Origin of the sequence: Vreelandella olivaria (assembly GCF_023507745.1) — a bacterium.
Lineage (GTDB): Bacteria > Pseudomonadota > Gammaproteobacteria > Pseudomonadales > Halomonadaceae > Vreelandella > Vreelandella olivaria_A.
Genome location: NZ_JALPZO010000123.1, coordinates 171,957 through 212,755, shown reverse-complemented (window position 1 = coordinate 212,755; position 40,799 = coordinate 171,957). Strand labels below are relative to the sequence as shown.

Annotated in this window: 37 protein-coding genes (1 of these 37 only partly in view); 26 read left to right on the top strand and 11 right to left on the bottom strand. The window is 52.6% G+C overall.

Going from position 1 to position 40,799, the window contains the following annotated elements; genetic code table 11:
- Positions 1-161: 161 nt before the first annotated feature.
- The 3 genes from benC to HP566_RS14075 all read left to right on the top strand — a co-directional run bounded on the left by benC (position 162) and on the right by HP566_RS14075 (position 3,332).
- Complete coding sequence (gene benC, locus HP566_RS14085) at positions 162-1,187, top strand: benzoate 1,2-dioxygenase electron transfer component BenC (RefSeq protein WP_284041470.1); 1,026 nt, start codon at positions 162-164, stop codon at positions 1,185-1,187.
- A complete protein-coding gene (gene benD, locus HP566_RS14080) occupies positions 1,184-1,984 on the top strand; it encodes a benzoate diol dehydrogenase BenD (protein WP_249977898.1) in 801 nt (266 codons plus the stop codon). Before benC ends, benD begins: the two co-directional genes overlap by 4 nt.
- A 103-nt stretch (positions 1,985-2,087) precedes the next feature.
- Positions 2,088-3,332 (top strand): benzoate/H(+) symporter BenE family transporter, encoded by a 1,245-nt coding sequence (locus tag HP566_RS14075; RefSeq protein WP_249977897.1) that lies wholly within the window; start codon positions 2,088-2,090, stop codon positions 3,330-3,332.
- A gap of 232 nt (positions 3,333-3,564) precedes the next feature.
- Here the strand turns inward: HP566_RS14075 and HP566_RS14070 are convergent, their stop codons facing one another.
- A complete protein-coding gene (locus tag HP566_RS14070; protein WP_249977896.1) occupies positions 3,565-4,467 on the bottom strand; it encodes a LysR family transcriptional regulator in 903 nt (300 codons plus the stop codon).
- A 100-nt stretch (positions 4,468-4,567) separates the two neighbouring features.
- On the opposite strand from HP566_RS14070, the gene mdlC reads away from it, so the two are divergent.
- From mdlC to HP566_RS14030, 8 genes are all read left to right on the top strand, one after another.
- Positions 4,568-6,178: a benzoylformate decarboxylase gene (mdlC, locus tag HP566_RS14065; protein ID WP_249977895.1), complete on the top strand. Its 1,611-nt coding sequence runs from the start codon at positions 4,568-4,570 to the stop codon at positions 6,176-6,178.
- A gap of 2 nt (positions 6,179-6,180) precedes the next feature.
- Positions 6,181-7,323: an alpha-hydroxy-acid oxidizing protein gene (locus HP566_RS14060; RefSeq protein WP_249977894.1), complete on the top strand. Its 1,143-nt coding sequence runs from the start codon at positions 6,181-6,183 to the stop codon at positions 7,321-7,323.
- A gap of 20 nt (positions 7,324-7,343) precedes the next feature.
- The gene (locus HP566_RS14055; RefSeq protein WP_249977893.1) at positions 7,344-8,495 is read left to right on the top strand and encodes a mandelate racemase/muconate lactonizing enzyme family protein; all 1,152 of its coding nucleotides are present in this window, start codon (positions 7,344-7,346) and stop codon (positions 8,493-8,495) included.
- Between the two features lie 55 nt (positions 8,496-8,550).
- On the top strand, positions 8,551-9,510 hold the full coding sequence (locus HP566_RS14050; protein ID WP_249977892.1) for a tripartite tricarboxylate transporter substrate binding protein: 960 nt from the start codon (positions 8,551-8,553) through the stop codon (positions 9,508-9,510).
- A gap of 73 nt (positions 9,511-9,583) precedes the next feature.
- Positions 9,584-10,057 (top strand): tripartite tricarboxylate transporter TctB family protein, encoded by a 474-nt coding sequence (locus HP566_RS14045; RefSeq protein ID WP_249977891.1) that lies wholly within the window; start codon positions 9,584-9,586, stop codon positions 10,055-10,057.
- 23 nt (positions 10,058-10,080) lie between these two features.
- Positions 10,081-11,559: a tripartite tricarboxylate transporter permease gene (locus HP566_RS14040; RefSeq protein ID WP_249977890.1), complete on the top strand. Its 1,479-nt coding sequence runs from the start codon at positions 10,081-10,083 to the stop codon at positions 11,557-11,559.
- Positions 11,560-11,594: 35 nt separating this feature from the next.
- Positions 11,595-13,058 (top strand): benzaldehyde dehydrogenase, encoded by a 1,464-nt coding sequence (locus tag HP566_RS14035; RefSeq protein ID WP_249977889.1) that lies wholly within the window; start codon positions 11,595-11,597, stop codon positions 13,056-13,058.
- Between the two features lie 322 nt (positions 13,059-13,380).
- Positions 13,381-13,683, top strand: coding sequence for an antibiotic biosynthesis monooxygenase family protein (locus HP566_RS14030; protein ID WP_249977888.1), 303 nt, complete (start codon positions 13,381-13,383; stop codon positions 13,681-13,683).
- 331 nt (positions 13,684-14,014) lie between these two features.
- Here HP566_RS14030 and HP566_RS14025 read toward each other — a convergent pair whose 3' ends face one another.
- From HP566_RS14025 to HP566_RS14015, 3 genes are read right to left on the bottom strand one after another with little or no spacing between them, the layout of a single operon-like run.
- Positions 14,015-15,307 carry an NAD(P)/FAD-dependent oxidoreductase gene (locus HP566_RS14025; protein WP_249977887.1) on the bottom strand — a complete coding sequence of 431 codons (1,293 nt, stop codon included), beginning with the start codon at positions 15,305-15,307 and terminating at the stop codon, positions 14,015-14,017.
- Between the two features lie 54 nt (positions 15,308-15,361).
- On the bottom strand, positions 15,362-15,781 hold the full coding sequence (locus HP566_RS14020; protein ID WP_249977886.1) for a RidA family protein: 420 nt from the start codon (positions 15,779-15,781) through the stop codon (positions 15,362-15,364).
- 59 nt (positions 15,782-15,840) lie between these two features.
- Complete coding sequence (locus HP566_RS14015) at positions 15,841-16,980, bottom strand: tyramine oxidase subunit B (protein WP_249977885.1); 1,140 nt, start codon at positions 16,978-16,980, stop codon at positions 15,841-15,843.
- A 255-nt stretch (positions 16,981-17,235) separates the two neighbouring features.
- On the opposite strand from HP566_RS14015, the gene HP566_RS14010 reads away from it, so the two are divergent.
- Positions 17,236-18,069: a helix-turn-helix transcriptional regulator gene (locus HP566_RS14010; RefSeq protein WP_249977884.1), complete on the top strand. Its 834-nt coding sequence runs from the start codon at positions 17,236-17,238 to the stop codon at positions 18,067-18,069.
- Between the two features lie 59 nt (positions 18,070-18,128).
- On the opposite strand, the gene menA is transcribed toward HP566_RS14010, so the two are convergent.
- On the bottom strand, positions 18,129-19,055 hold the full coding sequence (gene menA, locus HP566_RS14005; protein ID WP_249977883.1) for a 1,4-dihydroxy-2-naphthoate octaprenyltransferase: 927 nt from the start codon (positions 19,053-19,055) through the stop codon (positions 18,129-18,131).
- A 165-nt stretch (positions 19,056-19,220) separates the two neighbouring features.
- On the opposite strand from menA, the gene HP566_RS14000 reads away from it, so the two are divergent.
- Genes HP566_RS14000 through menH form a run of 4 tightly spaced genes read left to right on the top strand, consistent with a single transcriptional unit; the run spans position 19,221 to position 23,565 of the window.
- Positions 19,221-19,703 carry a DoxX family protein gene (locus tag HP566_RS14000; RefSeq protein WP_249977882.1) on the top strand — a complete coding sequence of 161 codons (483 nt, stop codon included), beginning with the start codon at positions 19,221-19,223 and terminating at the stop codon, positions 19,701-19,703.
- Positions 19,704-19,749: 46 nt separating this feature from the next.
- The gene (locus HP566_RS13995) at positions 19,750-21,075 is read left to right on the top strand and encodes an isochorismate synthase (protein ID WP_249977881.1); all 1,326 of its coding nucleotides are present in this window, start codon (positions 19,750-19,752) and stop codon (positions 21,073-21,075) included.
- Positions 21,076-21,080: 5 nt separating this feature from the next.
- The gene (menD, locus tag HP566_RS13990; protein ID WP_249977880.1) at positions 21,081-22,820 is read left to right on the top strand and encodes a 2-succinyl-5-enolpyruvyl-6-hydroxy-3-cyclohexene-1-carboxylic-acid synthase; all 1,740 of its coding nucleotides are present in this window, start codon (positions 21,081-21,083) and stop codon (positions 22,818-22,820) included.
- Positions 22,807-23,565 carry a 2-succinyl-6-hydroxy-2,4-cyclohexadiene-1-carboxylate synthase gene (menH, locus tag HP566_RS13985; RefSeq protein WP_249977879.1) on the top strand — a complete coding sequence of 253 codons (759 nt, stop codon included), beginning with the start codon at positions 22,807-22,809 and terminating at the stop codon, positions 23,563-23,565. Before menD ends, menH begins: the two co-directional genes overlap by 14 nt.
- Before the next feature lie 6 nt (positions 23,566-23,571).
- Here the strand turns inward: menH and HP566_RS13980 are convergent, their stop codons facing one another.
- Positions 23,572-25,041, bottom strand: a complete 1,470-nt coding sequence (locus tag HP566_RS13980; protein ID WP_249977878.1) for an anion permease — start codon at positions 25,039-25,041, stop codon at positions 23,572-23,574.
- Between the two features lie 275 nt (positions 25,042-25,316).
- Here HP566_RS13980 and frdA point away from each other — a divergent pair, with 275 nt between their 5' ends.
- The 7 genes from frdA to HP566_RS13945 are packed head-to-tail and all read left to right on the top strand — an operon-like array spanning position 25,317 to position 31,937.
- Complete coding sequence (frdA, locus tag HP566_RS13975; RefSeq protein ID WP_249977877.1) at positions 25,317-27,104, top strand: fumarate reductase (quinol) flavoprotein subunit; 1,788 nt, start codon at positions 25,317-25,319, stop codon at positions 27,102-27,104.
- Positions 27,101-27,868, top strand: coding sequence for a succinate dehydrogenase/fumarate reductase iron-sulfur subunit (locus tag HP566_RS13970; RefSeq protein ID WP_249977876.1), 768 nt, complete (start codon positions 27,101-27,103; stop codon positions 27,866-27,868). The genes frdA and HP566_RS13970 overlap by 4 nt, the downstream gene beginning before the upstream one ends.
- Before the next feature lie 11 nt (positions 27,869-27,879).
- Positions 27,880-28,275 (top strand): fumarate reductase subunit C, encoded by a 396-nt coding sequence (locus tag HP566_RS13965; protein ID WP_249977875.1) that lies wholly within the window; start codon positions 27,880-27,882, stop codon positions 28,273-28,275.
- Positions 28,276-28,277: 2 nt separating this feature from the next.
- The gene (gene frdD, locus HP566_RS13960) at positions 28,278-28,673 is read left to right on the top strand and encodes a fumarate reductase subunit FrdD (protein ID WP_425348198.1); all 396 of its coding nucleotides are present in this window, start codon (positions 28,278-28,280) and stop codon (positions 28,671-28,673) included.
- 46 nt (positions 28,674-28,719) lie between these two features.
- Positions 28,720-29,580 carry a 1,4-dihydroxy-2-naphthoyl-CoA synthase gene (menB, locus tag HP566_RS13955; protein ID WP_249977873.1) on the top strand — a complete coding sequence of 287 codons (861 nt, stop codon included), beginning with the start codon at positions 28,720-28,722 and terminating at the stop codon, positions 29,578-29,580.
- Positions 29,580-30,527: an o-succinylbenzoate synthase gene (menC, locus tag HP566_RS13950; RefSeq protein ID WP_249977872.1), complete on the top strand. Its 948-nt coding sequence runs from the start codon at positions 29,580-29,582 to the stop codon at positions 30,525-30,527. The genes menB and menC overlap by 1 nt, the downstream gene beginning before the upstream one ends.
- Before the next feature lie 18 nt (positions 30,528-30,545).
- The gene (locus tag HP566_RS13945) at positions 30,546-31,937 is read left to right on the top strand and encodes an AMP-binding protein (RefSeq protein WP_249977907.1); all 1,392 of its coding nucleotides are present in this window, start codon (positions 30,546-30,548) and stop codon (positions 31,935-31,937) included.
- Position 31,938: 1 nt separating this feature from the next.
- Here HP566_RS13945 and HP566_RS13940 read toward each other — a convergent pair whose 3' ends face one another.
- Genes HP566_RS13940 through HP566_RS13920 form a run of 5 tightly spaced genes read right to left on the bottom strand, consistent with a single transcriptional unit; the run spans position 31,939 to position 37,274 of the window.
- Entirely contained in the window at positions 31,939-33,348 is a 1,410-nt protein-coding gene (locus HP566_RS13940) for an amidase (protein WP_249977871.1), read from the bottom strand.
- A 2-nt stretch (positions 33,349-33,350) separates the two neighbouring features.
- Entirely contained in the window at positions 33,351-34,625 is a 1,275-nt protein-coding gene (locus HP566_RS13935) for a Zn-dependent hydrolase (RefSeq protein WP_249977870.1), read from the bottom strand.
- Between the two features lie 33 nt (positions 34,626-34,658).
- A complete protein-coding gene (locus HP566_RS13930) occupies positions 34,659-35,486 on the bottom strand; it encodes a FadR/GntR family transcriptional regulator (RefSeq protein ID WP_249977869.1) in 828 nt (275 codons plus the stop codon).
- 12 nt (positions 35,487-35,498) lie between these two features.
- Complete coding sequence (locus HP566_RS13925) at positions 35,499-37,022, bottom strand: sodium:solute symporter family protein (RefSeq protein ID WP_249977868.1); 1,524 nt, start codon at positions 37,020-37,022, stop codon at positions 35,499-35,501.
- A gap of 18 nt (positions 37,023-37,040) precedes the next feature.
- On the bottom strand, positions 37,041-37,274 hold the full coding sequence (locus HP566_RS13920) for a hypothetical protein (RefSeq protein ID WP_249977867.1): 234 nt from the start codon (positions 37,272-37,274) through the stop codon (positions 37,041-37,043).
- 283 nt (positions 37,275-37,557) lie between these two features.
- Between HP566_RS13920 and HP566_RS13915 the strand changes: the two genes are divergently transcribed.
- From HP566_RS13915 to HP566_RS13905, 3 genes are all read left to right on the top strand, one after another.
- Positions 37,558-38,931 (top strand): aspartate aminotransferase family protein, encoded by a 1,374-nt coding sequence (locus tag HP566_RS13915; protein ID WP_284041469.1) that lies wholly within the window; start codon positions 37,558-37,560, stop codon positions 38,929-38,931.
- 21 nt (positions 38,932-38,952) lie between these two features.
- The gene (locus HP566_RS13910; protein WP_249977866.1) at positions 38,953-40,449 is read left to right on the top strand and encodes a CoA-acylating methylmalonate-semialdehyde dehydrogenase; all 1,497 of its coding nucleotides are present in this window, start codon (positions 38,953-38,955) and stop codon (positions 40,447-40,449) included.
- A 131-nt stretch (positions 40,450-40,580) separates the two neighbouring features.
- Positions 40,581-40,799 carry the start of a TetR/AcrR family transcriptional regulator gene (locus HP566_RS13905; protein WP_249977865.1) on the top strand. It continues 402 nt past the right edge of the window, so the window shows 219 of its 621 coding nt (coding positions 1-219); it begins with the start codon at positions 40,581-40,583; its stop codon lies beyond the right edge, outside the window.

The following is a 40,799-nucleotide window of genomic DNA, read 5'->3' as shown; positions in this document are numbered from 1 at the left end:
ACCAAAAGACCGACAGCTTCTTCGGCACGAGCTTCTACACGCTGGATGTCTCGGGCCAGCATCCGCTGATCACAAGAAAAGTCGTGCAGTTGAATAACGACTATATCCATCAGGTCATTGATGTGTACCACGTCTGACTTGATGTGAGAGGAGATTTAATTATGAGCTATACCATTGTCCTCAACTTTGAGGACGGCGTGACCCGTTTTATAGGCTGTAAAGAAGGGGAAACCGTTCTCGACGCCGCCTACCGGCAAAGAGTTAACCTGCCGATGGACTGCTCTGATGGCGTATGTGGCACCTGTAAAGGGCACTGTGAACAGGGCGAGTTCGATATGGGAGACGAGTATCTGGAGGAGGCGCTCTCTGACGAAGAAGTCGCTGAAGGACAGGTGTTGACTTGTCAGATGGTGCCCTCATCGGACTGCGTTATCCAAGTACCAGTGGCGTCCACGCTGTGTAAGACACAGGTGGGTAAGGTTGAAGGCACGGTAGCGGCGGTCGAGCAACTCTCTGAAGATAGCATTGAGCTGGTCGTTGACCTGGATGATGAAGAGGGGCTTGCCTTTTTGCCCGGGCAGTACATCCATATTGATGTACCTGGCACCGAGTTACACCGCTCTTATTCATTCAGTTCGCAACCAGGTGATAAACGGGCCACCTTCTTGATCCGTAATATTTCCACTGGGGTAATGAGTGGCTATTTAACCGAGCGCGCTGCGGTGGGTGACAAGCTCACGTTAACCGGCCCGCTGGGCAGCTTCTATCTACGCGCGGTGACACGCCCGATACTGATGCTGGCGGGGGGCACGGGGCTGGCTCCGTTCCTCTCCATGTTAGAGCAAATGGCCGAGAAGGGCTGTGACGCACCGGTTCATATGATTTATGGCGTCAATAAAGATGATCACCTGGTCAAAACGGATGCGTTGGATGCCTTTGTTGAGAAGCTTCCTAACTTCACCTACGCCACTGTCGTGGTCGACGAAGCGAGTGAACACCCGCGCAAAGGGTATGTGACCCATCATATGAATGCCGAGGTGATGCATGATGGTGATGTCGATGTTTACCTGTGTGGCCCACCTCCGATGGTTGATGCCGTACTGAAGTACTTCGACGCTGAAGGAATCGAGCCCCAGAGTTTCCACTACGAGAAGTTCACCCCTAATCAGGTGGGAGAGCCCGCATGAGCGATCAACGTTTTGGCGGCTCTCGCTTTCAGGACCGGGTAATGGTGGTGACTGGGGCTGCTCAAGGTATTGGGCAGCGGGTTGCCGAGCGTGCCGCTGCTGAAGGTGCGCGTTTGGTATTGGTGGATCGTGCTGATGAACTCCACGAGGTGGCCGCTGGGCTACGCAAGCAGTGTAGCGAAGTGATCGCGGTACAGGCGGACCTGGAAACGTGGGAAGGCGCCGAGCAAGTGGTGCAGGCGGCGCTCGATCAATTTGGGCGTATCGATATTTTGGTCAACAACGTAGGTGGCGCAATTAACTTCAAGCCGTTTACCGAGTTTACCGAAAAGCAAATTTCAGCAGAGATCAATCGTTCGTTGATGCCCACACTATGGTGTTGTCGTGCGGTACTGCCGACCATGGTGGCACAGGGTAGCGGTGTTATCGTCAATGTCTCTTCAGCAGCAACGCGGGGCATTCATCGCATTCCTTACTCGGCAGCGAAGGGTGGGGTCAATGCGCTGACCGCGTCGCTGGCGTTTGAGGTTGCTGAGCATGGTATCCGGGTCGTCGCAACAGCGCCAGGAGGGACCGAAGCTCCGTCCAGGCGTATTTCGCGAGGAACACCAGAGCCTACTAACGAGACGGAAAAAGCATGGTTTCAAGCGCATATTGATCAGACCAAGCAGAGCTGTTTGATGAACCGTTATGGCACGCTAGACGAAATGGTCGCTCCTATTCTGTTCCTGGCTTCCGACGAGGCCAGTTACATCACCGGCAGTGTATTGCCTGTGGCGGGCGGAGATCTCGGCTAGTCACCATTGGCTGCTTAACAGTGGATGAGACATAGATAATTCTAATGAAAAGCTAACGCGTTAACTTAATAACTCTAAGCACAATAATCCCCTGGAGAAAACCGTGAAACATATCGAGAAGGGTGTCAGCCTAAGGCATGCGCCCCGGGATTTCCTGCGAGACCTCAATGTTGATAATGCCAGTACAGGTCTGGTCGCAGGCATCTTAGGGCTCAGCGTGGGGGTCGTACATATCAGTGCGGGCACATCCGCCGGACTCGACTCTTCCTTTATCATGATTTGGGTGATCAGCTACCTGATGATCAACGGCCTGTTTGGGCTTTTTATGCCGGCGTATTACCGATTGCCACTGCCCATGGCCAACTCAATCCCCGGTGCGTTGATGTTTGCAGCGGTCATTCCTGTGATCGGCCTGGAAGCTGCGTTAGGCGCGAGTCTGATTGCTGGGGCCATTACTTTGGTTGCTGGCTTGACGGGCGTAATGGGGATCGTGATGCGGCTAATACCGATGCCGATTGTCATGGGGATGGTTGGCGGTATGCTGCTTAGTTTCGGCCTCAACATGGTGAAACCGTTGGAGAGCGCTATTGTGCCAGCCTCCATCATGATTCTGGCGTTCTTTATTTCTGCACGACTGTTTCGCAAAATTCCGCCCTTGATTGTGTCGATGTTAGCCGGGATTCTGTACCTAATCGCAACCGGCGTTGATCTATCCGGCATTGAGGCGACAATCCGTTTCCCCGAGTTCATTGTCCCGCAATTCACGTTGGGAGCCTTCCTGACTTACGGCTTACCCCTTGCCATTATTCTGGTGGGGATGGAGACGCCGGCGGGCGTCGGCCTGGTGAAAGGGATGGGGTATAAAGAAGTACCGGCTAATGCAATCACCGCAGTGGGTGGTGTAGGCACCATGGTGTCGGCGTTCTTCAATCTACACAGCACCTGCATTGCGGCGCCGATGACGGGCGTGTGTGCATCGCCAGAGGCGGGAAGCCACGACAAGCGTTGGGTAGCAGCGGTGATTGCTGGTGCTATCTTTATCGTTGCCGCGCCTTTCTACGGCTATGTGGTCAGCCTGCTGGAGGCAACACCACGCTACTTTATTGCCATTGTCGCCGGGTTGGCACTTATGCGTGTGATTACCTCTTCCATGGCTATCGCCTTTGCTGGCAAGAAACATGAAATAGGTGCGTTGTTCGCTTTTCTAATCGCCGCATCCGGTATCCAGATTCTCGGCATTGGCGCCACATTTTGGGCATTGGTATTGGGCGTTGTTGTCTCGGCAATCTTTGAAACGAAGGACTTCGAGTTTATCTTTTCCCGCGTGGCTACCGGGAAGAGCAACTAACCCGAAACACCCGTCATTTTTACTAGTTATCCTCCTTGGCCCGTATCTGTTTATGCAGTACGGGCCTTTTTTATAACGGCACTAATAAAAATATCGAGAGTGGAATTCTTGTAGAAGAAAGGGGTAAGGGCGTTAAGGGCTTTGTAAACGAGTAGTCCACTGTTAAATTAAGTGCGTTTTTATGATGTGAGCTTGACGGATATTTTATTTGTCTATTAAAGGAATGTTCCTGTTATAGTTCTGAGAGGGTACACTGAATAACCTGGGTGAGCCATTGTTGTGCAACCGTGTCTTCAAGCTGATTTTCCCAGTAAACCCCGACTTCAAACGTTGGTAGATCTAAAGGGATATCCATCACTCTTGTGTTGCCGTTTTGGGCGAACATTCCTGCAACCCGGCTGGGAAGGCAAGCAATCACTTCACTGTCGGAAATAATGCTAGGCAGCACAGAAAAGTGAGGAATCGTTAGTGATACGTGACGAGTAATTTTTAACTTTTTTAAAATATCTTCAACAATCGAATGCCCGGTCGTTCTGGATACACTGACATGGTGTTCATTGATAAATTGGTCTAATGTTAACGTTTTTCCAATTCTTGGGTGATTTGAACAGACAAGACAGGCATAGAATTCTTCGAAAATAGATAGCGAGCTGACTTTTCCTTTTAGAAAAGTTAAGTTCCCGACGGCCGCATCAATCCGTCCTTTTACTAACCAGTCCTCAACCTGGTTGACTTCTAAGGGAATTACCTCGATAGAAATGTTGGGTGCCAAAGTGCGAAATTTTTTCATTAAAATGGGAAGGAGAAATACCTCGCCTAAATCTGATAACGCAATTCTGAACGTCCTTTGAGAAACTAAAGGGTTGAACTCTCGAGTTGATGCTATCGCTAATTCTATATTCATCAAAGAACTGCGGAAGGTTTCATAAAGCTTATCAGCTGAAAAGGTGGGCTGCATGCCATCTCGTGTGCGATGAAATAAAGGGTCATTCAAGAGAGAGCGAAGTCGTGATAAGGCATAGCTAATTGATGGTTGTGTTAGATGAACCCTTTTTGCGGCACCGCTAACGCTGCCCGTTTCGTAGATGGCCAAAAAAACCTTAATAAGATTCAAGTCGATTTTTTGGCTCATCATGGTAGCGCTCCAGGATATAAATGGCATCTATATAAAGTAGCAAAAAGTATTTATTTGTTCAAATTGATGGCTGGTGATATGTTGGAATTAAATAAAACAAATGAGATATATTTCAGTGGAAAATACAACTTATACAACTGTAAAAGATTCTGTTTATCAAATTCTTAGAGGGGCAGGTGTTAATAAGGTATTTGGTAACCCTGGCTCTAATGAGCTTAATTTTCTCAAGGATTTTCCAGATGACTTTGAATACATTTTGTGCCTGCATGAGGGCGTCGCGATAGGTATGGCTGAAGGATATGCTCAGGCTACAGGGTTACCGGGGTTCGTTAACCTTCATGCTGCGGCAGGTACTGGAAATGCTATGGGGGCTTTAAGCAACTCCGTGAATTCACATGCCCCGCTAGTGGTGACTGCTGGCCAACAGGCACGGACGATGGTTTATTCCGATCCATTACTGAAGAATTCAAATGCAGTCGTGTTACCAATGCCACTGGTGAAGGATAGCTACGAACCACTTAGTGCCCAAGAGGTACCCCATGCCATTAGCCGTGCACTTCATATAGCTATGTCCCCTGCCAAGGGGCCGGTCTATGTGTCTATTCCTTATGATGATTGGGACCAGCCCATTGCTCATGATGCACTGCACTTAGCAACACGCAACGTTGTCCATTTTGGAGCTCCTTCCCTGAACGAGCTCCAGCCACTGCTAGTAGCGCTCGCAAAAGCTTCCAGCCCAGTGTTGGTGTTGGGGCCTGAAGTTGATGCGTTGCGCTGCAACAGCAAAGCGGCACTACTCGCTGATAAACTGCATGCCCCCGTGTGGGTAGCACCATCAGCTCCCCGATGTCCGTTCCCGACCAATCATCACTGTTTCGCAGGCATTCTCCCTGCTGGTGAGGCAAGCCTTGCACAAAAACTGCATGGGCATGACCTGATTTTAGTGCTAGGCGGGCCGGTATTTCGTTATCATCAGAATGATCCGGGTGCTCTTTTACCGGAAAATGCGCAGCTGCTCTTGGTGACAGGGGATGCCCAGGAGGCAGCCAGATCTCCCGTTGGCGATGCCATTGTAGCTAATGTCGATACTGTCCTTTCCTGTCTTATAGAGCGTATAACGGATCGGAAAGGCGATTGTCCTGATTTTCGCAAGCCTATTCAGCGCCTTGAGATTGATCACAGTCAACTTGAGCCCAGTGCTATATTCGACATTGTCGATGCTATCGCGCCACGCAATACGGTTTATTTAAATGAAGCTACCTCTACGATCGCTACATTATGGGAAAGAGTGGGCATGGAGGAGCCGGGCAGCTACTATTTCGCCGCTGCCGGAGGGCTTGGGTTTGCTATGCCAGCAGCTCTCGGTGTAAAGCTGGCTGATCCGACGCGCCCTGTCGTTGCTTTTATAGGTGATGGTTCCGCCCACTACAGCATAACGTCGCTATGGACGGCGGCACGTTATCAGATTCCCGTCGTTTTCATCATTATTAATAACAGCGGCTACGGTGCGTTGAAGTGGTTTAGCCATCAGTTCAAGATCCAAAATGTGCCGGGTATTGAAATAGACGGCATCGATTTCATTCAATTATCAGAAGGTTATGGTATTGCGGCGCATAGGGTTTCTACTCGCGCAGAATTCTCCCAGGTGTTCGATAACGCTATTGCTGAACATGCGCCTGTACTCATCGAAGCTAGGATTGAGAGAGTTTAAGGATGTCGCGCTTAAATAAAATCTACAATATAAAAGGCATGCGTCGGGCGGCGAGGGCTCGACTTCCCAAGGTTGTTTTTGACTATCTTGAGGGGGGAGCCGAAGATGAATACGATCTAATTGAAAATAATATCAGCTATGATCGGTGGAAATTCAAGCCACGCCGATTAATCGACCTTACAGTGGTCGATCCATCAACGGAAGTTCTAGGTAGTGCAGCTTCGTTTCCCTGCGTAGTCGCCCCTACAGGCCTGAATTCATTATTTTGGCCAAACGGTGATATAGCCTTAGCTCGCGCTGCCGCCCGCGTGGGTATTCCCTTTGTCCTGTCGACGGCTTCCAATGACTCGCTTGAAACTGTCGCCGCGCAAACGGACGGAGAGCGGTGGTTTCAGCTTTATGTAATCGAAAAGACGTTAGCCAGAAGTTTGATTAAGCGCGCGAAAAGTTTAAATTACAGCAAGCTGATTATTACGACAGATGTTGTATTTAACGGTAAGCGAGAAAGAGATTTAAAGAATGGCTTTGGCTTACCCATGCGCTACAACCTAAAGACGATTTTAGATGGTATCACCCATCCTGCCTGGACGATGGACTACTTAAAAAATGGTACTCCTAAACTTGGTAATTTAGCCAATGAGGAGCTTTCTCCCGAAGCACGGGCAGCGTTACTGCGTCGTTCTATGGATGCTGGTTTTACCTGGAATGATTTAGCGATGATCCGAGAGTTGTGGCCCGGCCAGATCATTTTAAAGGGCATATTGCATCAGGATGATATTGATAAATGTCAGCAGTACGGCATTGATGGCGTCGTTCTTTCAAATCATGGGGGACGGCAGCTAGATACAACGATAAGTCCTGTGAAGGCACTTGCAAAAATAAGTTCGCAAACTCCTGAAGGACGTATTTTAGTGGATGGGGGGATTCGACGTGGACGAGATATTGCCAAAGCGAAAGCGCTGGGGGCGTCCTCAGTATTAATTGGGCGTGCCGCTCTTTACGGTCTCGCTACAGCAGGTGAGGAAGGAGCTTATAAAGCGCTGACTATTCTCAAGGAGGAGTTTGAAGGATGTATGAAGCAACTGGGGTGCTCAACAGTGAATGAGCTAACCAGAGATTTAGTTGAACACGCCTCACAACAATAAAACAGTAGGAGTAATGATTGATGAAAATTGTAGATGTCAAAGCGACAGCCGTTAATGTACCGGCAGAGTTTTCCTCCTGTGGAAAAACGAAAAAAGCCACGTTGGGTATCTGTGTGGTGGAGGTAACTACAGATGATGGTCTGGTAGGTGTAGGTATGACGGCTATTACGGAAGAAGAAGTCGTCGCATTTACCATCAACAATATTATTGCCCCCGCAATAACCGATGAAGATCCCCTCTGTACGGATAGAGTCTGGAATAACTTATATTGGTTGCTGACGCCACGTGGCCAATCAGGTTATGCCTGCCACGCAATAGCGGCTGTGGACATTGCGCTATGGGATATCAAGGGGCAGGCGCTAGGCCAGCCAATCTGGAAGTTATTAGGAGGCGCCCGCGACAAAGTTTCCACCTATGCGACCATCGGTTTCGACTTTTTTGATAACGATCAGTTGGCGGAGGTGGCAAAAACCTGGCAGGCAAAAGGGTTTAACAAGTTTAAAATGGTTGTGGGCCACAATGCACTTAAACGCCGTGACGAGCCTAGACCGGTACTCGAAGCTGTTCGTAACGATATCAGCCGAGTCCAAACCCTCAGAGAAACGATAGGCGAAGAGGCTGAAATTTTCATTGATGCCAACTGTAACCTTGACCCTTACCACGCTGCTTGGTTGGCTGAGCGTGTTGAAGACTATGACATCTCTTTCTTTGAAGAGCCTTTAATAGGTAATGATCCGCAGCAACTAAACCAGCTGCGTTCTCGAACCCGCATTCCATTAGCAGGCGGCCAGAATGAAGGACAGTCCTCAAAATTCAAGCAACTGTTGCTCAACAACTCCCTGGATATTCTGCAGCCCAATGTCGCCATCAGTGGGGGCTATACCCAGTGCGCAAAAATCGCGGGTATGGCAGAAGCGTTTAACACTGGCATAGACAATGGAGGCGCGTGGCCTTTCCATAATCTGCATCTGCATGCAGGTGTAAGAAATGGTGGCATGGTCGAATACCATATCTTTGCCGTCAAATGCCTTGAGCAAATTTTCAATGGATTACCAAAGCCGGAGAGTGGCTTCCTGCACGCTCCCAGTGAGCCAGGTATTGGATTTACATTAAACCAGGATGCATTAAAAGAACTTGCCAAGATGCCAACTTCACGAGGCATGGGTAAGTAATCATCAAACGCTAGCTTCACACTGCATATGACTCAATAACAATAGGAAAAGCATTATGAAGACTTTTATGACTGCTCTTTTAACATCGGTGGCGATGACAACCGCCTCCACAGGATTTGCAGCGGAAAGTTATCCGACCCAGCCCATCAGGCTGATCGTCCCTTTTGGTGCGGGTGGTGGAACCGATGGTTTGGCCCGCGCTATTCAGCTATCTGTTAATAACAATAATCTACTCCCGGAGCCCATTGTGGTGGTTAATGCCCCAGGGGCGGGTGGTGCTGTAGGGACGCGACAGTTGCTCGCCTCGGACCCTGACGGCTATACCATTTTGCAGATACACCAGGAAATGTTCGCCGCATCTGCCATTGAACGTGTTGACTATACGCCAGAAGATTTTGAACCCATCATACAAGTCAGCGAAGCCTGTATGTTTGTTGCTGTTAAAGAGGATTCTCCCTATACCAATCTAGATGCGATGATCAGTGATATTAAGGAGAATCCCGGTGATTTCCGTCAGGCGGATGATATTGGCGGAGCTACCCACTTTCCTTCCGTGCAACTGATGAATGCCGCAGGTGCTCAGTGGCCGATTGTTCCAGTTGGTGCAACGTCAGCTAGGTTTACCTCATTACAAGGTGGCTTTACACAGCTAGCGTTGCTTTCCCCCCTATGGTTAGAACGAGCGGCGGGACAAATAAAGCCTCTCGCGGTACTAGGGGACGAGCGTTATGACTTTGCACCGGATGTGCCAACGGCCAAAGAGCAGGGTTATGATGTAACAGCTTGTTTAAATAGACGATATTGGGCGCCTTCCGGCACTCCGCAAGAACATATTGACGTGTTGGCGGATACTATTGAGGCAGCAGCCAACAGCGAAGAAGTGCAGAACTATCTCTCAGAATCCGGTGAAGTATTGAAGATTGTCAGAGGTGAAGAATTACGTGACCTTATTGACGGGGAGTACACTTCATTTGTTGAAGTAGCAGACATCGTTAAAGGTAGTTTATCCAACTAACTAATAATAAATGATAAGTTAGGGCAGGTTTTCACCTGCCTTCACTTGACGATATAACCTCCTGGAGAGCCCAATGACAACTATATTCAGGCTCAGGTATGAAATTAGTTTTTTAATCTTATCTCTGACGATAGGTTTGTTAATCTTAATTAGCTCGAGAGGGCTTCCTGAACCCACGTATGAGCCCATGGGGGCCGCTGCTTTTCCAAGTGCTATAGCCACTATTACTGTATTTCTTGTCGTTTTAAAGTTGTTGCGTATTTTTTTTGCTAATAAATCTCATTTATACGCTGAGGAGAATGATCAAAGTCAATTAAGATTCTTCAAGTCTTTATGCATGTTGCTTATTTTTATTGCCTTTGTCGTCTTGGTTTATTTTTTTGATGTTAGATTTTGGGTCAGTACTTTTTTATTTATGCTGTTGGCTATGGTGTTTATTAGAAAACCTAGTGGCATGAGAGGGTTGTTAATTCAGTGCATGACTTTAATAGGTTTCTCATTGGTATTAGATTATGTCGTAACTAATATCCTGTATTTCAATTTTTAATATTATTTTAATAGGCGATAATTATGATTGGCGCATATCTTGAAGTCTTTTCGCTATCCGGAGTCATGTGGGTGCTTATCGGCACTGTGGTGGGGATACTGATTGGCTCGATACCAGGTTTATCCGGTGCGATGGTGATCGCGCTTACACTGCCGATGACGTATTACATGCAAGCAACAGATGCTCTTATACTGCTGGTTGCTATGTACATTGGCTCCACAACAGGTGGTTTAATCAGCGCTACCTTGATGCGAATGCCAGGCACTGAGTCGGCCATCATGACAACACTAGATGGCTTTCCTATGGCGCAACGAGGCGAACCAGCACGTGCTCTAGGACTTGGTGTTATTGCTTCTTTTCTAGGTGGCATGTTCGCATGGCTGGTGTTAACGACGTTATCGCCACTGCTTTCGACTCTGGCGGTACGGTTCGGCCCCTATGAAATTTTTGCCATGACCGTGGTGGCTCTTACACTCATTGCTGCTATTTCCAAAGGAAGTTTCCTGAACGGACTTCTTGCTGCGGCGCTTGGTGCTTTGTTTGCGTTACCTGGCATTGACCCTATCTCCGGGTCGCTAAGGCTAACATTTGGTATCGCAGAGTTAGACAATGGTTTTAACCTGTTGCCCGTTATGTTGGGTCTTTTAGTGTTGGGTCAGGTAATGCTCGATAGTGGTACGAAAAATGAAAGAGCTGTCCAGAAAGCCAACAGCTCTAATAAAGTCACCTTTAGTGCCAAAGACTTTAAAGAAAACCGTTGGAACTTTGTCAGATCTTCTGTGATCGGTACCTGGATTGGCATTCTTCCAGGTATTGGGGGAACGACGGCCTCAATTGCTTCCTATTCCGTTGCTAAAGGGTTTTCAAAGAACTCCTCAAAGTTCGGCAGTGGTTGCAGTGAAGGTATTGTCGCCGCTGAGTCCGCTAATAATGCTGGAACCGTGGGGTCTCTGGTGCCACTGATTACCCTGGGAATACCTGGTTCAGTAGTTACCGCTATTCTTTTAGGGGCGATGGTAATGCATAATTTGAATCCCGGCCCTCTCTTATTTGTTCAAAATCCGGGAGTCGCCTATACCATTATTGCAGGTGTACTGTCAGCCAACATTATTATGTTAGTGGTTATGTGGTTTGCTACACCATTGATTGCTCGCATGATGTATGTTGACAAGGCTTGGCTGTTACCGCCCATTATTATTTTCTGCTTTATCGGCGCATACTCCGTATCCGGCCGATTTTTTGACGTGATCGCGATGAGCGGCTTTGCTTGTTTAGGCTATATCATGGCGCGCGCAAAAGTTCCGCTTGGTCCATTTATCATTGCCTTTATTCTGACGCCGATGGCGGAAGAGAATCTACGTAGCGGGTTAGTTGTATATGGCAGTAGTTATTTACCTCTGCTGACGCGACCAATACCACTGTTTTTCATCGTTATCTCTATTGTGACAGCAGTATGGGCAGTCTGGTCTGAAATTTCTCAAACTCGAAAAATAAAACTCTAGTTTATCGCGCAGAGACGCTAAAAGGAGAAACTACAATGAATAAGTTCTTTTGCACGAAAACGTTCAGTAACAAGATCTACCTCAATAACTGGCGTGAATCCACTGGTGGCATCAGTGAAGTGGTTGAGCCCGCAACAGGTAATGTTTTAGCTAAGATTGCGCTAGGAAGTGGTGATGACATTTGCTCAGCCGTTACGGAAGCAAAGAAGCAGCAATCCCATTGGGCTGACCTACCGTTTGATCAGCGAGGTAAGATTTTACGCCGGGCCGCAGAGCTGATTCTCCAACACAGGGATACGTTTATCGAGTGGAATATTCGCGAGTGTGGCTCTATTGCGCCTAAAGCTGAAGCTGAGCTTCATGCTACCCATGAGCAACTAAACATGGCGGCTGCCATGACGATGCAGCCTGATGGGATGACCTTACCCTCTACAATCCCTGGGCGACGTAACACCTGTCGGCGTGTTCCATTAGGTGTTGTCGGTGTTATCACACCTTGGAATTTTCCGCTGCTGCTAGCCATGCGTTCAGTGGCACCGGCGCTAGCAGTGGGCAACAGCGTCGTCTTAAAACCGGATACGCAGAGTGCGATAACAGGAGGTTTACTTATCGCTCGGCTTTTCGAAGAGGCAGGGCTACCTGCTGGCGTTCTGCATGTTCTACCTGGTGGCGCTGAAGCTGGTGAAGCGTTAGTGGAGCATCCACTGACGGCCATGATTTCCTTCACCGGTTCGACCAGCGTAGGCAAAAAGATAGGCAGAACATGTGGAGAGTTACTTAAAAAGTCAGCCTTGGAACTGGGGGGGAATAATGCATTCATCGTGCTTGGTGATGCAGATATTGAAGCGGCATCCTCCCATGGTGCTTGGGGGGCCTATCTCCATCAGGGGCAAATCTGCATGCAGTCTGGTAGGCATTTCGTTCACGAGAGCGTTGCAGAGGAGTATATCCTCCGCTTAACTGAACGTGCAGAGCGTCTTAGAATAGCGGATCCATACCTTGGTGCTTCAGATATTGGACCGTTAATTAACGCTAGCCAGCTTGAAAAAATTAATAGGATTATCGCGTCGTCCGTAGACGCCGGTGCTAAGGTAGTCACCGGTGGTCATAGCCATGGCCAGTTTTTCCGGCCCACTGTACTAAGTAATGTTCATATCAACATGCCTGCTTGCCAGCAGGAGTTATTTGGCCCGGTAGCGCCAGTGATCACGTTTTCTAGTGAGGATGAACTGGTAGACATGATTGCAGCTTCACCCTACGGGCTGGCAGCGGCTATTCACTCACGCTCCATTGGTCGCGCTATGAGACTTGCTGAGAGGATCCCCGCAGGCATGATTCATATCAATGACCAAACTGTTAATAATGAGTTTCATGTTCCTTTTGGTGGTTTCGGAGATTCAGGGAACTCAGGACGGTTTGGAGGTCCTTCTAACCTAGAAGAATTTACGCAGTCCCAATGGGTTAGCGTGATGGACACCCCGGTTACCTATCCTTTCTAGAGACACGCTGCTTTTTCAAAATGACCACAAATGCTTAATTAATAGGTTTGTGGTCTTATTCTTGTAATCTTCTACAAGAGATGTTGTGAAAAATATAGCTACTGTCGCTAGCCTTAAGCTTTCTACCTCATTCGCAGTAGAGATGGGTGTTGCGGTGTTGGCGGGAGTAAATCGCGCGTAACCTAAATGGATTGAGGAAGACCTGCTATACGGGACCCTGACGGTTGAGGGCTATTCGTCGTTAAAGCATGGCGTTACCATCAGGTCAGCGTAAGCGACGCAGTGTCGCTATGTACTGTGATCAGCCATCAGGAGAGTAACGATGTATATCGCGATGAACCGTTTTCGGATTGCCCCTGGCCGTGAAGAGGATTTTTTAGCGGTGTGGCGTAACCGTGATTCCCACCTGGATGAAGTGCCGGGCTTCAAACAGTTCCAAATGCTGCAGGGCGAAAGTCAGGAAGACCATACTGTGTTCATTTCCCATAGTGTCTGGGAATCAGAAGAGGCGTTCCGCGCTTGGACCAGGTCAGACGCGTTCCGTAAGGCGCATGCCAATGCCAAATCGCCGGAAGGTATTTACCTCGGGCCGCCCAAGTTTGAAGGCTATGAGGTGGTGCTATAAATGATTGAACCTATCATCATTGGTTGAGAAAACGAGCGGTCATTTATGCTGTATCAAACCGGTATTTTTTTATGCGCTAAGTAATATGGGGGGAGTATACCCCCCATCTATCATCGAAAGGCTTAACCTGGTTTACATCCGGCTCAAATAAGCCATATTTCCTATAGAATTTACCCATAGCCGCAATGGCTGGTACTCGCAATAGTGAAGGTTATTTGCGTCATTTCGAGGCTGGCGCATTATGCTGGAAGCTCCTGCCTGGGGATTCTTGCAGCTGTTGAGATACAGTATATTTGTATGTTCCTCCTCTGGGTAATACAAAGCGCCAACGCTAGAACCGATCGAATCGATAGGGGCTAGGATCAACGATTGGGTTTTCGTTCAAAATAATATCTGCGGCTAGCTGCCCCGCCGCAGGCCCTGTTCCAAAGCCATGACCGGAAAATCCAGTCGCAACCGTAAGCCCAGGAATCGTTTGGATATGATCAATGACTGGCGTGGAGTCCGGTGTTACATCGATTAAACCTGCCCATGATTCTTCTATTTCGGCGTTTTTAAATATTGGCCAGGCGTTAATCGTGTTATGCATGGCATCCTTTAGCAGGCCATGATTTACTTTTGGTTCCTGCACACGGGTGTGTTCGAAAGGTGTGTGTTTATCCCCATGCCAGCGGCGAACAGTTTTCAAGTCCCTAAAGAACTCTTTACCAAAAGAGATGTTCAGCGCATCACGACCAACACAGAGCTGCTGGGTAAATTTCATACCGATTTTTAAGTGATCCAGCGTAAGCGGTGCGTCAACTTTTCCGCGCTGCATAATGATGAACCCACCCTCTTGATGCTTGCGAAAAGAGAAGTCTGGCCCGCCAACAGCGATATCAGTGGGGCCTTCGATGGGCTTGGTTCGCAGCACAGAGGCGACCACGGGGAGCGTGGGTAAGGACACCCCATGATTGCCCAGAAAACGGCGCGACCAGGCGCCACCCGCGAGGAGAGCCTGGTCGCACTGAATTTCTCCACGCTCTGTGACGACACCACTGACATTACCAGCAGCCGTAGTAAGCATTCGTACAGCGCACCCTTGAACCAAAGTAGCACCCTTTTCTATAGCGGCCTTAGCCATGGCACTGGTCGCAAGAGCTGGCTCCCCGCGCCCATCGGAAGGGGTATAAATTCCACCCTTCCAATCGGCTTTGCCACCGGGCACCAATTTGTCTATTGCTTGTGGGCTCAAGAGCTTGGAATCTAGTTCCAGCGCGCCTACAGACTTAAGCCAGCTTTCGTGCAGTGCCATTTGTTCGGCGGTCTTCGCTAAGAACATAATGCCCGCTTGCTTATAGCCCACATCATCACCAATGCGCCCGGGCATGTGGTCCCACAGGGTGTCGGCTGCAATCGCCAACGGGACATCATTCGCATGGCGGCTGGTCTTACGTATCCAGCCCAAGTTGCGTGAAGATTGTTCTCCAGCGATGTGGCCTTTTTCGAGTAGTACCACTGGGATGTTGCGCTCGGCCAAAGTTAACGCCGCAGAAATGCCGATGATGCCGCCGCCAATGATGACGACCGAGGTAGACTTGGGTAACTCGTCTCGCGTTGTAATGGGAATGAGTGTTTTCGTCATAGCAAGACTCCTAAATAGCGACCAGCGACGGATATCGGCTCGGCACACTGCTTGTTACGTAAGGTTGATCTCTTCCACCGTTGCCTTGGAGGCGCCACGGTAGGCAGTGACTTCAAGCTCCACTTTGTAGTCAGTAGAGCCAAGCGGTGGACACGTGACCGTAGTGGCGGGGTTGGCCCCCCGAAACTTAGTACCGATAAACTCCATAACCGCAGCAGTATCTTGTGGGTTTTGGATAAATACGCGAGACATCACCACGTCCTGAAGAGAGGCATCGACACTGGCCAGCGCATGCTCAATATTGCTGAACACTTGCTCGGCCTGCTCAATCACATCGTCTGGCATTACTTTTGTCTGCGGATTACGTCCCGCTGTATTTGAAACAAATATCCAGTTCTCTAAAGCGACCAAACGGGAATAACTGGCTATCTCCTCATACGGAGAGCCTGTTTTTACTTTTACAATGCTGTTCATGGCGTTGTCCTGAACTGAGAGGAATAGCGGCCAAGAAATAGGCCGCGAATATAGGCTGGTTAACGGAGAGTGGGCGTTTCCCAAAGGTTCAACTTCACACCAATCCCTTGTTCAAGGGCGTTGTGGTAAACTTTGGTTGCCCACGCCACGTCCTCAGTTGGCAAACCGCCCACTGACAACACAATGATTTCGTCATCATTTTTACGACCTGGCGCATCACCTGCCGCAATAGCACCCAGGTCTTCGAGCTGTTCTTTGATTATCAGACCTTCGTCGATCATGTCCATAAAACGACAGCCTATGATGGGGATGTACCTATGGGCGGGCTTTGGTGCTTCTTCATGCCAGGCTTCGTATAAACCGATGTTGTCCAGCACTTTACGAACGTCGTTTTTCTCCAGTTCCTCATCAAATCGACAGTAGGCTGGCATGGAGATGAATGCGCCAGGTTTTACCCACTCCCGCTTTATAATGGGGTAAGTGGACACATCACCGGTTTCACCCGAGTTGCAGTAGGTCACAATATCCGCGTCACAGACCACGTCTTCGAGGGAATCGACGACGTGAACATTGATGATTTGTGGGAAGGTTTGGTTTACCCAGGTAAGAAAACTATCAAGGCTTTCCTGGCCACGACCTTTTACCTTAAGAGTGTCGATATCAGGACATGCTGCCATAAAGGCTGCTATAGAGGTTTTACCCATAACACCCGGCCCAAGAAGGCCAATCACTTTAGAATCTTTTCGAGCAAGATAACGCGCGCCTACCCCAGGTACTGCTCCCGTTCGATAAGCAGATAGCAAGTTTGCCGACATATGTGCCAGGGGAGCACCGGTCTCCACATCGTTGAGCGTAAACATCAAGATCGAACGTGGCAGGCCTTTCTCGCGGTTCGCGATGTTGGAGCCATACCACTTTACGCCGCAGGTTTGGTAGTTACCGCCTAGGTAGGCGGGCATTGCCATTAGACGACGGTCCGAAGTGTGGCGAGGCATGGTTGGAATAACTGGGTTTTCTGGGAAAGTTATCATTGCACCGTGGGAGTCATTGTTTGGCCCTGCCATGCGATAGTCGCCTCTATGTAGCAACACAAACATTTCTTCCATGCTGTCTACACAGCGCGGCATGTCGGTTACGCCCGCTTTGATCATGTCGGGCTCGGAAAGATAAATAAAATCGATTTTGCTATTCTCTGACATGGCAATCACCCTATTGGTCTTGGACGGTTTTTCTCGTCTATCCACGGTATACAACCGTCATCATGCAGGCTGATAACCGCCTGCAACTGCTCTCACTATGGGCTCGATGTTTTTCAACAGGCGTTTTCAAAATAGGGAGATAGGTACTGGGCGTATTGTATTTTTGCGACAAGACTAAAAGTCTTTAGCAGCCGCTGAAACTGGTATCTTTCTTGCTGGCTGACAGGTATCTGCTCTTTTCCATCAGGTACCATCATGCTCAACGGAGCTGTTGTCAGTTGTCTAAAGGGGATTCGTTCAAAACAACCATGGCTGGTTCTAACCGCTGCACAGAAGTTTTCTGTTGCTGGCTCAAACAACCCTGCCATTTCGCATTTTTACAGCTTCGAAAAAAGCCCATCGGCCCAAGCAACGATGGCTATTCCGGATGGCTGTATAGACATTCTTTTTGATTGCGATGCGAGTAGCCCAAAGGCGGAAGTATTTGGGACACCGATGGTGGCTATTGATATACACTTGGAGTGCCAGCATCGTTACTTTGGTGTGCGCTTTGCGTCGAGCATTATCCCAAATTGTTTGAAGCTATCTGCAGAAGAGCTGGTTGAGCATCAGTTCAGCCTGCAGGAAGTTATTCCTCATACAGATCAACTGTTTGAAGCAGTAGTAGAGGAGGCAGACTTCGCTGCTCAAGTCGCTTCATTTCAGCAATTTTTCGAAAACAAACAAGCTCGCCAACTGTCACCTTTAACCCAAGCCATCGTACGCTTCACGGGTGAGCGGCAAGGCAATGTTCGTATTGACGAATTAGCCGAATTAACAGGCTACTCTACGCGGACTATTCAGCGTCAATTTCGAGCGGATATGGGCATGTCCCCGAAAGCATTTGGGCGTATTATCCGCTGTCAGTCGGCTGTCTATATCATTAATCATCGCAATCAAGTGACCTTCTCCGATATGGCGTTTGAGCTAGGGTTTAGCGATCAGCCCCACTTTTTAAAGGAGTTCAAAAAGCTGGTCAGCGCGACGCCTATGTCGTACCAACACTGTGTTAGGCAGCAAACCTATCTTGATAGAATTCAGTCTTTTTGAACCAATAGAGTCCATTGCCTTATGAAAATGCCTCTAAAATGTGCATTGAAGTGGGCGGTTTAAAACAGTGCCAAACCAATGGACAGCAGCACACTGTAAAGCAGTGTTGAGATGGCCGTTTTCTTTAGCATGCCGGTCAGGGTGGCGCCGTCATGGGTACGGTTCAATGCTCTGGCAGCATCAATCAGTGGCTTGGCCACCAGTAGACAGCCCCACCCCGCTAGAGGGGCTGGCAGCACCACCAGATAGATCAGGGTGAGCAGCAGTGCCAGCCCCAGTAATGACCAGTGGTATCTGATCGCGTTGGCGCGGCCCAGCCGCACTGCCAGGGTGATCTTGCCATTGCGAGCGTCGCTTTCAATATCCCGTACGTTATTGACATTAAGTACGGCGGTTGCCAGCAGCCCACATGACACAGCGGGTAGAAACGGCAGCCCGCTTAACTGCTGTGTGTGCAGGTAGTAGGTGCCTATGACACCGAGTAACCCGAAAAACAGAAAGACGGCAATATCCCCTAACCCCCGATAACCATAAGGTGTACCCCCCAGCCCAACGGTATAGGTCACCGCGGCCAATAAAGAGGCAGCGCCAAGTAGCAGGAAGGTGAGAATGTGTCCCCATTGATTGCCAAAGGCGGTCAGCAGCAATAACAACCCAAACAGCGCAGCCGCTATTGCTGTTATTACCATGCCTTTACGCATGGCCCCAGGGCTAAGTAGGCCTGAAGAGACTGCCCGAACAGGACCTATGCGTGCGTGATCGTCAGCCCCCGTAGCTGCATCACCGTAATCGTTGGCCAGATTCGAAAGTATCTGGAGTGCGATGGCGGTTAATAGCGCCAGCAACAGCACTGCGGGATTGAATGCCTGGGCGTTCGCCGCAAGGCCGGTTCCCAGCAGAATCGACGCACACGCCAGTGGCAAGGTACGGGGGCGAGCTGCTAACAGCCAGGCATGGGATTGGCGTTGCTTGACGAATTGTTCCATTACATCAATATCCTGTTGATTACACGTGGTAAATGTAGGGTAAGTAGCAGACAACATAAAACATGCAAATATGTATAATTAAGTGCTAAAAAGTAGACCTGAGTCAAAAAATTTATCATCGCCCTACTACACACTTCGATCCCCCTGACACCAGGAGTTTACGTGATGATTGGAAACTTATTTAGACAAAACAAATATGCAGCGGTAGTGTGGTTACTCCTCCGGCTCTATTTAGGCATTACCTGGCTGACGTTAGGTATTGGTAAGGTAACCGGCGGGTTCAATGCGGAGGGTTTTTTGAGCAATGCGGTGGCGAACCCGGTGATGCGGGAAGGGAGCATGGTATACCCTAACTATGTGGCCTTTCTGGAAAGCTTCGCCTTGCCCTATGCGGATGTGATTAATGTGGTTATCCCGCTAGGAGAAATTCTGGTTGGTCTTGGTTTGATCGTTGGCGTACTGACCTCCTTTGCTGCCTTTTTTGCCATTGTGATGAACATGTCCTTTTTGATGGCGGGTACGGTGTCCACTAATCCGTGGATGATTGCGCTGACCTTCTTTTTGCTGGTTGCAGGCGCTAATGCTGGCCGCTTTGGCGGAGATCGTTGGGTTCTACCTTATATTAAGCAGAAACTACGACGCTTTTGATTATTGTGACGCGCCATCGTAGATACGGTTGGCTGATAGGCGAATTATGCAATCCATCGACCCTGTTGGGGGGCTCAAGCATCAGCTTGATACACTTAGTGAAACGTCCAGAAAGGGGTTTATTCGCTTAACAACCTCCTGCCAGGTTGATTGTCTGCTGGGTTGGCTGAGTGGGCAAACTGTGTTCCCTCGCTTCTATTGGCAAGCGCGTGACAGCAGGGGGGGCGATTATGCTGCGTTGGGAGCGGTTAAAGCGTTTGATTCGCTAACGGCGCTGCATACTGATATTGCCGCGTTATCTGGTTATGGCGGTGAACAGCCGGACTACGTGGGGGGCATGGCATTTGATGCCTCTGCGCCAGGATGGCAGCACTTTGGCGGCTGCCATTTTTTCCTGCCACGGATAGAGCTTAGGCGTCACCAGGAGGAGGTGTTATTCACACTCAACCTGCGTTTTGATGACCGCTGCCCCGATACAGAAATAGCCCAGGCCCGCGCCTGTTTAAACGCGCTGCTGGAAGAACAGTCGTTACCTTACTTGTCACCCCATAGTTATCAGCGTGAAGACAGCCCTTCAAAGTCGTCGTGGGCGGCGTGGGTGGCCAAGGTCACGCATCCCGACCACCTGTGTCATACACCCAAGGTGGTGCTTTCCCGGGAGACGCGTCTGACAACACCGGAGACGCCAAGCCCCTGGGCGCTATTATCGCGCTGGCAGGCAGGCGCTGTTGACTGCTTCCATTTTGGTATCCAGTTGACGTCGCAAGAGGCGTTTATTGGCTGTCCGCCGGAGCAGCTCTATCGGCGGGAAGGTCAGCACCTGATGACCGAAGCGTTGGCAGGAACGACGCGCCGTGTGCATGATGCCCTGCAAGATGAAAGACTTGCTGCTGAGTTGCTGGCAGATACGAAAAACACCTTGGAGAATCAGTGTGTCTACCAGCATATCCTGACGCAGCTTGAACCGCTTGCCCACCATGCCCACCTGGGCGAGGCGCATATTGTTAAGCTGCGCTCTGTGCAGCATATCCGCCGCTTGATTCATGCTGAGCTACAGGATGGTGTTACCGATCAGCAGTTGTTGGAAACCTTGCCTCCTACACCTGCGGTAGGCGGTGTGCCCCGTGCTGCGGCGATGGACTTTATTCGCCAGCACGAGCGCCATCAACGGGGCTGGTATGCTGGTGTGGTTGGCCGGATTAGTCAGGCAAGCAGTGATTTGGCCGTCGCCATACGCTGTGCTCATATCACTCCTGGGGTGATGTGCCTTTATGCCGGTGCAGGCATCGTGGCTGGCTCCCGGCCTGACGAAGAGTGGCATGAACTGGATGCCAAAATCGCTGATATTATGTCGCTGTTAGGGATGGGATAACGTAAATGACGGCACCAGCGTCGAATGATTTTGCGCTACATCATGCCACCTTTAATCATGTGTGGGCGGCATTAATGCTGGAAGAGTTCTACCGCCTGGGGCTGCGTGATGTAGTGCTGGCGCCAGGGTCTCGCTCATCCCCTTTGACCATGGCGGCCAGTGAGCATGCCGGGCTACGTTGCCACTGTCACTTTGATGAGCGGGGGCTGGGGTTTATGGCGCTCGGCATTGCGCGGGGAAGCCAACGTCCGGTTGCTATCATCACCACCTCAGGCACTGCTGTTGCGAACCTCTATCCAGCGGTTGTGGAAGCCAACCTGCTGGGCGTACCACTGTTGATACTCTCTGCTGATCGTCCTCGGGAGTTGCTGGATAACGGCAGTAATCAGGCCATCGACCAGCGGGATATCTTTGCGCGTCATACCGTTTTACATCACGATCTGCCGCCTCCCGGTCCTGAGATGAAAGCTGCATTCCTGCTCAGTACTATTGATCAGGCGGTCATGCAGCAGCGTCGTACCCCTGGGCCTGTGCATTTTAATTGCCGTTATCGCGAGCCTCTTTATCCCACTGGCGAGGAGGTCGATGCTACCCGCTATCTCGCTCCTCTGGGGAGCTGGTTGGCCGGTTTAACGCCATGGAGCGACTGGTTTCCGGGCGCTGCCAAACCCGCCTATCAGGCTGCGTGGGATGAGTTTACCCAACAGCGTGGCATTATCATTGTAGGATGCATGGATGACCCGCATCAGGCCCAGCGGGTCGTTGAGCTATCCCAGTGGTTGGGTTGGCCGTTGTTGGCGGATCTACAGAGTCAGGTGAGGTTCGACCCCCACAGTCTTATCCATGTGGATCTGGCGCTACAGGATGCATGCGTTACCAAAGAGTTAGCGCGGGCAGCGGTGCTGCTGCAGTTTGGCGGGAGGTTGATTTCCAAACGGCTGACCCGGTTTATTGCCCAGCATCCGTGGCAGGATGTCTGGTTTGTTGATCCATTGCCTCATCGTCTTGATCCTGATTACTGCATTAAACGCCGACTGACATGCCAGCCAGCCGATTTTATTGATGCTCACCCGCTCCGTGGTGAACAGATGCCCTGGCATCGACTCCCGCACCTTCTGGGCCGAACGGGTAAGTTGGTCGAAGAGCGGTGTGCTGCGTTCTCTGAGTTGGGGGTATGCCACCAGCTATCACAGCTAGCCGAAGGGCAATTGTTCGTGGGTAATAGCATGCCAGCCAGGCTGATGAATATGCTGGGAAAACACCGCTCAGCCCCGTTACAGGTGTTTGCCAATCGTGGTGCCTCCGGTATTGATGGTCTGATCGCGACTGCCTATGGCATCAGCTGCACCAGCCCACAGCCCACGACTATCGTGCTGGGAGACACCAGCGCACTGCATGACCTTAATAGCCTGGCGTTGTTAAAGCAGGCTACTCAACCTCTGGTGGTCGTCATTCTGAATAATGATGGTGGCAGTATTTTTCATATGCTGCCGGTACCTGAAGAGGGGGAGTTGCTGGAGCGCTATTTCCGCCAGCCTCATGGGCTGAGCTTCGAACATGCGGCCATGCTGTTTGGGCTTGATTATAAAGCACCCGACTCCCTGGAGGGGTTCGTTGAGGCTTATGCCCATGCCTTACAGGCGGACGTTACGCTGATAGAGATTAAAGTGCCCCACCAACAGGTTGCTGACGATCTTGCCGCATTAGGGGCGGAGCTGAGCAGGAACTGTGATGATGAGTGGTAAGCGCGAACAGAAGCCGCCTACCTTAGTCATGCTGCATGGTTTGCTGGGTGATCGAGACGACTGGCTGGAAGTGATCGAAGGCCTGGAAGGTGTGCACTGTCTGGCACTGGACTTGCCTGGGCACGGCCAGAACCAGCAAGTGCAGGTAGACTCTTTCGAGGCGTTTCATCACTGGCTTAATGAGGTATTGGCGAATGACGGCGTGACTCGCTACTGCCTGTTGGGTTACTCCCTGGGCGGGCGCCTGGCACTTTACCATGCCAGCCGGAACCCCGAAGGCCTTGAAGCGCTCTGGCTGGAGAGCGCCCATCCAGGGCTACCCGTCGGCGAGCGAGCGGCACGTATCGGCCATGATGACCGATGGGCAACCCGCTTCGAACAGGAGCCGCTGGCTAGTGTGCTGCGTGAATGGTATCAGCAGCCTGTCTTTGCCGACCTGACCGAAGCCCAGCGTGCCCGACAGATTCAGCGTCGTCTGGAGAATGATGGGCCTGCTGTTGCAAAGATGCTGCGGGCAACGTCCTTGGGCTGTCAGCCGTCGCAATGGCAATGGTTAGCAAGTGCATCGTTACCGGTGTGCTACTTGTCAGGCCAACGGGATGCCAAGTTTAGTGCCCTGGCATCCCGTTTGGCTGCTGTGGCCCCCCGCTTACGGCATATCACGTTGACGGGAGGGCACAACCTTCATTCTGAGCATCCAAAGACCATTTCGCAGCAGCTCAACGCTTGGTATGACCCCTTTTAAGAACCATTAGTAAAATAGCATTAGCCACGGAAGACCAATGACTAGCCAAGCCACCAGGAAGATGAGTCCGAAAATTGCCCCAAGGCGCCAGAAGAGCGCGCTGGGCAGGTAGCCGCTGCCGTAGTACACCGGGCTTGGCCCTGTGCCGTAAGGAGTGAGAATGCCCATAAAGCCGAGCGTGGGCAGCAGTAGCAGCACAAACAGCTGCATATCCAGGCCAGGGATGCCCGAAGCCGCCGCCAAAATAACAGGCAGCAGGGCGGTAACGTGCGCTGTAATACTGGCAAAAAAGTAGTGCAGGGCGTAGAACAGCACGGTCAGCGCTACCATGGCGACTGTTGGGTTAAAGTGGCTTATCTGTCCGCCCACTACATTGCCGAACCAACTGACGAAACCCACCTGACTCAGCCCGCCTGCCAGCGCTACCAGGGTGGCAAACCATACAAAGGTATTCCAGGCGGCATGGTTATTGAGAATATCGTCCCACGTTACAATGCCCGTTAGCAGCATGCCGCAGATCACTACCAGCCCGACCAGCGAGGCGGAAATAATACCGCCACCAAAAATCCACAGTAGTAGAGCGGTGACCACCATAAACACCAGCAGTATCTCGTTGCGTGTGGGCACACCCAGCTGTTTCAACTCGTCCCGGGCCCAGTCGGAGATTTCGTGGCCAGCCTTTACTTCCGGTGCGCATAGCCAGTAGCACAGCAGCGGAACCAGAAGCAGCAGCAGAATGCCCACCGGTGCTACCGCCATAAACCACTGCCCCCAGTTGATGGTAATACCGGTTGCACTCTCGGTGAGAGCGATTGCCAGCAGGTTAGGTGCCAGAGCGGTTAGAAATAGCGAACTGGTCACGCAGGTAGAGGCCAGCGCTGTCCACATTAAAAAGCTACCCATACGCTTCATGCTGGGGTCGTTGGGGTGGGAATCATAAAGCGGAGGCAGGTTGCGAATCACCGGGTAGATTGTACCCGCACTGCGCGCTGTGTTGGATGGCGTAAAGGGGGCAAGAATGGTATCCGAGATCATCACTGCATAGCCCAGTGTCAGGGTACGTTTGCCCATGGCATGCACCAGCCATAACGAGATTCTCCGCCCCAGGCCGGTTTTCTCGTACCCCAGGGCGAACATAAAGGCGCCGAAGATTAGCCACACTGTCGAGTTGGTAAATCCCGAGACTGCCCATGAAAACGCTTGACTGGCAGGGTTAAACCCCTCTGCCGCCAACTGCTCGGGAGAAAAAAGTACCCAACGGGAGAGTAGTGCTACCAGGGTGACGCCAACCAATCCGACGACGGCACCGGGTAAGGGCTCAAGAATTAAACCTACGACACAGCCGAGAAAAATAGCGAAGAAGTACCAGGCGTGTGGTGCGACCCCCGCGGGTGTGGGTATCAACGCAACGATAATCGTGATGACTAACGGCGCTAACAGCTTCCAGCGCGGTGAGGATTGAGCATTGTTGTTCATGCTACACCTCTCTTATTTGCTAAGCTGATTTTTGTTACTCGGTGGACAGAGTCCTGCCAAGCGGTGGGTAGTGGCTAATTTGAAGAGTAAGTCGTGTGCCACTAGGGTAAAAGCAATACCAGCCCAATTTTCCCTTTTCTTGATATGTATCAATAGACCTTTGGACTAATGCGTAGGGGTGGCTGCGGGTGTGGTAAGTTCAACTATAAAAGACACGATGCCACAAGAGTGTCGTGAGTAACGCCATCCGGCCAGCCTGAGGGAAGGAGCTTGTCATGCAGCAGCGAGATTTTGATATCGTCATTGTGGGCGGCGGGGGAGCGGGCTTGCGCGCTGCTATTGGTGCTGCCGAACAGGCCAGGGAGCAAAATACACCTCAACGTATTGCGCTGCTGTCCAAGGTTTACCCCATGCGCTCCCATACGGTGGCAGCCGAAGGGGGGGCGGCCGCTGTCACCAGCGCTGAGGATACCCATCAGGCACACTTTGATGACACAGTATCCGGTGGCGACTGGCTGGTTGAGCAGGGCGTGGTGGATTATTTCGTGCATCATGCCTACCAGGAACTGGTGCAGATGGAGCGCTGGGGGTGCCCCTGGAGCCGTAAGGAGGATGGTCAGGTGCAGGTGCGCCGCTTCGGGGGAATGAAAACCGCCCGGACATGGTTTGCCGCCGACAAAACTGGCTTCCATATGCTGCACACCCTGTTTCAAACCTCGCTGAAATATCCTGAAATTGAGCGCTTTGACGAGTACTTTGTGCTTGATCTGGCCGTTCATGAGGGCGCTGTGATCGGGGTGATTGCACTCCAGGTGGCGACGGGAGAACTGACACTGCTGCGCGCCAAGGCCGTGGTGATGGCGACCGGGGGCGCCGGGCGGCTGTTTCGCTTTAATACCAATGCGGGCATCGTGACCGGTGATGGCATGGCCATGGCCTACCGCCATGGCGTGGCGCTGCGGGACATGGAGTTCGTTCAATACCACCCCACTGGGTTGCCCGGCTCCGGCATTTTGATTACCGAAGCGTGTCGCGGTGAGGGAGGTATTCTCTTAAATAAGGATGGCTATCGTTATCTGCAGGATTACGGCCTGGGGCCGGAAACCCCGCTTGGCAAGCCGGAAAACAAATACATGGAGCTAGGGCCACGCGATAAACTTTCCCAGGCATTCTGGCAGGAACAGCAGGCTGGTCGCACCGGCAAGTTTGGGGATAGCGACGTGGTCTACCTTGATCTGCGCCACTTGGGTGAGACCTACATTCTTGAGCGCCTGCCATTTATCTGTGAGCTGGCCAAATCCTATATCAATGTTGATCCGGTAAAAGAGCCGATCCCCATCCGACCGGCGGTACACTACACCATGGGTGGGATTGAAACCGATCCTCAATGTGAAACGTCTATTGCCGGGCTTTATGCCGCAGGAGAGTGTGCCTCGGTGGGCCTGCATGGTGCCAACCGGCTGGGCTCTAACTCGCTGACTGAGCTGCTGGTATTTGGCCGCCTGGCTGGCGAGCAGGCCAGCCAGCGGGCAGCGCAAACGGAGTGGGCTGATAGTCGTCTGCTGGAGGCTCAGGCCGACCTTCAACAAGCCGCACTGGCACGCCTGTGTGATGGTGAGGGCAGTAGTGAGTCCTGGGTGGACCTTAAGCACGCCATGGTGCAGGCCATGGAGAGCGGTTGTGGTATTTACCGTACCGAAGAGAGCATGCAGCAGGCGCTGAACACGATTCGCCAGTTACGGGCTCGTTTCAATAACATTCGTGTCAACGATACAAGCAAGGTATTCAATACCGAGCTGCTGGAATGCATTGAGTTGGGGTATGGCCTGGATATTGCCGAGGCTTCGTGCCTGGGGGCGCTGGAACGCCGTGAATCCCGTGGTGCCCATCAGCGCCTGGATGAAGGTTTACAAGTTCGGGATGACGTCAACTACCTTAAGCACAGCCAGGTTTTCTATCGGGGGGATGCTCATGCCGAGCTGCGCTGGCAGGACGTTGATACCCGTTTCTCTGCACCGGCTGAACGGGTTTATGGTGATGCGGCCAAGGGGGGCAAGGCATGAGTACTGACCATCTCCAAACTAATCATTTCCAAACCAAGCACATTAGCGTCAAGCGCTACCTGCCAGACAGCAGCGCCGAGCCATATTGGCAGCAGTATGAGCTGCCGGTTGATGACAGCACCTCGTTGCTGGATGCCCTTAACCATATTAAAGAGCAGCTTGATAGCACGCTGAGCTACCGCTGGTCCTGCCGCATGGCCATTTGTGGCTCCTGCGGTGTGATGGTCAATGGCATTCCCAAGCTGGGCTGTAAAACCTTTCTGCGTGATTACGAGGGCGAGATTCGTATTGAGCCGCTATCCCACTTCCCCGTGCAGCGGGATCTGGTGGTGGATATGGAGATATTCCTTGAACACCTGGCAGCGGTTAAGCCCTACCTGATCGACGATAACCCGGTCAAACCCTATGACCCGAAAGCCCCGGAGACCTATCAGCAGTCCCCCGAGCAGCTTGCCCGCTACAAGCAGTTCGCCAACTGCATTAATTGCGGGCTTTGCTACTCGGCCTGCCCGCAGTTTGGGCTCAACCCTGAGTTTCTTGGCCCTGCCGCATTAACGCTGGCGCACCGTTACAACCTGGATAGCCGCGACCATGGCACAAAACAGCGGATGACCGAGCTGAATCGCCATGAGGGGGTCTGGAGCTGTACCTTTGTTGGCTTTTGTTCAAAGGTGTGCCCAAAACACGTAGACCCGGCGGCGGCGGTTAATCAGAGCAAAGTGGAGTCCGCCAAGCATACGCTGATTGCACTTTTCAAAGGGTAGGAGAGAGGATCATGGATAAATCGACATTACAACGCCTACCGCCGCTAAAACGTACCTGGTGGCTTAAACATCGTTTTTTTAAGCTCTATATGGTGCGCGAGGCCACGGTACTGCCGTTGGTATTTTTCATCCTTTGCCTACTGGCTGGTATGATCTCCCTGCTTCAGGGCCCAGATAGCTGGCAGGGGTGGGTAGCCTTTATGGGGGCGCCCATTGTGCTCTTGCTGAATCTGTTGGCGTTAATAGCCAGCCTGTTCCATGCGGCCACCTTCTTCGTGTTATTTCCACGGGTAATGCCGCTACGCATTGCGGGGCGCAGCTTGCCTGATCAGGCAATTGTCGCTGGGCAGTGGGCCGGAGTGCTGGTGGTAGCGCTGCTGTTTCTCTGGTTATTTGGGAGGGCATGAACGTGAACAAACCAAGCGTGAGTCAACACGATGCGCACCGTCGGCAAGCCTATGATGAACCCCTCTGGTGGGGGCTGTTTAGTGCTGGTGGGGTCTGCTTTGCGGTGATTATGCCCGCTGTTATTCTATTTATTGCTGTGTTACTGCCCCTTGGCCTGCTGCCCGCTGAAGCGCTGAGCTATGAGCGGGCATCGGGATTACTGTTTAGTATTCCCGGCTTGCTGTTTATTGGTGCGGCGGTCTGCTTACCGCTGTTCCATGCTGCTCATCGCCTACGCCACGGCCTGTTTGACCTGAGCCTGGGCAACGATACCCTTAATAAAAAGGTGATGTATGGCCTGGCAGCACTACTGAGCCTTTTGGCGCTGGGCATGGTAGTGGCGGGTATGCTGAATTAGATAACCTGCTGTATAGCAGACGCCCCTGACAGAAAAAGAGATTGGCATGATCAACGGACTCACTGAAACGGAACTCTACGCTTCTATCGAGTGGCAGGATCACTCAAGTGGTTATCAGGATATTTTGTATCACACATCGAGAGAGGGGATTGCACGCATCACCATCAACCGTCCTGAGGTACGTAATGCATTTCGTCCTCGGACGGTGAGCGAGATGATCCAGGCGCTTGGCCGGGCTCGTCATGATAGTGCCATTGGCGCCATTCTATTGACGGGAGCGGGTGACAAGGCCTTCTGTTCCGGCGGTGACCAGCGCATTCGCGGCGACTATGGTGGCTATCGGGATGATGAAGGCACTCATCATCTGAATGTTTTGGATTTCCAGCGTGATATTCGCACCTGCCCCAAACCGGTGGTCGCTATGGTGGCGGGATACGCAATTGGTGGCGGTCACGTGCTGCATATGATGTGTGATCTGACCATTGCCGCCGATAACGCTGTCTTTGGGCAGACAGGTCCCAAGGTAGGCTCCTTCGATGGTGGGTACGGCGCCTCCTATATGGCACGTATCGTAGGCCAGAAAAAGGCCCGTGAAATCTGGTTCCTGTGCCGTCAATACAGCGCCGCCCAGGCGCTGGAGATGGGGCTGGTGAATCATGTGGTTCCTATAGCGGAGCTGGAAAAAGAGAGTGTTCGTTGGTGCCGGGAAATGCTCCAGCATAGCCCAATGGCGTTACGCTGTTTGAAAGCCGCATTGAACGCCGATTGCGATGGTCAGGCCGGGTTGCAGGAGCTGGCGGGTAATGCCACCATGCTCTATTACATGACCGAAGAGGGCCAGGAAGGGCGTAACGCCTTTAACGAGAAACGTCGTCCGGACTTTTCACGCTACCCGCGTAATCCTTAATGACGCTGGCGCTTTACCGTTACTCCTTGCCGTTGCGCCAGCCACTGTCGTTTAAAGGGCATCGGCTGACACACCGCCGGGGCCTGTTGGTATCCATCAACGCTCAGTGGGGGGAGATTGCGCCTCTGCCGGGCTTTTCCCTTGAAACCCTGGCGGAGGCGGAGGCCGAAAGTCTGGCATGCCTTATGGCCTTGGAGCGGGGCGAAAAAAGAACGCCAACACTTCCCTCAGTGCAGTTTGGCTTTGACTGTGCGCAGTACCGATGGCCAACCAGCTTCCCTGTTCCCTTCACACCCTATCCACTGCTCCAGGGCGCCCCTCTGGAGCTTATGGATGCTCTGGACAGTATCGTGGCTGGCTGGGGGGCTGCTCCGCCGTTGCGTCTCAAACTGAAGGTGGCGCGCTATAGCGCAGAGGATGAGCTGGCGCTGATTACCCGTTTAGCGCTGCGGTTACCCGCCGTTAAGCTGATTCTGGATGCCAACGGCGGCTGGAGCCGTGACGAGGCACAGCGCTTTTGTCAGCGCCTCCCCCTTGAGCAAATTGATTACCTGGAAGAGCCCTGTGCTGACTTTACAGACTCCATCGCCGTTGCAGAGGCCACTGGAGTGAATATTGCCCTGGATGAAACGTTATCGCGTGGTGTGGATTGGCCGCATCATCCAGGTATTGCTGCTCTGGTGATCAAGCCAACACTGATAGGCGCTTTTAGCACTTGCGAGGCGTTGATTCACCGAGCCATGGAAAATGACTTGCGTGTCGTGCTTTCATCGAGTTTCGAGTCTGATCTGGGCTTGGGGCTGCTTGCCCGGCTGAACAGTGAGTGGGCGCCCAATGAGCCGCCGGGTCTGGATACGGGGCACTGGCTTACCGAGCGCGTTACCACTGCCATGGGGGACGTGATAACCGATAGCCTGCGCTGTCTCTATCGAGTCCCGGAGCCATAGCAAGGAGAGTTTCGCGTGATGCAAACCTGCCCCATCCACTACTGGGCTAAAGAGGCCCCTGAGCATATTGCGATAGAGGCTGGCTCGGTGCGTCTTGGTTATCGAACGCTCGATCGTCGTGTGGCTTCTTTGGTACAGCAATTGGCCCGTGAAGGCTTCGTACCCGGTGACCGCTTGATGGTGCCTGCCAAAGGGGCGCTGCACTCCTTGCTGCTGGCATGGGCCTGCTTGCGGGCGGGTATCATCTTTTGCCCACTTAATCCCGCTTTTCCTGTTGCTCAGCAGCAGGCGCTGGCTAAGCGTCTGCTGGTTGCCCGCGTTTGCCAGCCGGAGAGCGGTCTACGTTACTCCTCTGACCTGACACCTATCACCCTCGACTTTTGGGCGGAAGCCGATGTCGGTGAGCCCCCAGTGCTTGATGGCAGCCAACGGTGTAACACCATTTTTACTTCCGGCTCCAGCGGCACACCCAAGGCGGTGCTACACCGTGTGGCGAATCACTTGGCTTCTGCGCGCGGTTCGGCATCGTTTATCCCCGTTGATCATGAGAGTGGCTGGTTGCTGTCGCTACCGTTGTTTCATATTGGGGGCTATGCGATTCCGTTTCGCGTTTTCCTTGCCGGGGGGCGGGTTATTCTTGATGACGCCCCCCACTCGCTTTCTGACCGCCTGTCACAACAGTCGATTACTCACCTGTCGCTGGTGCCCACGCAGCTTTGGCGACTGCTGCGCGCAGGCTTTCACCCCCAGCGCTCTCAATTGCGGGAATTGCTGTTAGGTGGGGCGGCGATTCCTGCTCCGTTAGTGGCTGAGATGACACACCTTGGGCTGACGCCGAAGGTCAGCTATGGGTTATCCGAAATGTCCAGCCAGGTGTGCACCGGAGTACCTTCTGCGCCAGGCGTTGTGGGCAGGCCACTGCCGGGCCGGGAGGTGAGGGTGGTGGAGGGGGAAATTCAACTACGTGGGGAGACACTGTTTTGCGGCTATCTGGATAACGGTGCACTTGATCCTGCTGTGAACGATGAGGGCTGGTTTGCCACCCGCGATAAAGGGCATTTCAATGCCGATGGGGAACTGGTGGTTGAAGGCCGGCTTGATAATCGCTTTATTTCCGGGGGAGAGAATATCCAGCCGGAAAGCATCGAGCAGCGGTTAGTCAACTATCCTGGCGTGGCTCAGGCGCTGGTGGTGCCAGTGCCGCATCCTGAATGGGGAGAGCGCCCGGTCGCTTTTATTGATAAGCAGGCAGATAGCGTGACCACCCAGGCGTTGGAGGCCTGGGTGCGCGAGGCATTGCCCGGCTTTATGGTGCCTAATGCCTGGCTGCCCTGGCCTGCTGATGTGGGGTTTAAGCCTTCCCGCAAGCAGTTTGCTGAGTTGGCGCTACGGCAGATCAACCCACAGTAGCTCACGCATATGGCGGTGCCACTCTCGGTGGTGTTAACGGCGGTAAACAGCGCTCCAGCAGGTGGGCTGCATGCAATACCTTGAGATCCTGGTATTTACCTGCCACCAGATGCAGACCTACCGGTAAACCCTGGTCGTCCAGGCCACAGGGAAGTGAAGCAGCGGGCTGCTGGGTAAGGTTGAACGGGTAACTAAAGGGTGTCCAGTCCATCCAGTCCCTGTAGGGGCCTTCTGGCGGTACGTTATGGCCCGCCTTAAAGGGAGCGATAGGCATGGTAGGGGTAACCAGCAGGTCGTAGCGTTTATGAAACGCTGCCATATGGGCGGTCAGTTCGCTACGTTCACGCCGGGCGGCAAGATAAGCAGAAAGCGACACATCCTGCCCACGCCGGGCGATATCCAGGAACCCAGGGTCAAGCTGTGAACATTGCTGCTCATCAAGCCGTTCAAGGGCCTGGGTTGCGCCTGCAAACCAGAGGGTATTAAAGGTCTTGAGTGGATCGCTGAATCCAGGGTCGATACGCTCAACCGTTGCCCCCAGGGCTTCTAAATGGGCAATGGCCTGCTCTACCTGCTGGGCTATATCCGGCGCGACCTCTACATAGCCAAGGTTGGCGCTAAAGGCAATACGCCAACCGTGAAGATTGCTGGGTGGCGGGGTTAGCCAGTCGGGGGCGCGAGGGCTTCCCGAGTAGCCATCCCGGGCATCGGGCTGTGCTATCACGCTTAACATTAAAGCGCTGTCAGCGGCAGTACGGGTCATAGGCCCCAGGTGGGAGAGTGTGCTCATGGCACTGGCTGGCCATTGCGGCACCCAGCCAAAAGTTGGTTTGATACCAAAGGTACCGGTAAAGCTGCACGGGATGCGAATGGAGCCGCCCGCATCGCTGCCCTGGTGAAGCAACCCAAGGTTAAGAGCAGCCGCTGCACCCGCACCACCAGATGATCCGCCTGGGGTGAGATCAGTGTTCCAGGGGTTGCGGGTAATACCATGTAAGGGGTTATCAGTGACGCCTTTCCAGCCAAATTCCGGAGAGGTGGTTTTGCCGATCACGATAGCCCCGGCATTGCGCAAATGGCGAGTGATCGGGGCATCCAATTCCCAGGGGCCGTCAGACGAGGTAGTGGTTGACCCCATGCGTGTCGGCAGGCCTTGGGTCAGCGTCAAATCCTTAATCGTGACCGGTACACCATCCAGCGGCCCGCAGGGGGCTCCTGCCTGCCAGCGCCGTGCGGATTCGGCCGCCAGACGACGGGCGTCATCATTTACGCAGGTAAAGGCATTGATGGCAGGGTTATCACGTGCAATGCGCACCAGGCAGTCATCAATGAGCGCCTCCGGCGAAAGAGAACCCTCGCTGAAACCGGTTAATGCCCCAACGGCAGTCAGTGTTTCGAAGGAATCCGCCATGATTATTCGCCAGCCTCTATACCTGCGGCATTCAGCATCGCGTGCAGCAGTACGTTACAGCCTGCGTGAACGTGCTCAGGGGTAGCGCTCTCGGCTTCGTTGTGGCTAATGCCATCCTTGCAGGGAATAAAGATCATCGCCGCTGGGGCGACACGGCCAATGAAAATAGCGTCGTGCCCGGCACCACTAATGATATCCATATGGGAGAGCTTGAGCTTCTCCGCTCCCTGACGTACCGCTGAGACACAGGACTCATCAAAGAACTCGGGAGCGAAATCCGCTGTCGGGGTCAGCGTGTACTCCAGCCCATGGCGCTGGCAAATCTCTTCAATGGAGGTAGCTACGGCCTGGCTCATTGCGGTGAGCGCTTGCGGTTCCCAGTGGCGCATATCCAGGGTCATTTTTACCTGCCCGGGAATCACGTTACGCGAACCGGGGTGCAGCGCCATGTAACCTACTGTACCGCGCCCGTGGGGCTGGTGTTCATTGGCAATACGGTTGAGTGCCTGGGTGACTTCTGCCGCGCCCATCATCGCATCGCGGCGCAGGTGCATCGGGGTAGGGCCTGCATGGGCTTCCAGCCCTGTCAGCGTTAAGTCATACCATTTCTGGCCAAGCGCGCCGATGACGACGCCAATGGTGGTGTTGGTATCTTCAAGAATGGGGCCTTGCTCAATGTGGGGCTCGAAATAGGCCTTGATCTCGCTGGAAGAGACGTTATCGCTGCCGCGATAGTGAATGGCATCCAGGGCATCGCTTACCGACACTCCATCAGCGTCGGTGCGGGTCATCATGGCATCAAATTCAAGCTCGCCGGTAAATACCCCGGAACCCATCATGCAAGGAGCAAAACGGCAGCCCTCTTCATTGGTCCAGGCCACTACTTCGATGGGCGCCCGGGTGGTGATGTTATGCTGGTTAAGGGTGCGAATGACTTCCAGGCCTGAAAGCACACCGAAACAACCATCGTATTTCCCCCCGGTCGGCTGGCTATCCAGGTGACTGCCCGCCATCACGGCTTTAGCGCCTGGGTCGCTGCCTTCCCTGCGGGCAAAGATATTACCGATTTTATCAATGCGGATGGTGCAGCCCTCGGCACGGCACCACTGAATAAACAGGTCTCGTCCCTGGCGGTCCAGGTCGGTGAGTGCCTGTCGGTTAACACCCCCTTTAGCGGTAGCGCCGATTTTGGCCAGCTCCATGAGCGATTGCCACAAGCGGTCACCATCAGTGCGTAGGTCGGCAGTGGCGGTGTTTGGCGTAACGTAAGTATTCATATGGATGTCCTCGCGGGGTAAAGCGGCGGGCCATTAAGGCGCTGCATTTTCCGATAGTAGGTCGTGTAATTTGGAACGGTGGTTATGGCCGGAAAGTGAGTCACTGCTGATCAACATTTGTGCCGCCATTTCGGCTTCCAGAGCGCTCATGTGATGCTCTGCATCCTGCATATGCTCGGCCATAATCCGCCGAACTCGTTGGGTATCCTCAGTCCGGTAGGCTTCCACCAATTGCCGGTGGTAGTCCTGATTCGCGTGGTCAAACTGCTTGCGCTCAGGGACATAGGCTTTTTTGATCACCACCAGGTCGCGCAGCATGTCGTTTAAAAACTGGCACATAAATGCCAGGAGAGGGTTAGGGCAAGCGCGGGCCAAGAGCTGGTGAAACTCAAGCTCCAAAAAGCGCTGGCGCCGATGGTCTTCTTCGCCGCCGCAACATGAACAGGCGGCTATATTGGCTTCAAGCTGCTGAAAATCTGCCTCCGTTAGCCTGCCAACCACCGATACGGCCAACTCGACTTCCAGCAGCTTGCGTAGCTGATAGACCTGCCTGCCATCCAACTGTTGGAAATGCAGGAAGTTGCGTAGCATGCGGCTGGCAGGTTCCATCCCTGGTTGATTGATCACCGCCCCGCCCTTGGGGCCGGTTTTCAGGGTAATAAGCCCCTCAACCTCAAGAATCTTAAGCGCTTCCCGAACGGTCGCTTTAGCGCTGCCGTAAAGCTCCATCAAGGCTTTCTCATTCGGCAAACGATCCCCTTCCCCAAGCGACTCAGATGCAATCCAGCGCTTAATATCATCGCTGATCAGTTCGGCGAGCTTGGGGCGGCGCCTGGAGGTGGGTACCGAGGCTTGAACCATCAGCACACTCCTTTATTGATAGTTAACGTTACTGGTGGCTGGCTGGGAGTATGCTGGCAAACGTTCCGGATGGTACTCAGCATCGTAGTCGTAGCGCGCCTGGGTAAAACGCTCCACAACTGAGGTATCGCGACGATGCAGTACATAGCTAAGGCCAATAAACAGCACGGCATTGAGCAGCAGCCCCCAGATACCCGCATGGAAGCCCAGAGGGGCACTCAGCGGACCAAAGGTCATCAGCAGAACGCAGGCGATACCACCCCAGAGACCGGCAAGCGCAGCGCTAGGGTGAGCTTTTTTCCAGGTAATGGCACCAATAGTAGGGATAATCAGCTGAGCAGTACCTGCCAGGGCAGCAATACCAATAGTTACCAGTACGCCAGGCACGGTGAGGGCCATGATGTAGGCGGCCAGGGAGAACCCAACCAATGAAAGACGGCCAATATAAACGATGCGCGCCTGACTGGCCTCACGGTTGATGTAGCGCTTGTAAATATCCATCGTCACCACGGTGGAAACCGCATGAATCTGTGAGTTAGCCGTGGACATGGCGGCCGCAGCACCTGCAGCCATTATGAGCGAGGCCAGTAGGTAAGGCGCATAATTCATCAGCATGATGGGCAGGATTTGGTCCGGATTCCCCACGTTGGGCTCCAACAAGACGCCAGAGTAGCCGGAAAGCACCGAACCCACATAGGCGAAAGCGGCCAGTCCCAGCAAGAAGGGCATCAGGTTAAAGAGCTTGCCGCTTTTAACCGAATACATCCGCAGCCAGATCTGTGGGCCCATAAAGGCGCCAATGGCGGTAATGGCAAACAGCGAGAACCACATGGGATAACCCATATTGCCATTAGGCCCAGGCAGGGTGAGGTGATCGGGAGAGGTTTGCTGTAACTGGCTGAACAGGGCCGCTGGGCCACCCACGTGGCTGGAAATGTAGTAGCCTGCGTACATCATGCCGAAAAACAGCAGCGCGCCGTAGATCACATCGGTCCAGGCGATGGCCCGAATACCACCAATCCAAACATAGATAATAATAATGAAGTAGAACAGTAGCGCAGCCAGCCAGAAGGGGATTAGACCGCCCGAGGCGACCTCGATGAGATAAGCACCGCCCGTTAACTGAATCTGCAAATAAGGGACGGTGAAGATAAGGGTAATCGCCGCAACGGTGATGCGTAGTGCTTCACTGTTATAAAAGTCGCCAATTAAATCAGATGGAGTTAAATAATTGAAACGTTTACCTAAAAACCACACCCGTTTGCCAATCCAGTAATACATAAAGCCAAACAGCAGGTTCCAGGCAAGCGCCGTTAAATAGACGGGGCCGCTGGTATAAAACGTTGCGTTAGAGCCTAAAAATGCAAACGCACTCCACCAGGTTGCCGCGACAGTGAAAAACACCGCAATGCTACCCATGGCGCGGCCCTGAACGAAAAAGTCTTCACTGGTTTCTTGGGACTGACGGGCGGATAGTACCCCTACGAGTAAGGGGATAACCATAAATGCCGTGATAATCAATAAACTGCCGGTCATGCTGAACTCCTTGTCCGGTTACTGAGCGGTGGGGCGCTTAGTGGGACTGCCCCAGTTGGTTAAATACGCCACTAAAAAAAGCGCGGTTAACGCAAACCACCAGAACAGGTTCCAGAGGAAAAAGAATGGCATGCCAAACAGCATCGGTTCTATTTGGTTGGCCCACATAATGATGGGGCTTTCCAGCATAAAGAAGCAAAATAGGATGCCAGCGTAAAGCGCTAGCTTACGGGGAGTTAAGTACGTCAACATCGGTTAAACCCTTTAATTTAAAAGATTATTAACTACGTGGCGCCTTATCGGCGATCAAATGGCCGAATGGGGCGATGCTGGGCGTGGTCCGTTTTTTTGTTGTATTTATTCGTATAAATATAATGATTAGATCTTTTTATAACCCCCGTCAAGCCGCCCGCAATAGGAAAGCCCCCCTGTTACGTATAGATTCTCTAACGTGAACAAAAGAAAAGTGTAATTTTACATACCTGCCCCGTAGCGCATGCTGAGGCTATGCCTCATAGCGATGGAGCTGGACACTATGTTTGGAATAAAAAGCAAAACACCCCCGCAAGCATCTGAGCGCTCTGCCAACGAGCGTGCATCGAATACCCCGCTTAACCAGCATTACTGGATGCCGTTTAGTGCAAATCGTGACTTCCGCGCCAATCCACGTGTTATTGCGGGAGCGGAAGGGCGTTACTACATCGATGACCAGGGCAGGAAGTTGTTCGATTCACTGTCCGGGTTGTGGACGTGTGGCGCGGGCCATAATCGCGAAGAGATTCAAAACGCCGTAGCTGCCCAGTTAGGGACGCTGGATTTTGCGCCCGGCTTTCAGATCGGGCATCCACTGGCATTTAAGCTGGCAGAAAAGGTGGCAAGCCTGACCCCCGCAGGCCTGGACCATGTGTTTTTCACCAATTCGGGATCAGAGTCGGCAGACACCGCCGTCAAGATGGCCAAAGCGTACTGGCGGCTAAAAGGTAAGCCCGAGAAAACGCGTATGATTGGTCGCGCCAAGGGGTATCACGGCGTCAATATCGGTGGAACCAGTTTGGGAGGCATCGGTGGCAACCGGAAGCACTATGGTCAACTGATGGATGTGACGCATTTGCCGCATACCCTTCAGGCAGGCCACGCCTATACCCGCGGTCAGGCGGAAACCGGCGCTGAACTTGCTGATGCACTGCTGGACCAAATTGCCTTGCACGATGCATCGACCATTGCGGCGGTGATTGTGGAGCCGATGTCTGGCTCTGCTGGCGTGATCGTGCCACCTAAGGGTTACCTGGAGCGCCTACGCGAGCTCTGTACCGCCCACGATATTCTGTTGATTTTCGATGAAGTGATCACCGCCTTTGGGCGCTGTGGCGCGACAACAGGCGCCGAATCCTTTGGTGTTACACCGGATATCATGAACGTGGCGAAGCAGATCACCAACGGTGCCGTGCCCATGGGGGCGGTGATTGCTTCCAGCGAGATTTTTGACACCTTTATGCATGCTGGTGGCCCTCAGCACGCCATCGAGTTTTCCCACGGCTATACCTACAGTGCCCACCCTGTGGCCTGTGCGGCTGGCTTGGCGGCGCTTGACATGCTGGAGCGTGAAAACTTCCCTGCCCAGGTTCGTGAGATTGCCCCTGCCTTTGAGCAAAAATTACATGCGCTTAAAGGCGCTAATCACATTATCGATATCCGTAACTATGGTTTGGCTGGCGCTATCCAACTGGCCCCCCGCGATGGTGACCCAACCATTCGCCCGCGTGATGCTCACTTAGCCCTGTGGGAAGCAGGCTTTTATGTGCGCTATGGCGGCGACACGCTGCAGTTTGGCCCTCCGTTTGGTACCACTGAGGCTGAACTGGAGCGTTTGTTTGACGCCGTGGCGACGACCCTGGATTCACTGGCATAACCTATGACGGAGCGTTTAAAGATGAGTGTTGTTTCCCATCTGATTAATGGTGAGCTGATTGAGAGCCAGCGTACCCTGGAGGTGACTAACCCCTCTACCGGTCAAGTGATTCGCCAGGTGGCGGATGCCAGTGCTGCCGATGTAGAGCGTGCCATCACCGCCGCCCAGGCGGCATTTCCTGCCTGGCGGGATACACCGCCCGCCAAGCGCGCTCAAGTCATGTATCGCTTCAAGCAGCTATTGGAAGAGCACGCTGATCGTCTCGTGCAACTGGTCAGTGAAGAGCATGGCAAAACCGTTGAAGACGCCATGGGCGAGCTTAAACGTGGCATCGAAAACGTTGAATACGCCTGCGGTGTACCGGAGCTGCTAAAAGGGGAGTACTCCCATAACGTAGGGCCAGGCATTGATGCCTGGTCCAACTTCCAGCCCTTAGGCGTGGTGGCGGGCATTACCCCGTTTAATTTCCCAGCCATGGTGCCGCTGTGGATGTATCCCATGGCAATTGCCTGTGGTAACACCTTTATCCTTAAGCCCTCAGAAAAAGATCCCTCAGCAGCCATGGCCGTGGCCGAATTGCTTCAAGAGGCGGGACTGCCCAAGGGTGTGATGAATGTGATTCACGGTGGCCGCGAAGCCGTGGAAACACTGCTGGATGCCAAGGCCGTCAAAGCCATTTCATTTGTGGGTTCGACGCCGATTGCCGAGGCAATTTACGCCCGTGGCAGTGCTGCGGGTAAACGTGTTCAGGCGTTGGGTGGTGCGAAGAACCATGCTGTGGTGCTGCCGGACGCCGATTTGGAAAACGCGGCCAACACCTTGATGGGCGCAGCTTATGGCAGTTGCGGAGAGCGCTGTATGGCGATCTCCGTTGCTGTCTGTGTGGGAGATAAAACGGCGGACCGTCTGGTCGAAACACTGCTACCCAAAATCGCAGAGCTAAAAGTAGGTCCTGGTACCGACAAGGGACTGGATATGGGGCCGCTGGTCACCGCAGAGCACCGCGATAAAGTGCTCGGCTATATCGAAGAGGGTATTCACGCCGGTGCCAAGCTGGTTGCTGATGGCCGCAGTCTGAAAGTGGCTGGCCATGAAGAGGGGTACTTCATTGGCGGCTGCCTGTTCGACAACGTCACGGCTGATATGCGTATTTACCAGGAAGAGATCTTCGGGCCAGTGCTCTGTGTGGTAAGGGTGGGTAGTTTAGACGACGCCATGCAACTGATTAACGACCACGAATATGGTAACGGCACTTGCCTGTTTACCCGTGATGGTGAAGCCGCTCGCCGCTTTACCGATGGTATCGAAGTAGGCATGGTGGGCGTCAATGTTCCGCTGCCAGTGCCGGTGGCTTACCACAGCTTTGGCGGCTGGAAGCGCTCACTGTTTGGCGATCTCCATGCTTATGGGCCCGATTCGGTACGCTTCTATACCCGCCGTAAAGCGGTTTCCCAGCGCTGGCCATCAGTGAGTGAAGCGACCAGCGCCGAGTTCTCATTCCCTACGAACCAACGTTGACGTTGTGCGCTAACTGCGCCATCTTCACTGCACCATCAGGAGCTCTCCTGGTGGTGCTTTTTTGTGCAGCACGGTCACGGTTGTCATGATTGGCTGCTCAGTGCATAAACGTCATAAAGGAAGTCGGCAGCGTGGCGAGAACACAGGACGAAATTCGGCAAACCAACGTCAAAAAAATTCTTCAGGCAGCAGAGCAGCTATTTGCTGAAAAAGGGTATGCCGGGGCCTCCATGGGAGAGATTGCCCAGCTGGCTGACTTACCAAAATCCAACGTGCACTACTATTTTTCCACTAAAAAAGTGCTCTATCAGGAGGTGCTGCTGGCCTTGTTGGATCTCTGGAAACAGGAT

Bases quoted from the DNA above. Each gene is read 5' to 3' on its own strand.
- benC (WP_284041470.1), top strand. From the start codon at position 162: ATGAGCTATACCATTGTCCTCAACTTTGAGGACGGCGTGACCCGTTTT.
- benD (WP_249977898.1), top strand. From the start codon at position 1,184: ATGAGCGATCAACGTTTTGGCGGCTCTCGCTTTCAGGACCGGGTAATG.
- HP566_RS14070 (WP_249977896.1), bottom strand. From the start codon at position 4,467: ATGATGAGCCAAAAAATCGACTTGAATCTTATTAAGGTTTTTTTGGCC.
- mdlC (WP_249977895.1), top strand. From the start codon at position 4,568: ATGAGATATATTTCAGTGGAAAATACAACTTATACAACTGTAAAAGAT.
- HP566_RS14060 (WP_249977894.1), top strand. From the start codon at position 6,181: ATGTCGCGCTTAAATAAAATCTACAATATAAAAGGCATGCGTCGGGCG.
- HP566_RS14055 (WP_249977893.1), top strand. From the start codon at position 7,344: ATGAAAATTGTAGATGTCAAAGCGACAGCCGTTAATGTACCGGCAGAG.
- HP566_RS14050 (WP_249977892.1), top strand. From the start codon at position 8,551: ATGAAGACTTTTATGACTGCTCTTTTAACATCGGTGGCGATGACAACC.
- HP566_RS14045 (WP_249977891.1), top strand. From the start codon at position 9,584: ATGACAACTATATTCAGGCTCAGGTATGAAATTAGTTTTTTAATCTTA.
- HP566_RS14040 (WP_249977890.1), top strand. From the start codon at position 10,081: ATGATTGGCGCATATCTTGAAGTCTTTTCGCTATCCGGAGTCATGTGG.
- HP566_RS14035 (WP_249977889.1), top strand. From the start codon at position 11,595: ATGAATAAGTTCTTTTGCACGAAAACGTTCAGTAACAAGATCTACCTC.
- HP566_RS14030 (WP_249977888.1), top strand. From the start codon at position 13,381: ATGTATATCGCGATGAACCGTTTTCGGATTGCCCCTGGCCGTGAAGAG.
- HP566_RS14025 (WP_249977887.1), bottom strand. From the start codon at position 15,307: ATGACGAAAACACTCATTCCCATTACAACGCGAGACGAGTTACCCAAG.
- HP566_RS14020 (WP_249977886.1), bottom strand. From the start codon at position 15,781: ATGAACAGCATTGTAAAAGTAAAAACAGGCTCTCCGTATGAGGAGATA.
- HP566_RS14015 (WP_249977885.1), bottom strand. From the start codon at position 16,980: ATGTCAGAGAATAGCAAAATCGATTTTATTTATCTTTCCGAGCCCGAC.
- HP566_RS14010 (WP_249977884.1), top strand. From the start codon at position 17,236: ATGCTCAACGGAGCTGTTGTCAGTTGTCTAAAGGGGATTCGTTCAAAA.
- menA (WP_249977883.1), bottom strand. From the start codon at position 19,055: ATGGAACAATTCGTCAAGCAACGCCAATCCCATGCCTGGCTGTTAGCA.
- HP566_RS14000 (WP_249977882.1), top strand. From the start codon at position 19,221: ATGATTGGAAACTTATTTAGACAAAACAAATATGCAGCGGTAGTGTGG.
- HP566_RS13995 (WP_249977881.1), top strand. From the start codon at position 19,750: ATGCAATCCATCGACCCTGTTGGGGGGCTCAAGCATCAGCTTGATACA.
- menD (WP_249977880.1), top strand. From the start codon at position 21,081: ATGACGGCACCAGCGTCGAATGATTTTGCGCTACATCATGCCACCTTT.
- menH (WP_249977879.1), top strand. From the start codon at position 22,807: ATGATGAGTGGTAAGCGCGAACAGAAGCCGCCTACCTTAGTCATGCTG.
- HP566_RS13980 (WP_249977878.1), bottom strand. From the start codon at position 25,041: ATGAACAACAATGCTCAATCCTCACCGCGCTGGAAGCTGTTAGCGCCG.
- frdA (WP_249977877.1), top strand. From the start codon at position 25,317: ATGCAGCAGCGAGATTTTGATATCGTCATTGTGGGCGGCGGGGGAGCG.
- HP566_RS13970 (WP_249977876.1), top strand. From the start codon at position 27,101: ATGAGTACTGACCATCTCCAAACTAATCATTTCCAAACCAAGCACATT.
- HP566_RS13965 (WP_249977875.1), top strand. From the start codon at position 27,880: ATGGATAAATCGACATTACAACGCCTACCGCCGCTAAAACGTACCTGG.
- menB (WP_249977873.1), top strand. From the start codon at position 28,720: ATGATCAACGGACTCACTGAAACGGAACTCTACGCTTCTATCGAGTGG.
- menC (WP_249977872.1), top strand. From the start codon at position 29,580: ATGACGCTGGCGCTTTACCGTTACTCCTTGCCGTTGCGCCAGCCACTG.
- HP566_RS13945 (WP_249977907.1), top strand. From the start codon at position 30,546: ATGCAAACCTGCCCCATCCACTACTGGGCTAAAGAGGCCCCTGAGCAT.
- HP566_RS13940 (WP_249977871.1), bottom strand. From the start codon at position 33,348: ATGGCGGATTCCTTCGAAACACTGACTGCCGTTGGGGCATTAACCGGT.
- HP566_RS13935 (WP_249977870.1), bottom strand. From the start codon at position 34,625: ATGAATACTTACGTTACGCCAAACACCGCCACTGCCGACCTACGCACT.
- HP566_RS13930 (WP_249977869.1), bottom strand. From the start codon at position 35,486: ATGGTTCAAGCCTCGGTACCCACCTCCAGGCGCCGCCCCAAGCTCGCC.
- HP566_RS13925 (WP_249977868.1), bottom strand. From the start codon at position 37,022: ATGACCGGCAGTTTATTGATTATCACGGCATTTATGGTTATCCCCTTA.
- HP566_RS13920 (WP_249977867.1), bottom strand. From the start codon at position 37,274: ATGTTGACGTACTTAACTCCCCGTAAGCTAGCGCTTTACGCTGGCATC.
- HP566_RS13915 (WP_284041469.1), top strand. From the start codon at position 37,558: ATGTTTGGAATAAAAAGCAAAACACCCCCGCAAGCATCTGAGCGCTCT.
- HP566_RS13910 (WP_249977866.1), top strand. From the start codon at position 38,953: ATGAGTGTTGTTTCCCATCTGATTAATGGTGAGCTGATTGAGAGCCAG.